Raw genomic sequence first — 45,273 nt, 5'->3', positions numbered from 1 at the left:
TCACTTTCGCCACAGGCTGCGTACGCTGGACGTAATGAGATTCCAGGTGGCTGTGGCCGGGACGGTGCTCGTGTGCGCCGCCGCGCTGGCGGGGCGGTGGTCGGCCGGGTGGGCCGGGGCGTCGAGAACTCCGGCTCGGTGTGCTCGTCGGGTGCGCGGGTGGCGGTGCCGTCGACCGATGACTGGCAGCCCGCCAGCGCGGCGGCGCACACGAGCACCGTCCCGGCCACAGCCACCTGGAATCTCATTACGTCCAGCGTACGCAGCCTGTGGCGAAAGTGACGGGAGTGACTCGCGTGTGCTACGCCGTTCGCTCTTCGTGACGCACCTCATCGCCTAACATCACGCCCATGTCGCACGAGAGCCGGCCGGTCTCGATCCTGTCCGTGTCGGAATGCTGGGATCTGCTGGCCGACGCTCCGCTGGGGCGACTGGTCACCAGCATCGAGGGCGAACCGCACATCTTTCCGGTGAACTTCGCGGTGCAGGACCGCACCGTGCTGTTCCGGACCGCCGAGGGCACCAAGCTGACCGCCGCGGCGATGAGCCGCGAGGTGCTCTTCGAAGCCGACGGCTATTCACAGAACGTCGGCTGGAGTGTGATCGTCAAGGGCGCGGCGCGCTCGCTGCGCGACCAGGACGAGATCGCCCGGGCCGAGGATGCGCAGCTGACGCCGTGGACCGCGGGCGTCAAGACCCATCTCGTGCGGATCCGCCCGCTCAACGTCAGCGGCCGCCGGTTCGTCTTCGACCGCACACCCGACGCCGGCTGACCGGCGTATCGCAATTCTCGATCCGCCGGGAACAAATCCCGGCGCGACCCCGTTGACCACTTTCGACAGTTGAGTGACACAGACTCAAGTCTGGGTTGACACGAGGGTGTCGGCGAGAGCAGTCTTGAGCCCGGTGCACTCAGTCCGATCGAGTGCTTCGCACTCGTGAACCGAAGAACGTCTACTCAGGAGGCAGCAACCATGGCTCGTGCGGTCGGTATCGACCTCGGGACCACCAACTCCGTCGTCGCAGTCCTGGAAGGTGGCGATCCGGTCGTCGTCGCCAACTCCGAGGGTTCCCGCACCACCCCGTCGGTCGTCGCGTTCGCGCGCAACGGCGAGGTGCTGGTCGGTCAGCCCGCCAAGAACCAGGCCGTGACCAACGTCGACCGGACCATCCGCTCGGTGAAGCGGCACATGGGTTCGGACTGGACCGTCAAGATCGACGACAAGGACTACACCCCCCAGGAGATCAGCGCCCGCGTGCTGATGAAGCTCAAGCGCGACGCCGAGAGCTACCTGGGTGAGGACATCACCGACGCGGTGATCACGGTCCCCGCGTACTTCAACGACGCCCAGCGTCAGGCCACCAAGGAAGCCGGCCAGATCGCCGGCATGAACGTGCTGCGGATCGTCAACGAGCCGACCGCGGCCGCCCTGGCCTACGGACTCGACAAGGGCGAGAAAGAGCAGACCATCCTGGTGTTCGACCTCGGTGGCGGCACGTTCGACGTGTCCCTGCTGGAGATCGGCGAGGGTGTCGTCGAGGTGCGTGCCACCTCCGGTGACAACCACCTCGGTGGCGACGACTGGGACGACCGGATCGTCGAGTGGCTCGTCGACAAGTTCAAGGGCACCAGCGGCATCGACCTGACCAAGGACAAGATGGCGATGCAGCGGCTGCGTGAGGCCGCCGAGAAGGCCAAGATCGAGCTGTCGAGCTCGCAGAGCACCTCGATCAACCTGCCCTACATCACCGTCGACGCCGACAAGAACCCGCTGTTCCTCGACGAGCAGCTGACCCGCGCGGAGTTCCAGCGCATCACCCAGGATCTGCTGGACCGCACCCGTAAGCCGTTCCAGCAGGTGATCAAGGACGCCGGCATCGCCGTCGGCGACATCGACCACGTCGTGCTGGTCGGTGGTTCCACCCGTATGCCCGCGGTCTCCGACCTGGTCAAGGAGATGACCGGCGGCAAGGAGCCCAACAAGGGCGTCAACCCGGACGAGGTCGTCGCCGTCGGTGCCGCGCTGCAGGCCGGTGTCCTCAAGGGTGAGGTGAAAGACGTTCTGCTGCTTGACGTCACCCCGCTGTCCCTCGGTATCGAGACCAAGGGCGGCGTGATGACCAAGCTCATCGAACGCAACACCACGATCCCGACCAAGCGCTCGGAGACGTTCACCACCGCCGACGACAACCAGCCGTCGGTGCAGATCCAGGTGTTCCAGGGTGAGCGTGAGATCGCCGCGCACAACAAGCTGCTCGGCTCGTTCGAGCTGACCGGTATCCCGCCGGCCCCGCGCGGTGTCCCGCAGATCGAGGTGACCTTCGACATCGACGCCAACGGCATCGTGCACGTCACCGCCAAGGACAAGGGCACCGGCAAGGAGAACACGATCAAGATCCAGGAAGGCTCTGGCCTGTCCAAGGAGGAGATCGACCGGATGATCAAGGATGCCGAGGCGCACGCCGACGAGGACCGCAAGCGTCGCGAGGAGGCCGACGTCCGCAACCAGGCCGAGTCGCTGGTCTACCAGACGGAGAAGTTCGTCGCTGAACAACGGGGCGCAGCGTCCGAAGGTGGATCCAAGGTCCCCGAGGACACCCTGACCAAGGTCGACGCCGCGATCGCCGACGCCAAGACCGCGCTTGCCGGCACCGACATCGGCGCCATCAAGTCGGCCATGGAGAAGCTCGGCGTGGAGAGCCAGGCTCTCGGCCAGGCGATCTACGAGGCCACCCAGGCCGAGCAGGGTGCCGGCGCCGCAGGCGACGGTGATTCCGCCGGTGCGTCGGGCGGCGGCAGTGATGACGTCGTCGACGCCGAGGTGGTTGAGGACGACCAGGAGCGCAAGTGAGCGCCAACGATCAGGACCGGGTGAAGGAAGAAGAACCCATCACCGTCACCGACAAGCGGCGCATCGACCCCGAGACCGGGCAGGTGCGTGAGACTCCGGCGGCGGCCCCCAGTGGGCCGGCGCCGGAGGACGCCGCGGCCGAACCGACCGTGGAGTCGGTGGAGGCCGACAAGGCCGCGGAGTTGCTCGCCGACCTGCAACGGGTGCAGGCCGATTTCGCCAACTACCGCAAGCGTTCGCTGCGTGATCAGCAGGTGATCGCCGACCGGGCCAAGGCCACGGTGATCAGTCAGCTGCTGCCCATCATCGACGACCTCGACCGGGCACGCAGCCACGGGGATCTGGAGTCCGGGCCGTTGAAGGCGGTGGCGGACAAACTCATCTCCACGCTTGAGGGCTTGGGGCTCACCGGTTTCGGCGCGGAGGGCGACGAGTTCGACCCCGCGCTGCACGAGGCGGTGCAGCACGAGGGCGAAGGCACCCACCCGGTCGTCGGGACGGTGATGCGGCGCGGCTACAAGATCGGCGAGCAGGTCGTCCGCCACGCGATGGTGGGCGTCGTCGACACGGTGCCCGACGCGTCCGACACCGACAATGCCGACGCCGAGCCGCCACAGCCCTCAGAATCGTGAGAATCGATCCGCAACCGTGACGAGAAGGTAAGGAGGTGACGCGATATGGCCCAACGCGAGTGGGTTGAGAAGGACTTCTACAAAGTGCTCGGCGTCGCTTCCGATGCCGACGAGAAGGAGATCAAGCGGGCCGCCCGCAAGATCCTCGCGGAGAACCACCCCGACCGGAATCCGGGCAACACCGAAGCCGAGGAGCGCTACAAGGCCGCGTCCGAAGCCAAAGAGGTGCTCACCGATCCCGCCAAGCGCAAGGAGTACGACGAGACCCGTCGGCTCTTCGCGGGCGGCGGGTTCGGTCGCGGCCGCTACAGCGGCGGCGGGGGGTTCGGCGGCTTCGGTGGTGGCGACGGGGCGGAGTTCAACCTCAACGATCTGTTCGACGCCGCAGGCCAGGCCGGTGGCGCGAACATCGGGGATCTCTTCGGCGGGCTGTTCGGGCGTGGTGCCCAGCAGCCGCGTCCGTCCCGGCCGCGCCGCGGCAACGACCTGGAGACCGAGACCTCGCTGAGTTTCCTGGAGGCCACCAAGGGCGTGGCGATGCCGCTTCGGCTCACCAGCCCGGCCCCGTGCACGAACTGCCACGGCAGCGGCGCACGTCCGGGCACCAGCCCGAAGGTGTGCCCGAACTGCAACGGGGCCGGCGTCGTCAGCCGGAACCAGGGCGCGTTCGGGTTCTCCGAGCCCTGCACGGAATGCCGGGGCAGCGGCTCGATCATCGAGAACCCGTGCGAGGAGTGCCGGGGCACCGGGGTGAACACCCGCACACGCACCATCAACGTGCGGATCCCACCCGGGGTGGAGGACGGGCAGCGCATCAGGCTGGCCGGGCAGGGTGAGGCCGGGTTGCGCGGGGCGCCGTCGGGCGACCTGTATGTGACCGTGCACGTCAAGCCGGACAAGGTCTTCGGCCGCAACGGCGATGACCTCACCGTGACGGTGCCGGTCAGCTTCCATGAACTCGCCCTGGGCACAACGCTTTCGGTACCGACACTGGAGGGCAAGGTCGGAGTCCGGGTGCCGAAGGGCACGTCGGACGGCCGGATCCTGCGTGTTCGGGGCCGGGGCGTCCCGAAACGCTCCGGAGGTCACGGTGACCTGCTGGTCACCGTGAAGGTCGCCGTGCCGCCGAACCTCGAAGGGGAGGCTGCAGAGGCATTGGAGGCGTACGCGAAAGCCGAACGCGCCAGCGGGTTCGATCCGCGGGCGGGATGGGCCGGTGCGCTGTGAGCGCCGGCCGGTCCGGCCGCGCGGACGAGGCCAGGACGTTCCTGATCTCGGTGGCCGCCGAGTTGGCCGGTATGCACGCACAGACGCTGCGCACCTACGACCGGCTCGGACTGGTCAGCCCGCAGCGCAGTTCCGGTGGCGGACGGCGCTATTCGCAGCGTGACGTGGAGCTGCTGCGCGAGGTGCAGCGGTTGTCCCAGGACGAGGGCGTCAACCTCGCCGGGATCAAGCGCATCATCGAGCTGACCAATCAGGTCGAGGCGCTGCAGGCGCGGGTGCGTGAGCTCACCGAGGAAGTGGAGCACCTGCGGGCCCAGCCGCGTGCGAAGAGCACCGCGCTGGTGGTCTGGCAGCCGCGCAACCAACGCTGACCCCCTCATCCGCCGAAATTGCATTCCGGCAGCTCTGTTCTCGAACTTTCGCTGCTGGAATGCCATTTCGGCGGGACGGGGGGTTAACCCCACCCCCGATATGGGGGTGGTCACGATTGATCCGCCCGGCCGTGCCCACGACGATGGTGGCCGTGACACAGCCGTGGCATCCACTCACCCGGATCGCATTCCGTTTCTGCTTCGTATACTTCGGCTTGTTCTGCCTGCTCTTCGCGCAGATCGTCTTCGTCTACGCGGGGATTCTGACGCGATGGCTGCCGCAGGACGCGATCATCTGGCAGATGACGTTGGTGGAGCCGATCTGCACGTGGGTCGGGCACCACGTCTTCGGCGTCGAGGCTGTCCTGCACCGGGATTCGAACAGCGGTGACCAAGCCGTCGTCTGGGTCATGGTGTTCGTCCTGGTCGTGGTCGCCGCTGTCGCGACACCGATCTGGTCGGTCGTGGACGGTCGGCGCCGGCGATACGACAGGCTGTACGCCTGGTTCGCGATGTTCATCCGGCTGAGCCTGGCCGGCCAGATGCTGTTCTACGGCGTCGCCAAAGTGATTCCGACGCAGATGCCGTCGCCGCCGCTGGCCGCGCTGCTGCAGCCGTACGGCGAGCTGACCCCGATGGCCGTGCTGTGGCTGCAGGTGGGCAGCTCGCATCCGTACGAGATCGTGCTCGGCGCTGTCGAGGTGATCGGCGGGTTGCTTCTGTTCTGGAATCGCACCGCGCTGCTCGGCGCGCTGATCTCCCTGATGGCGATGGCCCAGGTCTTCTTGCTGAACATGACCTACGACGTGCCGGTCAAGGTTTTGTCGGCACATCTCCTGCTGCTGAGCCTGTTGCTGGTGGCGCCGCATCTGGGCAGGTTGGCCGACGTTCTTGTACTGCAGCGTCCTTCGGCTCCCGCGCCACCGCCAGTGCTGTTCCGCAGCCCGCGGGCCAACCGGACCGCGTCGGTGGTCGTGACGCTGCTCGCAGCGTGGGTGACGACCGGACTGGTGATCGAAGGCTGGAGCGCGTGGCGCGAATACGGGGACGGCCGGCCGAAACCGGAGCTGTACGGGATCTGGGCGGTCACGGAGTTCACCGCGGACGGGATCGTCCGCCCACCGCTGGTGACCGATGAGATCCGGTGGCAGCGTGTGGTTTTCGACGAGCCTGGACTGATCACCTACCAACTGATGGACGGTGAGCTGGTGCAGGCGTCCACCGAGGAGACGGCCGTGCGCTTCGAACGACAGGGCCGCGACCGGCTGCGGGCAGTCGGTGAGCTCGGTGGGCAACACGTCACGATGTCACTGGCGCAGGTGGACCTCGACAGCTTCACGCTGCGCAGCCGCGGCTTCCACTGGGTGCAGGACTACCCGAACTTCGCCTGACTCGCCGAAATTGCATTCCGGCAGGGGTTTTTCGAGAGAGGCGCTGCTGGAATGTCATTTCGGCGCTGGGTGGGGCTTAGGCGACCTTGATCCGGAACCGCGCCACTGCCGACTCGCCGGGCTGCACCTCCCGGTAGCCGCCCCGGCGCAGCGCATCGGTGGGGGCGGCCATCGGCTCGAAGCACACCACCGCGTCGTTGCCAGGAGCGAACACCTGTGCCGCGGTGAACCCTTCGTCGAAGTGCACCTCGATCCGGCGGCCGCCGCCGGAGAGCGCGAACACCGACCCGGGGGCGACGTCGTCGTAACCGTCGTCGATCACCTTGTCACCCAGCAGTTCTGAGGTGGCATCCCGCTGTTCCGGGTTACCTGTCGGGATGCCCCACGCGTTCACCGGGCGGTATCGCATGGCGGGTGTCTCGATCTGCCACTGTGCCCTCGGCACGTCGGGCAACTGCAGGTACGGGTGGAAGCCGAAGCACAACGGCACCCGGGACCCGGTCGTCGCGGTGACCGTGGTCGTGACGGTCAGCGTGCGGTCGGCCAGCGTGACGTCCAGCGTCAGCAGGTGCGGGAACGGGAAACTGGCCAGCAACCCGGGCCGCGCGGCGAAATCCAGCTCGGCGGTCAGCTGTGACTCCAGCACCGTGGTGACGGTCCAGTCGTTGTACGCGGCCAGGACGCCGTGGATCGGCACCCCGTGGTCGTCGGTGCGCACGCCGCCGGTGCCCGGGGTCAGCGTCACCACCGCGCCGTCGACGCCGTAGCCGTTGCTGCTCAGCCGGTTGGCCCAGGGATAGAGGATCGGGATCCCCATGGTCTTGTGGTTGGACACGTAGGCGTACAGGCCGCGGCGCTGGCCGAGCAGCTCGACGCCGTCGTCGGACAGCGAGGTGCCGACCATGCCTGCCCGCGGAGCGTAGGTGGCCGTCAGCGGGGACGACGGATCACGCAGCGTGACGGTTTCGAACACGTCCATGCTGCGATCCTGCCATGCGTTGCTCAACTGGCCAGAGGATCGTGCTGGATCCGTTCGGCCGGGGCGCCTTTGGCGATCAGGGCCGATTTGGTCGCCCGCACCATCTCGGGCCGGCCGCACAGCAGGATCTGCCGGTCACCCCAGTTGCCGTACCGCGTCACCACCTCTGGAAGCAGACCCGTCTGGCGCACGTGCAGTCCGCGCGGCGGCGTGACGTCGGGAAACTGGGCCGCCCACGGCGGGTCGAAGTTCAGCTCCGACACCGGCGTCACCGACAACCACGGGTTGGTGGACGCGATCTCCCACAGGGTCCGCAGGTCGTACAGTTCGCAGGGGTGCTTGGCGCCGAAGAACAGGTGCACGCGCGGGTTCTCGCCGAACCGGGTCAGGTCCATGATCAACGTCCGCAGCGGCGCCAGGCCGGTGCTGCCGGCGACCATGAGCACGTCACCGCCGCCGCGGTCGATCTCCATCGCGCCGTGCGGATTGGCCACCCGCCACCGGTCTCCGGGCCTGGTCTCGCCGACGATCGCGGTGCTGACCATCCCTCCGGGGACCGAACGGACGTGGAACTCGACGTAGCCCTGCGGGTCGGCCGGGATGGCGGGGCTCAGGTAGCGCCACCGGCGCGGCCACTGCGGCACCTGCACGGGCACGTACTGACCGGGGTGATATGCCAGCGCGTGATCCATCTTCAACCGGATGACCGAGACGTCGCGGGCGGGCCGGAGGTGTTCGAGCACGGTGCCGTCACAGAACGGTGGACTGGTCTCGGCGTCCGCGGCGCCACTCATCACCCCGACGACGAGTTGGACGACGTCATCGACGGCCTCGGCGAGCCGGCGGTCCCACTGCGCGACCAGCGCCTTGCGCAACGAGACCAGCAGGGCGTCCGTCAGGGACGCGTAATGCGATTGTGTGACACCGTACTTGCGGTGGTCGCGGCCCAGTTGGGCCAGGAACGCGACCGGTTCCTCGGCGCGCTGGGCGATCAGCTCGTCGCACAGCCAGCACATCGCCTGCGCGAAGACCTGGCGCTGCTTGGCCATGTCGGGCGGGAAGAGGTCGCGCGCGGACAGGTCGGCAGCGAACCACCGCGTGTAGAAATCGGCGATCAGCGACTCGGACCCGCCGTCGCCGTCGAGCGCATCCCGGAGGATGCGCATCGATTCGCGGTCTTCGAGTCCCACGCCGCACGATCCTAAGTCACGGCGTCCGCACGGCTCCTGTCCCGAACGGCGGCGACGATGACGAGCGCTGTTCCGGCCAGCGCCCAGCAGGCCAGCACGACGACGGCGGTGGTGGCGCCGGCGCCGCCGAACGCGGCCGTCGAGCGCAGCAGCGTGGCCGTGGCGCCCTGTGGAAGCAGCTGGCCGAGCTGGCCCCAGCCGGCGGGCAGCATCTCGGGGGCGCTGGCCAGCCCCGACAACGGGTTGCCCACCAGCAGTGCGATCAGCGCGCCGACGGCGAGGCCGGCTCTGCCGAACAGCGAGCCGAGGCCGAACATGAACAACAGCGCCGCGGCGATCCCGAGCGTGAGGCCGGCCGCGACGCCCCAGAAGTTCTCGTCGACGGACCCGAGGACGTACCGCAGCAGCGCTGCGATGGTCAGCCCCGCGACGGGGGAGAACACCACGGCGGCGGCGAAGCCGGTCCAGATCTCGCGGCGTAGCGCCAGGACCAGCGCGATGGCGGGCAGGATCCCGGCCAGCGTGATGGGCAGCGCGGACGCCGCGATCCCCGCACCGCGTGGGTCTCGGGCAGTGGGTGGAGCCAGGTCCTCGGTGCGTATCGCCGTGCCGGTCTGGCGTCCGAGTTCGTTGCCGACCTGGGTCAGCATCTGCGCGACCATCGGGCTGCCGCCGGAGGCGATCAGCAGCACGGGCTGATCCCCGGGCTGGGACGGCAGCACGAGCCCGCCGTAGACGTCGCGGTTCTCGATCGCCGCACGCAGCGCGGCTTCGCCGGGGTAGTAGGTCACCGCGAAGGCGCCGGGCATCTTCTCGTCGAGGGTGGCGGTCAGGTGACCGCCGGCGGCCTGGGGTCCGGCCGCCCCGATCGGCACGTCGTGGGGTCCCGACCGGGCAGCGGGCAGCGCGAACGCGATCGCCACGAGCGCCAGCAGCGCGGTGATGGCGACGATGATGCCACCGGCGCGGGCGGTGGCCGAGGGTTCGGTGTGTGAGCGCGTCGACGTCATTGACGATCTCTTTTCATCATCTGTTGAATTACATCTGAGGCGAGCGTAGGCCTGATGCGCCATCTTTTCAATAGGCGTTGAAATGGTAGCGTCGGCGCATGTCGCGACCAGCCGAAACAACGAGGCGCCGGGGCCGTCGTCACGGCGAACCGGTGTCGAAGGATGCGGTGCTGGCGGCGGCGAAGCTGCGCTTCGCCCGCGACGGTTATCAGAAGACGACGTTGCGGGCCATCGCCGACGATGCCCGCGTGGACCCGTCGATGGTGCTGTACCTGTTCGGGTCCAAGGAGCAGCTGTTCCGCGAGGCGTTGCGGCTGATCATCGACCCCGCGGTGCTGGTGGCGGCGCTGGCCGGGACCGACGGTGGCGGCGCCGACATCGGGACCAGGATGGTGCGGACCTACCTCGGTATCTGGGAGGCTCCCGAGAGCGCGGAGACCATGCGCGCCATGCTGGCCTCGGCGACCTCGAATCCGCATGCCCACGAGGCTTTTCGGAGCTTCATGCAGAACTACGTGCTGACCGCGGTCTCGGGGGAGCTCGGCGGCGGGGAACAGGCCAGGCTGCGCGCGATGCTGGCCGCGAGCAGCCTGGTCGGCACGGCGATGCTGCGGTACGTGATGGGGGTGGCGCCCTTGTCCGAACTACCCACCGAGGACGTGGTCCGGCTGGTGGCCCCGACCGTGACGCGGTATCTCACCGCGCCCGCCGAGGAGCTGGGCCTACCCGAGTAGTGCGTGAATTCCCTTGTACAGCACCAGAAGACCGATGACGACGAGGATCACCGCGACCAGTGTGGCGTGCTGGCGTTCCATCCAGTCGTTGAGCCGGGTGAGCGTCGGCTCCAGCCGCTGCCCGGAGAGCGTGTAGCCGAGGATCGGCAGCGCGACCGTCGCCCCGGCGACCACGACGAACCAGACCACCGCGACCCAGACGGCCGGTGAATCCAGTCCGGCCGAGCCGATCGCCAAACCCGCTGCGATACAGATGAACAGCACCTTCGGGTTGAGCACGGTCAACGCCGCTGCCATCCCGCCCGCCTTCGCCGGTGTCAACGTGCTCATGCGTGTCATCCAGCCGGGCATGTGTTCGGATTTCCTGCGCATCGCCCAGCGGTAGCCGCCGAACACGATGAGCCCGGCGCCGACGACGATGCGCAGCCAGGACGCCCAACTCGGTGGCTTCGTGCCGATACCGCCGATCAGGGCGGACAGTTCCAGGAACACGGCCGTCAGCACGGCCAGGCCGGCCAGCCAGCCGAGCAGGAACGCCAAGCCCGTCGGCCGCGGCGCAGGGCTGCGCAGCACCAGTAGCGCCGGGATGACCGACAGCGGCGACAGCGCGATCACCAGGGCGAGTGGAATGAGCTCTGTCAGGATCGATCCCCAGCTACCCGGCACCGGAAGAACTTAGCAAGGACCGTCGCCGATGTCGCCGATAACGGTTGCGCCCCGGCGATGAGTTCAGCGGACTTCCCAGGTCGTCACCTGAGACGAGAGGAGAAGCGCATGTCGATCACCCATGTGCTGGCGGTCGTCCACGTCACCGACATCGCGACCAGCAGGCGGTGGTACGAGTCGTTGTTCGGTAGGCCCGAGGACAACAACCCGATGCCGACGCTGGTCGAATGGCAGGTGCTGCCGGGCGCGTGGGTTCAGGTCTTCCATGACCCCGACAAGGCCGGGATCGACGAAATCAATTTCGCCGTCGACGATCTGGAGGGCCACATCGCCGAACTGGCGGGCCGGGGCCTGGCCCCCGGCGACATCGTCGACGCGAGCAAAGGGGTGCGGTTGTCCGCTGTCGAGTCTCGACCGGTTCGGCCGTGGCGGCACCTGGTACGACCTACGATGACCGAGCTGCGTTGTCAGACAGTGGATGTCGGCGGGGTGGTGGGAAGCCGGATCGGTCGGTGAAGCTTCAGTGTCCGTACTTGGCTACCGCCGACAGGCGAACGACGAGAAGTACTTCGGAGACCGCGTCACCGTTGTTCGCGAAGCGGTGCGGGGACCCGGCGTCGAGGCTGATGGCGTCGCCGGCCTCCAGCTCGTTCTCGACGCCGCCGATCTGGACGGTCAGCCGCCCGTGTTGGACGACCACGATCTCATAGCCCTCGTGGCGGACGAGTTCCACTCCGGTGTGCGCTCCCGGCGCCAACCGCAACGACGCGACTTCCACCCCGTTTGTTCGGCTACGTTGAATCACCCTGCGGGTGACGCCGGGACCGACGGTCACGGCGTGTTGCTCGTCGAATCGCACCAGCGATGGTTCCGGCGCCTTCGACGGATGGAAGAGGTCGCTGACGGCGACTCCGAGCGCCGAGGCGACGGCGACCAGTGAACCCACCGACACACCGGTCTTCCCGCGTTCCAGCATCGACAACATCGATGCGCTCAAACCGGTTTCGGTCGCGATGTCGACCAGGGTCAGGCCTCGTTGCAGCCGGATGCGCCGGATCTCGGTTCCAAGCTTGAGGTTGGTCGCCTCGGATGCTGCCTGGATGTCGAGAGGTAGTCTCTCGCCAGGGACGCGCATGTCCATTCCCCCGTTATTGATGTGGCCTGAAAATTCTGGCCGTCTATTTCACTGTAGCTTATATTGTGTGAGGGCCCGCGTCTTCGGTGTCGGCCCTCGTCGCGCGGCGTCTTTCAGCAAGAATGAAGGCGGTCGACGTCAGGGCGCCTGAAGTCCCGAACTCGCCACTGGCGCGAGGCGGGGTGCGGAATCCGCGCGTCACGGATCGTCGCGATCGACGGTGCATGCGCTGAATCCGCAGCTTGTGACGGTTCGCCCGGCGGGCGAACGTCGTGCTTGCGATCTGCGTCACACTCACATATTCTTTCAATCGCTTTGAACTTCGGGTGTGTGACGCGCCGACGGATTGGTATCGTCGCCACTCGTTACGCTGCAAGATTTTCAATGGGATTGTACGCTCAGCCATGTCGCAGATGGCTGCGGTTCACCATCAGCCGGAATACGGACTCAGTGTCGGAGGTCATGAAAGTGAAGTTGAAAACCTGCTGTCGCGTCGTCGCGGCCGGAGCCGCTCTCGGCCTCGTCCTGACCTCGTGCGCGGAGGACGGCGACCGAGGGGCGGGTTCTTCCTCCTCGTCCTCCAGCGGCGACATCGTCTTCGGCCAGCTGATCGGCGTCACCGGGGACTACGCGCCCTTCACCCCGCCCGCGATCGCCGCCGCGAAGATCGCTGTGGACGAGATCAATGACGCGGGCGGCGTCATGGACCGCAACGTCGTTCTCGTCACCGAGGACAACCGCTCCACCGTCGACGGCGCTGTCGCCGGGTTCTCGAAGCTGACCACCGTGGACAAGGCCACCGTGATGGGCAGCCTGGAATCCGACGGCCAGGTCGCACTCTTCGACCAGATCGAGCAGAGGCAGCTACCGAACATCTGCTCGTCGTGTGGCACCACGTTCCTCGACGAGCGGGGCGGGAAGTTCTCCTTCCGCGTCACCGCCTCGGACAGCGACGCCGGCATCATCGTCGCCCAGGTCGCCCGCGACGCCGGTGTGAAGAAGCTCGCGATGATCGTCCAGAACACCGAGGGCGCGTCCGGCCCGGCCGAAGTGGCCACGGAAGCCTTCGAGAGGACCGGCGGAACCGTCAATGCGGTGACCATCGAACCCGGGGCATCGTCGTACAACAGCGAGGTGGCCAAGGCGTTCGAGTCGCAACCCGACGCGCTGTACCTCGGCACGGGCGTCGAGGCCGGAATCCCGATCCTGCGCGAGATCGGGCGGCGCGGATACGACATCCCGATCTACGTCTCACCCGACCTGATCACCGACGACGTGGCCGCGCTGCCGAACGCGTCGCAACTGACCGCGGCGCTGACCGCGTTCGACACCGAGAGCCCGGCATACCAGTCCTATGCGGAACGGTTCCGCGCCGCCACCGGCGGAGATCCGGAACCCGGCATGTACGACGCCAACAACTACGACCAGTACGTCCTGTTCGCGTTGGCCATGGAGGCGGCCGGGAGCACCAGCGGTCCGGACATCGCGGGCAAGATCATCGAGGTCGCCAGCGCCCCCGGCAAGAAGGTCTACTCCTTCGCGGAGGGCAAAGAGGCACTCGCAGCGGGTGAGGACATCGACTTCGACGGCGCGTCGAGCACGCTCGACATGAACGAGTTCGGCAACCTCCAATCGCCGATCCTCGCGGTCCTGACCGTCAAGGACGGTGTCTGGACTCCCGGCGAACAGGTCGAGGTCGATCCCGCCCTGCGCCCGGAGTGATCACGACGGGGCGGTGCGCGCGGCGCACCGCCCCGGCCAGTCCACCGATGAAAGGTAAACCGTTGGACAACCTCTTGTTCGGGTTACTGACAGGCAGCATGCTGGCAGTGGCGACGTCGGGGTTCGCGCTGCTGCGGAACACCGAGCGTTTCCTGCACATCGCCCACGGACAGTTCATGGCGCTCGGTGCTCTGCTGGCCGTGGCGCTGGGGGAGATGTTCGGTCTCATCGCCGGGATCGTCCTGGCGGTGCTCATCACCTCGGTGCTCGCCGTGGCGTGCGGCAAGTTCCTGTTCGACCCCGTCAAGCACCGCGGCGGCAACGTGCTGCTGTTCACCTCGGTCGGTCTGGCCTTCGTGACCTACGCGGCGATGATCGCGCTGTTCGGCACCGATCTTCGCGTCTTCTCGGTCGAACTCGGTGCGGCCCAGCACATCGGGCCGTTCCACGTCGCCCCGGGCGAGATCGTGATGCTGCTCGTGGCGGTGGTGGTCATCGGCGGATTGTGGCTCCTGCTCGGGCGAACGAGCGTCGGGCGCGACATCCGGGCCGTCGCCTCCAACCGGGAGCTGGCCCAGATCCGCGGCGTCGCGATCAACCGGGTGAGTACGACGGTCTGGGCGATCGCCGGAGCGCTCGCCGCGGTGGCCGGGATCATGACCGGCATCCTGGGTTCGGTGTCCACCGAATCAGGTTGGGGCTACATCCTTCTGGTCCTGGCGGCCGCTGTGCTGGGCGGGACCGGCAACATCCTCGGAGTCATCGCGGCGGCGCTGGTGCTCGGCATCGTGATGGACATGAGCTCGCTGTTGATCGACACGGCCTACCGGCCGATCGTCGCGTTCGCGATCCTGATCGGGGTGCTGCTGATCCGCCCCCAGGGCCTCTTCACGTTCCAGTCCCGTAAGGAGGCTGCGGCATGATCTCCATCGAATTCCTGGTCACCATCGCCACACTGGCCTTCGTCTTCGCGATGGCCGCACAGCTGCTGAACCTCGAGGCCGCGTGGGGCGGGATGTGGGACCTGGGCATCGCCGGCCTGATCGGCGTGGGTGCCTACTCGTACGTCCTGCTCACCGGCTCACCCGACGCGGCCGTGCCCGGCGCCGGTTTGCCGTGGGCCCTCGGCATGCTCGGCGCCGGACTGATCACCGGGGCGGTGGCGATCCTCATCGGCTGGCCGGCGCTGCGGCTCAGAGGTGAGTACTTCCTGATCACGACGTTCGCCTTCGCGGAGATCCTGCGCCAGCTCATCGTCATCCAGCGCGACCTCACCGGTGGCACCTTCGGGCTCACGTCGATCGTCAAACCGTTCGAGTTCGAGTTCACCATCGACGGATATCCCTATGTGCGCCTGGCACTCACGATCGCACTGACGGCGGTCGTGTGGCTGATCTGTTCCCGGATCGCCACCTCCTCCTACGGTGCGAGCCTGCGCGCCGCGAGGGACAACGAACCGTTGGCGATGGCCATGGGGAAGAAGATCAAGAGCCTGCGGTTGTCGACCTACGCGACCGTGGGGCTGATGTGCGGCCTGTTCGTCGGACCCGCGTACGCGTGGATGCTCGGGGCGCTCGTGCCGTCGGTGTTCAGCTCGCATCTGACCTTCACTCTGTGGGCCGGACTGGTCATCGGCGGTCTGGGCAGCCGGTTCGGTCCTGTGGTGGGCGCGCTACTTCTCACCGGCGCAAGCGAATTGGTGCGCCTGGTGCACGTTCCGGCCGAGTTCGCCAACCTGCACGCCGCGGCCCACCCGGCGCTCGTCGGCGTGCTGCTGATCGCGGTGCTGCGCTGGCGGCCCGACGGACTGCTCAGCGAAAGCGGCACCTTCGCCCGGTTGCGGCGACGATACGTGCGGCCGGACACCGGCCGGTCCGGTGGCAGCGCGGAGCAGACCGCGGATTCGACGTCGATCCTCTCCGGGAGCACCCATGAACACCACCCCGCCTGAACTCGAGGTCATCGCCGTCAACAAGTCGTTCGGCGGCGTCCGGGCCCTGCACGATGTCAACATCACGATCTCGACCTCCGAGATCACGGCCCTCATCGGTCCGAACGGCGCAGGTAAAACGACGCTGTTCAACGTGATCTCGGGGTTCGGCACGCCCTACACGGGACGCGTGGTCTTCGGCGGACAGGACCTGACGGGCCTGCCGGCCCACAAGGTGGCCCGCGCGGGCCTGGTGCGCACGTTCCAGACCCCGGTCGGTTTCAGTTCGATGACCGTGGTCGAGAACGTGGCGCTCGCGATCGCCGGCTCCGACCTCGACAACCCGTGGTCACCGTTCCTGTACTGGCGCAGGGACCGTCGACGTCGGAAGGAGGCGACCGACGCGGCATGGGCGCAGCTCGAACAGGCCGACGCCGCCCAGCTGGGAGACCGCGCGATGAGCGACCTCTCACCGGGCGACGCGAAGCTCGTCGAGATCCTCCGGCAACTGGCGCTCGCGCCGCGCATGCTGCTTCTCGACGAGCCGGCCGCCGCGATGACGGTGAACCAGATCGGTGTCCTCTCCGGGATCATCCGGGGGATCGCGGAGCGCGGTATCGGCGTGCTGGTGATCGACCACAACCTGAGTTTCGTGCTGGAGCTCGCCGCCCGGGTGCACGTGCTGGAGTCCGGCGCGGTCATCGCCTCCGGGACACCCGTGGAGATCGGCAATGACCCCAACGTGAAGCGGATCTACCTCGGAGGAGACGAAGATTCCGATGTTGCTTGAGACCAACGCGCTGAGCACCGGGTACGGTCCGCTCACCGTCGTCCGGGATGCCACGCTGACCGTGGCCGCCGGTGAGATCGTGGCCATCGTCGGACCCAACGGTGCAGGCAAGTCCTCGCTGATGAAATGCATCGCCCGATCGCTTCCGGTGCACGGCGGGTCGTTGAAGTTCGCCGGCCAGGATCTCGCGGCGGTGCCGCAGAACCACATCGCCAAACTCGGGATCGGCTTTGTGCCCCAGCAGGGCAACGTGTTTCCCGAACTGTCGGTGCAGGAGAATCTGCAGGTCTCGTGCCGGGGCAGCCTCGCCGAGGCGAAGGCGATCACCAAGGAGGTGCTCGCCCAGTTCCCCCGGCTCAACGAACGCATCAAACAAGCGGCCGCCACGTTGTCCGGCGGTGAGCGGCAGATGCTGGCGATCGCATGCGCACTCGTCAGCTCGCCGTCACTGTTGATGCTCGACGAGCCCACCACCGGCTTGGCGCCGCTGATCGTCCGCGAACGGATCGCCGACATCCAGCGTCTGCGCGACAACGGGGCCGGCGTGCTGTGGATCATCGAGGAGCATCCCAGGATCTGCCTGCCCGCGGTGGACAAGGTGCACTTCATGTCCGACGGCACTCTGGGCCCGGCGCTGGAGGCTGCTGCACTCCTCGAGGAGGGGGCACTGGAGGAGTTGTTCTTCGGCGTATCGCACTGAGCCGCCGGGTGTTTCGCCGGATCACGCGCGCCGGTGGATCGGTCCCCGTGTCTCGGTGAGGGGCAGACCGGTGCCGCCCCAGCGCGCGGCGATGATCTCCGACGCGATGCTGATCGCCGTCTCCTCGGGTGTGCGCGCACCCAGATCCAGTCCGATGGGGCTTGAGAGCCTGCTGATCTCGTGGTCGGACAGGCCGGCGGTACGCAGCCTCTGCAGGCGGTCCTCGTGCGTCCGCCGTGACCCCATCGCGCCGATGTACCGCACCTCGGGGAGGCGCAGCGCGACCTCGAGCAGCGGCACGTCGAACTTCGGGTCGTGGGTCAGCACGGTGAGGACGGTGCGCGCATCGATACGGCCTGCTGCCTGCTCAGCGGCCAGGTAACGATGTGGCCAGTCGACGACCACGTCGTCGACATCGGGAAACCGGGCCGCCGTGGCGAACACCGGCCGCGCATCGCACACCGTCACTCGGTAGCCGAGGAACGTGCCGATCCGTGCCATCGAGGCAGCGAAATCGATGGCGCCGAAGACGATCAGCCGCGGTTTCGGGGCGAAAGACCAGACGAACACCCGCATGCCCTCGCCGCGACGCTCACCGTCCGGCCCGTAGGTCAGCGTGGTGTCGGTGCCGGAAGCCAACAGCCCCAACACGTCGTCCCGCACCGCGGCGTCGGCGTGTGCCGAACCCAGCGATCCGAGGTGTTCCCTGCCCGGTGAGACGATCAGGCGGCACCCGACCCGTGACCGATCGGGATGCTCGATCACCGCCGCGAGGGCCACCGGGGTCTCCGCGCGGATCGCCGCCGCCAGTTCGCCGAGTTCCGGAAAGGTCTGGCGGTCCACCTTCTCGACGTACACGTCGAGGATGCCGCCACAGGTCAGGCCGGCGGCGAAAGCGTCGTCGTCGGACACGCCGTAGCGCTCGAGAACGGGCTCACCCGATTCGACGACCGACAACGCCAAGTCGTACACCGCGCCTTCGACACAGCCGCCGGACACCGAGCCGACGGCGGTGCCGTCCGGGCCGACAAGCATTGCCGCACCGGGGAGCCGGGGCGCGGAGCGGAAGGTTGCGACGACGGTACCGACCCCGACCGATTCGCCGGCTGCCCACCAGCTGACCAGGTCATCGAGTACGTCGCGCACCGGTCAGCGCCGGGGTACCCCACCGGAGGTGGGAAGCGATGTGCCAGGCGGGAGTTCGATCTGGTCGACGTCCACTCCGGCGGCACGCAGCATGTTGACGTCGGCCGGGCACGGGCCGCCCACGCTGATCACCCGCTCGCCTCGGTCCGCGGCGACGGCGTGCCAGTATCCGATCTCGATGTGGATGGTGTCTCCCGGGCCGAACTGGAGTCTCTCACCGGTGGTGACGTTCTCGGCCGTGCCGTGCCCTTCGAGGATGTGGATCGTGTCCTCGGAATAGGCGTGCACGTGCTCCTTGTTGCGCTCGCCGGGTTGCAGGACGACATAGTTCATGTTGGCGGCCACGGCGCCGATCCCGAGCCACACGACCAGCCGGGCGTCCTGGGAGATGATGGGCACGAGCAGACCCGGGGCGTCACGGTGGTGCACCGAGATCTCGGGCCAGATGTCGGCGGCTTCGGCAGGCACCACGGGTGCGCCGGTGACGGATGACCCTGCGGGACATGGTCCTCCGACCATGCGGGTGCCTGCCGACGCGCTCAGCAGGTAGGGCGTTCCGGGGCGGACGTGCACCATCGATCCCTCGCCCAGCGGCTGCGTCCGCCCGGTGGACTCGTGGACGACCGCGCCGGCGCCGGAGACGACGTAGTACGCGGCCTCCGACGCGTGCGTCAGCGTCACCGACCGGCCGTCTTCGGTGAAATGGAGATCGTAGAGACCGCGGCATTCGGCGCCTGCGCCCGGACCGACGATCTCCCGCCACGAGCCGCCGTGGAGTAACCCTTGGTCGGATCCCCAGTCCTCGCGGGAAATGACCCTCATGCCCGCGGTAGTCGTCTGCTGTTCAGCCACGGAGCGAGAGTAACACCAGTTTCAACATCATCAAACTTATTTCCCTGTAACTGAACTCGGTTATACCGCGTTCCGCGATACCGGTCCGTGCTGAGTTCATTTACATTGAATGCTGTTCGCTCTCGCTAACGGAGAACCACGGTGAAAGAGAAGGTCGCATGGGCATGACCAGTACACCCGGGCCGGAGGGGCCGATCGTCTGGCGCCCGGATCCTGCGCAGGTTCGCGACACGGCCATCGTCCGTTTCGCCCGCTGGGCACGAATGTGCCGGGACACCGGCGTCGACGACGAACTGGACTACCGCGCGCTGCACGCCTGGTCTGTCCGCGACCCGGCCGGGTTCTGGTCCGCGGCGGCAGGCTTCTTGGAGGTCGTCTTCCGGGATCCGCCGACCGACACCCTCGGTCGCTCCGAAATGCCGGGTGCGCAGTGGTTCCCCGGCGCCACGCTGAACTACGCCGAACACGCACTGACCGACGGGCCGGGCCGGCACGACAGTGACACCGCCGTCGAGTTCGCCCGCGAGGACGGTGTCGAGCGCACCGTCAGCTACGGCGAACTCCGTGACCTGGTCGCCCGAGCCCGCACCGGACTAGTCGCCGCCGGCGTCACGCGGGGCGACACCGTGGTGGCGCTGGCGCCCAACTGCGTCGAGACGCTGGTGATGTTCCTGGCGACGGCGTCGCTGGGGGCGATCTGGTCGTCGTGCTCGCCTGATTTCGGGTCCCGGGCGGTGCTCGACCGGTTCCAGCAGGTCGAACCCCGGGTGCTGCTCGCGGTCGACGGTTACTGCTACGGCGGGAAGCGCTTCGACATCCGTGACCGGCTCGGCGAATTGCGCGAGAAGCTTCCGACGCTGCGGGCGACGGTGCTGGTGCCCTACCTGGATCCGGCGGCGGAGTTGGCCGGTTCACTCAGCTGGGCGGATTTCGTCTCCTCCCGCGGAGCGCTGGAGTTCGACCCGGTGCCGTTCGACCATCCGTTGTGGGTGCTGTACTCGTCGGGGACCACCGGCCTGCCCAAGGGCATCGTGCACGGGCACGGCGGAATTGTGCTCGAGCACCTCAAGGCGCTGCGGCTGCAAAGCGATCTGGAGCCGGGTGACCGCTTCTTCTGGTACACCACGACCGGCTGGATGATGTGGAACTTCCTCATCGGCGGACTTCTGGTGGGCGCCACCGTGGTGCTGTTCGACGGCAGCCCCGGCCACCCCGACATGGGGGCGTTGTGGTCACTGGCGGAGCGGCACCGGGTCCGGCTGTTCGGGGTGTCGGCCCCATACATCCAGGCCTGCATGGATGCCGGGTACCGGCCCCGGGAGCGCCACGACCTCTCGGCCATGCGCGCGTTGGGGTCTACCGGTTCTCCGTTGTCGGTCAGGGGTTTCCGCTGGATCGCCGAGCACGTCGGCGAGCACGTGCAGATCTGCTCGATCTCCGGTGGCACGGACGTCTGCACGGCGTTCCTCGGCTCCGCTCCCACGGTCCCGGTATGGCTGGGTGAGCTGTCGTGCGCCGCACTCGGAGCCGACGTGCATTCTTTCGACGAGCACGGTCGCGACCTGTGCGGCGAGGTGGGCGAACTGGTGCTGACCCAGCCGATGCCGTCCATGCCGGTGAAGTTCTGGAACGACCCGGACGGCTCCCGGCTGCGGGCCGCCTACTTCGAGGACTTTCCGGGCCGGTGGCGGCACGGTGACTGGGTGGTCGCCACCCCGCGCGGCTCGTTCGTCATCCAGGGGCGCTCCGATTCGACCCTGAATCGCGGTGGGGTGCGGATGGGCACCGCCGACTTCTACGCGGTTGTCGAAGGATTCGCCGAAGTGACCGATTCCCTGGTGATCGACACCACCGAACTCGGTGCGGACAGCGAGGGCGAGTTGCTGTGCTTCGTCGTGCCGGCCCCGACCGCCACGCTGGAGGAAATCGAGCCGGCGCTGCGAGCGGCGCTGCGCAAGGAGTTGTCGCCGCGGCACGTGCCGGACAGGTTCATCAGGATCGACGCGGTGCCGAAGACGCTGAGCGGGAAGAAATGCGAGGTTCCGGTCAAGAGGATCCTGGCCGGAGTGCACCCCGACAAGGCGGTCAGCCGCGAGGCGCTGCAGGACCCGGAGGCCATGGCGCCGTTCCTCGCGCTGGTGTCGAACGATCTGTTGCGCTCCTGATCTCGGTTCACCTAAAATTCAAGCCTATTGAAAGTTGGTGCCCGGAGGTGAGCACGATGCGGATGGTTCCCCGGTTCGCGTTGTTCCGCCGCGGGTTGGTGGACGGCGGGGACTGGCGACTGATACCCGGGTGAACCCGGCATCTCACGCCGCAGCCCGTCACAGTCCACCCACCCGAACGGAGTAACGACCCCATGTCCCAGCCGGCACTCGCCGCCTTCTGGCACCCCATCGCCGCCGTCGAAGACGTCACCGAACAACCCAAGCGGTTCACCCTGCTCGACGACCATGTCGTCGCCTTCCGCGACGAGAACGGCGTCGCCGCCTTCCGCGACCTCTGCATCCACCGGGGGGCGGCCCTGTCGCTCGGCTGGGTACGCGACGGCAACCTCGTCTGCCCGTATCACGGGTGGCAGTACGACCGCACCGGCACGTGTGTGCGCATACCGTCGCGCCCGGTGGGTGCATCGATCCCGTCGAGCGCCCGCGCCGCCGCCTACCACGTGCGCGAGAAGTACGGCCTGGTCTGGGTGGCGATGGAGCAGCCCCGCGACGAAATCCCTTTGTTCCCCGGCGATGTATATGACCTGCCGGGGTGGAAGGCGTTCATCTCCTACCGCGCGGTGTGGAACACCTCGGCGGCACGCGCGGTGGAGAACTTCATGGACTTCTCGCACTTCCCCTACGTGCACGAGGGTCTGCTCGGGACCGAGGACACCGCTGAGATCGCGCCGTACACCGTCGAGAAGCTGGACAACGGGCTGCACTACTGGCTCGAGCAGGAGGAGCCGAGCGATCTCTACGGCGCCGGCGGCAGCCAGAAGGTCCGCTATGAGTACACGCTGGTCGTCCCGTTCACGATCCATCTGAAGAAGATCGAGATCGGCACCGGCCGCGAGACGATCATCTCGCAGTTCACGCTGCCGCGGACGGAGACGACGACCGAGCTCTTCGTGTTCATCCTGCGCAATCACTCGCAGGACGAACCGGACGGCAAGTTCGGCGACTTCACGAACACGATCATGGAGCAGGACCGCAGAATCGTGGAGAGCCAACGACCGGAGAAGCTTCCGGACTCGCTGCGCGAGGAGCTGCACATCAAGGTCCCCGACGCGGCGAGTCTGCTTTACCGGCAGCGCTTGTCGTCACTGGCCAAGGTCGAGGCGTTCGGGCCGTACGGCGCGTAAGCGGGGCATTGGCGACCGGGACCGGGCCCGTTCACGTAGGCTGAAACACGCTTTTCCAGTCGACGAGCCGCATCGGAGCCACCCATGACGCCATCTCGATCCGCTGCACCGACCGGTCGGCGGAGCGCCACGGCCACCTCGGGCGCGAAGAAGACCGCCAAACCCAACAAGCCCCGTAGCGCGGGCAAGGGAGGCAAGCCGGTCACCAGGGCCGCCGAGCGCAACGGCGGCCTGGCCGCCGCGGATCCGTTCGTCCCCGCACGCGACTCCGACACCGCCGAACAGACAATGCTGCTCGTGGGCGCCCGGATCCGCGCGATGCGCCTGCGTCAGCAGTTGACCCTGCGTGACGTCGCGGACCGGACCGGGGTCAGTGTCTCGATGCTCAGCATGCTGGAACGCGGCGTGTCCACCGCGTCGGTGGGGACCCTGGTGGCCGTCGCGTCGGCGCTCGGCGTGCACATGTACGACCTGTTCGCGCACAAGGACGGCGCCGACGGGTCGCCCGTGACCAAGCTGTCCGAGCAGACCGTCGTCCGGCTCGGGGAGGGAACGACCCGCCGCGTCGCCCACAACGACGCCTCGGCAGGACTCGAGCTCGCGGTCAACGAGTACGACGTCGGCGGCGCGAGCGGGCCCTCGCCCACCCACCACGAAGGCCGGGAGTTCGGCGTCCTGATCTCGGGGCAACTGACGATCGAGCTGGACGGCCAGAGCCACGTGCTCGAACCCGGTGACGTCATCGCGTACTCGTCCGACCGGCCGCACCGCATCGCCAACACCGGGGACGAACGCGCGGTCGCGGTCTGGGTGAACCTGGACGAGAGCTGAACCGGTCCTTCAATCTCACTTAATGACTTCGATGCCATTGAATGTTACGCTCGCCGTGTGACGGACGAACGGAACACCTTCACCGTCGCCCTCGAGCAGATCGACGTGGCGGTCGGTTCCGTCGGCGACAACCTCGGCACCGCGTTGACCAGGACACGCGCGGCATGCGTCGCCGGGGCGAACCTGGTCGTGTTGCCCGAACTGGCGATCAGCGGCTACGTCGTCGACCGCGAACTCGCCGGAGCGGTCGCCGAGCCGCTCGACGGTCCGTCCTCGGCGGCGTTCACCGCGCTGGCGCGTGAATTCGACGCGCTGGTGGCCTACGGCTTCTGCGAACGGGTCGGCGACGATCTGTTCAACTCGGTTGTAGTCGTTGACGGCTCGGGTCCTGTTCTGCACTATCGCAAGCTGCACCTGTTCGATCTCGAGAAGGCGGTGTTCACCCCCGGCGATCTCGGTCTGCCGGTGGCCGATACGCCCTTCGGCCGCATCGGCGTCTGCATCTGTTACGACCTGCGGTTCGTCGAGGTGCTGCGCGCACTGTCGTTGCGCGGCGCCGACGTGGTGCTCGCACCGGCGGCGTGGGTCGGGGGATTCGACCGGACCGTGCCCGTCGCGGGAGGCACCAGGCACGTGGATTCGGTTCTGGCACAAGCCAATCTCGATCAGGTCGCCGTCGTCGCGGTCTCCCAGGTGGCCGGTGCGGCACGCGGCGGACCGGCCACCCTCGGTGGGTCGGTCGCCTGCGACGCGTACGGCGAGCTGCTGGCCGGACCGCTGTCGCGCACCGCGGCCGATTCCGCGCTGGTCGACATGGACCTGGACGCGATCCGGGCGGCGCGTGTCCGCGCGGAGCGGATCAGACCGCGTGAGGACCGACGTACCGATGTGTACGCCCTGACCTATGGAGGCGATGTCTGGTGAAGCCGCGGTCCTTCGTGTACCACGCGCCGGCGAGCCTCGAAGAGGCGCTGGGGCTTCTGGCCGCCGACCCCGACGACAGCAAGGTCCTGGCCGGCGGTCAGAGCCTGGTGCCGATGATGAACTTCCGGCTCGCCAGCCCCGCCCAGCTGGTGGACATCAACCGGATCCCCGGGCTGAGCGGCATCGAGTCCGCCGGGGACCGCGTCACGATCGCCACCAGGACGCGGCACATCGAGGTCCAGCACAACCAGTTGACCGGACCTCTCGGTTCCCTGCTGCGGAAGGCGGCCGCTTATGTCGGTCACCTGCCCATCCGCACCCGCGGCACGTTCGGTGGCTCCATCGCCCACTGCGACGCGGCCTCCGAATGGTGCGTCGTGGCGTCGCTGCTCGACGCCGAGATGACGGCGGTCAGCCTGGCCCGCGGCCGGCGGACCATACCGGCAGCCGACTTCTTCCGGTCGATCTTCACCACCGCGCTGGAACCCGACGAGATCCTGTTGAACGTGTCGCTGCCCCAGCTGGACCACACATGGCGGGCTGGGATATCGGAGTTCTCCAGACGCGCAGGTGATTTCGGGATCGTCACAGCCTCCGCGGCGATCAGCGTGGTCGGCGACGAGGTGCGTGGGGCGCGGGTCAGCCTCGGCGGTGTCAGCGAGGTGCCGTTCCGGAGCGCCGCGGCCGAGCAGACCCTGCTTGGGCAACCGCTGAGCGAGGAACTGCTGACGGCGGCCGCCGATGCCGCCGCGGAGGAAGTCGACCCGCCGAGTGACACCCACGGCGACTCGGAGTACCGCCGTGACCTGGTGCGTGCATTGCTTCCGCGTGCACTGGGCAGGGCGACGACGGCCGAGGCATGATGTCGTCCGCACCGACCGAACCGACGACCTGGACCGGGCGCGCGCTGCCGCGCCTCGAAGATCCGGCCATCGTGCGTGGCTGGGGCAACTACGTCGCGGACATCGCGTCGCGCAACAGTGGTTGCGGGCATGTGCGTTTCGTCCGCAGCACGGTGGCATCGGGGCGGATCGTCTCCGTCAGCGCCCCTCCCGGCGTCACGATGTTCACCGCGCGCGACCTCGCCGGTGTGCAACCGATCCGGGCGGTCCTGCACCGCCCGGACTTCGTCGAGGTCGGTACGCCCATCTTGGCCACCGACGTGGTGCGCTTCGTCGGCGAGCCGATCGCATTCGTGGTCGCCGAATCGGAGGCCGCGGCCGAAGACGCCGCGGAACTGGTCGACGTCGACATCGAACCGCTGCCCGCCGTGCTCTCGGCGGTGGCGGCGCTGGCCGACGGTGCCCCACTGGTGCACGACTCCGTCCCGGCCGACCACCAGAACGCGCCCAACACCATGGTCGACGGACGGATCACGACGCCGGGAGCCGACGCGGCCTTCTCGTCGGCGGATGCGGTCGTCTCGGTCCGGGTCAGCTCGGGACGGCAGAGCGCGATGCCGCTGGAGGCCAGGGCCGCGCACGCCGCGTACGACCGCGCGAGCGCACGCACCACGCTGCACGCCACCCTGCAGATGCCACACATCACCCGGACGGGCATCGCCGACTGCATCGGCATCGCCGAGGACGACCTGCGGGTGATCGCCCCGGATGTCGGCGGCGGATTCGGCGCCAAGATGACACTCGCGCGCGAGGACGTCGCGCTGGTGTGGGCGTCGCGGCATCTGCGGCGCGACCTCGCCTGGATCGAGACCAGGGAGGAGAACTTTCTCGCGGCGTGGCACAGCCGGGAGCAGGTATACGACATCGAGGGAGCATTCAGCGCAGACGGCGAATTGCTCGCGCTCCGTGGCGATCTGATCTGTGATGTCGGCGCATACTGCTGCTATCCGGTGACCTGGGCGGTGGAACCGCTGATGGCCCTGGCCGAGCTGCCCGGCCCGTACAAGGTGGGCGAGTATGACGTGCGCTCCCGCGCGGTCGCCACCAACAAGTGTCCGATCGCCCCGTACCGCGGGGTGTCCCGGCCCATGCAGGTGCTCGCGATGGAGCGGCTGATGGACCGCGCCGCCGCCCGGCTCGGGATGGACAAGGTGGCGATCCGCGACCGGAACCTGATCTCGGAGTTCCCGCACCGCGCCCCCACCGGCTTGGTCCTGGACCTGGCGTCTCACCGCGAAACACTGGCGGCGGCAGTGAAATTGGCCGACCTGGACGATTTCGCGGCCCGTCAGGCCAAGGCGCGCGAAGAGGGTCGATACCTCGGCATCGGATTCGCCTGCTTCGCCGAGCGCACCGGTTACGGCACGCCGGCTTTCGCCGCACGGTCCCGTCCCTACCCGCTGGATCCGACGAAGCCGGCCCCGGTGATCACGCCGGGGTTCGAGCGCGTGATCCTGTCGATGGACCCGTCGGGTGGCCTGACGCTGCGGATCGGTGCGTCGCCGCACGGGCAGGGGCTGAAAACCACACTGGCCCAGGTGGTCTGCGACGAGCTCGGCATGCGTCCGGACCAGGTTCGGGTGATCGCCAGTGACACCGACGCCACACCCTACGGGTGGGGCAGCTTCGCGAGCCGGGCGATGGTGATCGCAGGCGGCGCCTCGCTGATCGCGGCCAGAGACCTGGCGGAACGGCTGCGTACGCTGGCGGCCGACCGGCTCGGCGCCCTGCCCGACGACATCGTCCTGGAAGGCGGCAAGGCCAGGCGCACCGGCAGCGAAGACGCGGTCGACCTGGCGGTGATCGCGCGGGACACCTACCATTCCAGCCACCTCGTCCCCGACAAGGGCGAGCCCGCGCTGGAGAGCGTCGGCACCTACGACCCGTCCGGGACGTTCGCCAACGCGTGCCACGTCGCCGAGGTGGAGGTCGACCCACTGACCGGCCAGGTGAAGATCACGCGCTTCCTCGTCGCCGAGGATGCCGGCAAGTTGATCAACCCGGCCATCGTCGACGGCCAGATCCACGGCGGCATCGTGCAGGGAATCGCCAACGCGCTGTTCGAAGAGCTCGTCTACGACGACCGCGGCGTGCTGGTGACGACGTCGCTGATGGACTTCCTCCCGCCGACCGCCGCCGAGGTTCCCGACATCGAGATCGCGCACATCTACACGATGTCGCCGGCGTCGCTGACCGGAGCCAAGGGCGTCGGCGAAGGCGGCACCATCGGTGCCCCGGCCGCCATCGCGAATGCGATCAGCGACGCGCTGGGCCCCCTCGGGGTCGGGGTGTTCCATCTGCCGGCCACACCACATCGGGTCCGTTCGGCGATTCGCACGGGGTGCGACATCGGGTCGGCCCCACACCCGGCCGACTCCGTGCCGGCCCGGACACCGGTATCGCATCAGCAGGAGAGCACATCATGAGTTCACTTCGCCTGTACGTCAACGGGGATCGCTACGACCTGGACGTCGAGCCGCGCCGCACGCTCGCCGATGCGCTGCGCGACGACTGCGGGTTGACCGGCACCCATCTGGGCTGTGAGCACGGTGTGTGCGGCGCGTGCACGGTACTGCTCGACGGCCAACCGATCCGCGCGTGCCTGATGTTCGCGGTCCAGGCCGAAGGCGCGTCCATCCGTACGGTCGAGGGGCTGGCTCCCGACGACGCGACCCTGCACCCGGTGCAGCAGGCGTTCTGGGACAACCACGGGTTGCAGTGCGGCTTCTGCACACCCGGCTTCCTGACACTGATCGCCGGGTACCTGGAGGAGCGGCCGGACGCCGGCGAGGACGAGCTGCGAGACATGCTCTCGGCGAACCTCTGCCGCTGTACCGGCTACCAGAACATCCTCAAGGCCACACTCTGTGCCCAGAAGATGATGCGCGGTGACGAACCCGCCGACGACGAGACCACCGCATGATCGGCGCCCGCGCCAAGCGCATCGAAGACCCGGTGCTGCTTCGGGGAGCCGGACGGTTCGCCGCGGACACGGTCCACGCGGGCGAACTGCACATGCGCGTGGTGCGCTCCCCGGTCGCCTACGGGCGGTTGGTGTCCGTCGACGTGTCCGCAGCCCTGCTGCTCGACGGCGTGGTGGCCGCGTGGTCCTATGACGACATCGCCGCACTGCCGGCCATCGGCTTCCGGCTCACGCCGCGCCCCGAGTTGCTGCCCTACCGGCAACCCGTCCTCGCCCGGCGGTTCGTGCGCTACGTCGGCGAACCCGTCGCGGTCGTCTTCGCCACCTCACCGTATCTCGCCGAGGATGCCGCCGAGCTCGTCGACGTCGACATCGAACCACTCGAGGCCCGCATCGACGCCGATCTCGACCCGGTCACCTGGATCGACGGCGAGCAGGCGAGCTGGGCGGCCGGCACCGGTGCCGAGCTTCCCGAACAACATTCCGAGGCCACGTGTTTCGTGGAGGAGTACGGCGACGTCGACGGCGCCTTCGCCCGTGCCGGGGACCTGGTAGCCGCCGGCACCCACCGGATCTTCGAGATGGACGCCCGCATCGGACGCCACACCGGGGTGCCGATGGAGTGCCGCGGTCTGGTGGCGAGGTTCGACGAGGCGGAGCAACTGCTGGTGGTCGACGGCGCGGCCAAGGTGCCGTTCTGGAACCGCGAGGCCATCGCGGCGATCGCCGGACTTCCGCCGCACCAGGTGCTGGTGCGCGAGACCCATGTCGGTGGCGGGTTCGGGCCGCGCGGTGAGCTCTATCCCGAGGATGTGCTGGTGACGGTCGCGGCGATGCGGCTGCGCCGCCCGGTCAAGTGGATCGAGGATCGGCAGGAACACCTCGTCGCCACCAATCACTCTCGGGGCCAGCACCATCGGTTGCGGGCGCTCGTACGCGTGGCGGACGGGTGGATCGAAGCCCTGGACGCCGACTTCATCCTGGACCAGGGCGCCTATGTGCGCACGCACGGCGCGACCGTGGCCTCGCTGACCGCCTCGATGCTGCCCGGGCCGTACGTGATCCCGCACTTCCGGGCCACGGCGCACGTGCGGCTGACCAACAAGACCCCGGCGGGTACCTACCGGTCCCCGGGCCGCTACGAGGGGACTTTCGCGCGCGAACGGCTGGTGGACAAGATCGCCAGGGAGCTGCGACTCGACCCGGCACAGCTTCGGCGGGTCAACTTCATCCCGGTCGCCGAGATGCCCTATGAACGCCCCATCCAGGCGATGGGCACCCATATGGTGCACGACTCCGGTGACTACCGGCTGCTCCTGGACAAGGTGTCCGCACAGTACAACTTCCCCGCGATCCGGGCCGACGTCGAGAAACGCCGTGCCGCAGGAGAAATCGTCGGATTCGGGTTCGGCTTCTTCGTCGAGAAGAGTGGCATCGGACCGTTCGAGGGTGCCCGCGTCTCGGTCGACGGCAGCGGGAAGGTCACCATCACCTGCGGCGCGTCGTCGGTGGGGCAGGGCGTGGACACCGTGCTGGCGCAGGTGGTTGCGGACCGCCTGCAGATCCCGCACGACTCGATCCGGGTGGTGCGTGGCCGCACCGACCAGTTCGAATACGGACGGGGCGCGTTCGCCACCCGGCTGGCGGTGATGGCGGGTTCGGCGGCCAAACTGGCCGTGGACGCCCTGGCGCAGAAGGCCGTCCGGGTCGCGGCCCATCACTTCAAGGTCAGCACCGAGGAGGTGGACGTCAGGGACGGCGCGGTCGCCGTCGTCGAGGACCCGTCACGGACCCTGACCCTCGGGGAGATCGCCCGGCTGCTGGAACCCGTCGGCGCCGGTGAGATGAAGGAGGACCCGGGTCTGAGCGCCGACGGCTGGTTCCGGTCCGATCACATGACCTACCCCTACGGCCTGCACGCCGCGCTGGTCGCCATCGACAAGGGCACGGGGAATCTCACCATCGAACGCTTCATCGTCGGCTACGACGTGGGGCGGGCGTTGAATCCCACCCTCGTCGAGGGGCAGATCGCCGGCGGTGTGGCCCAGGGCATCGGCGGCGCGGTCTACGAAGAGTTCCTGTACGGCGCGGACGGCACGCCGCAGTGCACGACGTTCATGGATTACCTGATCCCGACGCTGCTCGAGGTGCCGGACGTGGAAACGCTGGTCACCGAGGACGCCCCGAGCCCGATCAACCCACTCGGCGTCAAGGGTGCGGGGGAAGGCGGGACGACGGCGGTCGCGGCAGCCATCGCTTCGGCCGTCGACGACGCCCTGAGAATCCCGGATTCCATTGTGTCCGTGCCGATCCGGCCGGATCTGGTGCGCCGGCTGGTCAAACGTATTTCAGTAGCATAGAATCCTGTTCAATACTGTTGAGTGTTTTTGGAGCGGAGAAGTCACATGCGCATTGTCGATCTGACCCATCCCTGGGGCCTGCACACCCCGGGCTGGGTGGGTTATCCGGGCAACAAGATGTACTACACCCAGAACCTGCAGACGAACCAGATCGTCTCGCAGCGCATCGAAGCCTCGCTGCACTCCGGCACCCACCTGGATGGACCCATGCACGGCACCGACGGCGGACTGGACATGGCGTCGCTGCCGCTGGACTACCTGATCCACCCCGGCGCCATCGTCGACGTCTCCGACGCCGTCAGCGACTGGGAGCTCATCGAGCCCGAGCACATCACCTCGAAGGTGGAGGTCAAAGAGGGTGACATCCTGATCATCCACACCGGGTTCATCGACTACTACCAGGGCATGCCGAAGCAGGACCTGGTGCGCTACTTCACGATGCACCCGGGCGGCAGCGTGCGGCTGGCCCGCTGGATGGCGGAGATGGAGATCCGTTGGTGGGGTATCGATGCCGGTTCCGGGGACCACCCGATGAACACCACGATCCGCAACATGCGCCCGGATCTGCTGAAGAAGTTCGAAGAGCACGTGGGGATGACCTACACCGAGTTCTTCGGCGGAGAATACGAGTACACCCACCATCTTTCGGGCCGTGAGATCAAATCCGACATCTTCCCGATGCACCACCTGGCGTTCCAGGACGGCTGCATCCACGCCGAGAACGTCGGCGGCGACCTGAAAACCGTGCTGAACCAGCGCGCGATCATCGGCGCGTTCCCGTGGAAGATCGAGGGCGGCGAAGCCTGCCCGTGCCGGATCATGGCCTTCTTCGACTGCGGAGCCGACGAGGTCATCGAGGGATTCGCGGGCTGACCGGTCATGGCGATGCAGCTGAAGAACCAGTTCGAGATCGACGCCGGTCTGGAGCAGACGTGGAATCTGCTCACCGATCTGGAACGGATCATGCCCTGCATGCCGGGAGCCGCCCTGGACGGGATCGAGGGCGACAACTACCTGGGCAACGTCAAGATCAAGGTCGGCCCCATCGGCGCCCACTTCCGCGGCACCGCCCGCTTCGCGCAGAAGGACGACGCCACCTACAGCGCCGTCATCGCCGCGTCCGGCAAGGACCCCAAGGGTCAGGCGGCGGCCAACGCCAAGGTCCACGCCTGGCTGGAGCCGGTGACCGACACCCGGACCCGGGTGCTGATCGACACCGATCTCGACATCAGCGGCCGGATGGCCCAATTCGGCCGCGGCGCCATCGCCGATGTCAGTAACCGGCTGATCGGACAGTTCGTCGCGAACATCTCCGCGCTGCTCGACCAGCCCGCGGGTACCGCGCCCGGCGGTGGCCCGGCGCCGATCCCGGCGACGGGCACGGCCACGTCCGCCGCCTCCGTCGCCCAGCCGGCCGGCGCCGACGCCGGCATGGATGTGATGGCGTTGGTGCTCCCGATGATCAAAGACCGGTACGGGCAGGCCCTGCTCGGTGGGCTGCTCGGATTCCTGCTGAGCTGGGCGGTGTTCGGTCGCCGGGTCAACCGCCAACCCCGCTATCACTACCTGCCCTTCCCGCAGGGCCCTCAGTGAGCCGGCGTCTCAGGTCGCTGACCCCCGCCGATCTGACCGACGAGCAACGCGTCGTCTACGACGGCATCACCGGCGGTGACCGCCTGAAGGGCACGCAGCATTTCCCGGTGGTGGCGCCGGACGGATCGCTGACCGGGCCGTTCGGGGTCATGTTGCACGCCCCGGGAATCGGCGACGCGCTCCAACAGCTCGGCGCCGCGATCCGCTACCGCACCGGGTTGTCGGCCAGGATCCGCGAGATCGCGATCCTGCTGGTGGCCACGGCGACGGATTCGGAGTTCGAGTGGTGGGCACACGAACGCGTCGGCCGCGCCGCCGGTCTCACCGACGACGAACTGGGCCAGCTGTCCACCGGGACGTTCGACGCGGAAGACGCCACGGAGCAGGCCGCCGCTGATCTGTGTAGCACGCTGCTGGGCAACGGTTCTGTCACCGACGAGGACTACCGCGGGTACGCCGAGGTGCTGGGCGTGGAAGGGATCGTCGAGCTCACCACGCTGGTGGGCTACTACCGCACGCTGGCGCAGCTGATGGCGGTGTTCGACATCGGGTTGCCGGATTGACCGGCGGCGAGTTCCGGTTCGACGTCCTGGTCGAGGAGAAGGCCGCCGTCGCCGAGGGTGTGGTCGCGCTGACGCTGCGGGAGATCGACGGGCGGCCGTTGCCCTGCTGGGCGCCGGGCTCGCACATCGACCTGATCCTGGACGGAGCGCCGACCCGCCAGTACTCGCTGTGCGGCGACCCGGCCGACCGGTCGTCCTGGCGCCTGGGCATCCTCAGGGACCCCGACGGCCGCGGCGGATCGGTGTATGTGCACGATGTGCTGCGACCTGGCGACGCGGTGCGTGTATGCGGTCCGCGCAACAACTTTCCGATGGTCGACGCCGCGCACTACCTGTTCATCGCCGGCGGCATCGGCATCACCCCGCTTCTGCCGATGATCTCTGCCGCCGAGGCCGCGGGCGCGGACTGGCAACTGGTCTACGGCGGGCGCCGGCGCGCGTCGATGGCTTTTCTCGACGAACTCGCCCGTTACGGTGACCGGGTGTCGGTCCGCCCGCAGGACGAGACCGGCCTGCTCGATCTCGACACCGTCCTGGACGCGTCACCGCCGGACGCCGAGGTGTACTGCTGCGGCCCCGAGCCACTGCTCGCCGCGGTCGAAAAACGTTGCAACGCAAGATTTTCGCGTTCGTTGCACGTCGAGCGCTTCACCGCCAAGCCGCTCGCCGGAACGGCACGAACCGGGGCCTTCGAGGTCTACCTCGCCGGCAGTGGCCTGACGTTGCAGATACCTTCGGACCGTTCGATCCTGGACGTCGTCGAAGAAGCCGGCGTGGACCCGCTGTACTCGTGCACCGAGGGCACGTGCGGGTCGTGTGAGACCGCTGTGCTCGACGGTGAACCCGACCACCGCGACTCGGTGCTCACCACCGAACAGCAGCGGGCGAACGACTGCATGATGATCTGCGTCTCACGTTCGCGCACACCGAGACTCGTTCTGGACCTGTAAGCCCAAACCACCCGACGAAGGGAACAGATATGGAGACCTGGGACGCCGTCAGGGCGCGCAGGAACGTCAGGACCTACCGTCCGGAACCGGTTGCCGAGGCGGACCTGCTGCGCATCGTCGAAGCGGGGTGGCGGTCACCCTCGGCCAGGAACCGGCAACCCTGGGATTTCGTGATCGTCACCGACGCGGATCAACTGCAGGACCTGTCCACCGTGTGGCAGGGGGCTCGCCACATCGCGTCGGCGCCGGCGGCGATCGCACTCGTCGCGCCCGAACCGCCCGACGAGCAACGCCGGGTGGTCGATTCCTACGATCTGGGTCAGGCCACCATGGCGATGGCCATCACGGCGACCGGCCTCGGAGTGGGAACGGCGCATTCGTCGGTGGGCGACCAGCAGAAGGCCAGGGAGATCCTCGGTGTCCCCGACGACCATTTCGTCGCCTACCTGCTGGGCCTCGGCTATCCGGCCGACCGGCCGCTGACGCCGATCCGCAAGCCCGACCGCCGTCCGTTCGACGAGGTGGTCCACCGCGGTCGTTGGTGACCCGCTCACACCCGCGCGGATGCCTCCGACCACGCGGAGGTCAGCACGGAGGAATCGGTGACCAGCCCGAAGTGCAGCGAGATCATCGCGGTGGCGGCATGTTCGAGTTCCTGGTTGGTGCCGCGCACCAGATCGGCCGGCACGACGACGCGGTACCCGAGATTCGACGCCTCGAATGAACTGTTCAGCACACAGCAGTCCGCCATGATGCCGTCGATGACGACGGTGCGGATTCCCATCTGGCGCAACAGGAAATCGAGGTCAGTCGGGTAGAACGCCGACAGGCGCTTCTTGCCGCTGACGATCTCGTCGCCCGGAAGCACCTCGGTGACGAACTCGGTCCACTGCGTGCCGGTGAGGGCGTGCTGGTCGGCGCCCGGTATGGGCCCGGCGAACTGCGGGAACGTGAGCCGCCACGCGCTGGGACTGGTACCCAGGACATCGTCGCGCCCCGAGGGGCGCAACTCCGACCGCACATGGATGACGGGCACGCCGTGGGCGCGGGCGTCTGCGTGAAACGCGTTGACGCCGTCGATGATCTGGCGGCCGCGCGGGGCCGGGCACGGGCAGTCCGGTCGCTCGGACAGGTGCCCGGCGTGCATGTCGATGGAGACGACGGCCGTGGAGGCGGGGTCGAGGTACGCCGCGAACGGGCCCCGCGGATCGAGTTCACGTCGCTCGCCGTTGACGAAGTGGTGATGCATGTTCCCGCCTTGTCTCATCGGTTGCCGAACAGATGGGTGAAGAGTTCGGGCCGGTTGTAGTGACCGGCCACGTCGTGGACGAATTTGGCTCCGACGACGTCGGTGGGATCGACGTCGGCGTAGACGATCTGCGGTGTGCCGTCCTGCGCTTCGGCGAGCACCTGGCCCGCCGGCCCGATGATGGAGGCGCGTGCTCCGGCGTCGTCGGACACCAGGTAGCCGGAGTGCCCGCCGTACCCGTAGGCGTCCACCATCTCCGGTGTGACCGTCCCGACCGCGTTGACCACGAAGCACTTCAGCGAGTACGCGAGCCCTCGCGACACCAGCTCGACCACCGGCCGGATGGCCAGGGCCGGGCTGAAGTGCTGAGGCCACGATGCGACGTGCACCGTGGGGTATGCCACCGCGGCGGCGTACTGGGCGAGAGGGTTCGAGTTCTCTCCGCAGATCAGCCCGCTGACGGTGATCCCCTGCGCGGGATAGCTGTTGGTGCTGCCGGTGGTGCCGGGGCCGTGCACCAGGCGTTCCCCGATGGTCGGAACGTACTTCTGGTGCCGGTCCAGGAGTTCGCCGCGCTCGTCGATGAACAGCTGGGTGTTGTAGAGCGTGCCTGTCGTGTCCGCAGTCCGCTCGCACACCCCGACAACCGCCGCCACCCCCGCTTGCCGGCATGCCGCGCGAAGAACGTCCACGCTCCGGGACCGGACTTCCACGGCGTTGGCGAACAACCGTGTGTTGAGGGCGACGAATCGGTCGTCGAACGGTTGCAGCTCCGCCCAACCGGGGTGGCCGGGAATGAATCCTTCTGGAAATCCGACGATGTCGGCGCCGGCCCGGCCGGCGCGTTCGATCAGGTCCGCCGCCTTCGCGGTGCTGGCGTCCCGGTCGAGGAACACCGGGGCGTCCTGAACCGCGGCCAACCTCATGGGACGACGGGTTCGGGCGGGGACTGCTGCGCCGACGGTCCGCCCGCGCCGAGTGCCTGCCGCCGCTCGAGGAACGGGCGGATCCCGAAGTTCACGACGATGTTCAGGCCGATGAGCATCAGGATGCCCAGCATCATCGGCGTGGTGAGCACGCTCGAGATCTGTGGCGGAAGGGATTCCACGATGTCGTCGGGAAGCCATTGTCCGCCCAGCGCGACGATGAACGAGGTCGCGGCCACCGCGATGTTCAGGTCGTCCCATTCGACCTGTTTGAGCATCTGGACACCGCTGAAAGCGATGATGCCGAACAACACGGTGCTGGCCGCGGCCAGCACGGAGCCCGACAGTCCCGCGATGAACAGGCTGAGCTGGGGCAGGAACGCCAGCGCGAACGCGAAGAGGCCGGCCGCCATCGTCACGAACCGGCTCCCGATGCGGGTGATGCGGATGATCCCGACGTTCTCGGGGTACGAGGTGGTGCCGATGCCGCCGAACATCGAGCCGATGGAGGAACCGAGGAACTCGGTGAACAATCCGCGGTTGATCCGGTTCAGCGACAGCCGTTCACCGCCCCAGCCGGCGACCAGGGTGTACATCCCCATCGCCTCGGCCCCGGCCTGCAGGAAGGCGAGCAGCATCAGCACGACGACCGGCCAGGCCACCCCGAATCCGAACGGGAACAACGTGGGAGTGCCGATGAAGGCGGCCTCGCTCAGGTCCGGCGGCGACCACAGCCCGGCCACCAGGGCCAGCACGGATCCGACGGCGATCCCCCAGACGATCGCGCCGCGCTTGACGAGGGTGTCGCCGCCGAAGATCATGCAGGCCAGGATCACCACGACCACCGCGGCGCCGACCCAGAAACTCGACCAACCGTAGGAGCCGGTCCCGGGGGTGCCGAACCAGCCTGGCAGACCGATGTTCGCCAGCTGAGCGCCGATGATGATGAACAGTGTGCCGAAGACGAGGGGGTCGGCGGCGAACTTCCTGATGTGCCCGAACAATCCCCACTTTCCGATCGGGATCGTCAGGAACATGAAGATGACACCGGCCACCAGCATCGAGCCGAAAGCGGTCCCGAGGCCGTAGGTGGCTCCCGAGACGAGCAGTGCGGCGAAGAAGGCCGCCGTGGGGCCCTGCACGATCGGCAGCCGCACGATGCGGCTGGACTGGAGGATCGTCACGATGCCGGTGAGCAGGAAACAGGCCTGCACGATGTGGCTGACATCGGTCGGGCTCAACTCCAGCGCCGATCCCAGGAGCACCGGGAATATCCAGATCCCGGTCAACGCCAGCAGATGCTGCAGTCCGAACAGCCCGAGCTTCGGCAGCGGCAGGCGGTCCTGGATGCCGACGTCCAGCACTGGCCGAGAGTCGGGCCTGATTTCAGCCATATGGAAATCGTCGCCGCGGCGGCGCGGTTCCGCAAGTCGAACCACGACCGGTGTGTCGCTGCTGTGCCAGGGTGTCCGATATTCACTTGGGCATTCCGGCCACCACCGCCTCCGGCATATGTTTTGATGTAGTTGAATCAATCGGAGTCGCTGGACGGCGGTCCGGCTGGGTCGCGCCTGACATCGTGCGCGGCCGCGCGGTTTCGAACCGCCAGTAAGCAAACAACTTTGGGCTGCCCGGAGGTATGTCGATGAGGAACTCACTCCCGCGTCGCGCGTCGGGAGCGGCGTTCCGCCCGGCTTCCGTCGGCCCCGTCGAAGTGCGGAATCGCCTGATCCGGGCCGGCACCGGAGAATCGATGGCCGATGCCGCCGGCCGGATCGGGGCCGACTACGTGGCGCTGCACGAAGCCCTCGCCGAGGGCGGTGTGGGCCTGTCGTTCACCGGCCACATCTTCAGCCACGTGCGCGGCCGCTACGGCGAACTGCAGGCAGGTCTGGATTCAGACGACGCGATTCCCCGTTTCCGGCAGGTCACCGACGCCGTACACCGGCACGGGGGCCGCATCTTCGCCCAGATCGCCCATGCCGGAAGCCAATCGATGATGCTCGGCACGGAAGCGCTCGCGCCGTCCGAGGTGAGCAACGTGATGACCGGTCGCCAGGTGCGCGCGGCGACCGGCGACGAGATCGAAGAGGCGATCGACGCGTTCGCGCAGGCCGCACGCCGGGCCATGGAGGCCGGATTCGACGGCGTGCACCTGCACGGAGCCAACGGATATCTGATCAGTCAGTTCCGGTCGCCGCTGACCAACCGGCGCGACGACGAGTGGGGCGGCACGCAGCAACGCCGTGAGCGGTTCCCGCTCGAAGTCGTCCGCGCCATCCGCGCGCAGGTGCCACCGGACCGGGGCTTCACGATGAAGGTGGGGCTGGCCGACCTCGTCGACGATCCCGGGGGCCTCGACATCGAGAATTCGCTGCCGGGAATCGCCGGCTTCGTGGCGTCGGGACTGGACGGTGTCGAGGTCTCGTCAAACCTGATGAGCGACTACGTTTCCGCCTCGATCCGCGGCTACATCGCCGTGACCCCGAAACGGGCGGCGCAGGACCTGCTCTTCCACCGCCTGCACAAGAGCCCCGAACCCGAGGGGTACTTCCTGCCGTTCGCCGACGCCGTCCGGTCCCGCATCGACACCACGATCATCCTCGTGGGTGGTCTACGCACGGTCCACACGATCGACGAGATCATCGCCTCCGGGCGCGCCGACTTCATCTCCATGGCAAGACCGTTCATCCGCGAACCGGATCTCGCCCGGCGGCTGGTGAACCGGGAGCAGGTCAGTGCGGCCTGCGTCTCGTGCAACATCTGCCTGATGCACGACGAGCATCACGCTCTGAAGTGTTGGCGCACCCCGCGGTCCAACCTCTGGGAGCACGCACGGTACAGATTGTCGGGTGGGTTCAAGCACAAGGGTTCCGGGCGGAAGCCATCGGCCGCGAAGCATTGAGCACGTGGTGACGCGCCGCCGGAGCTCACTCGGCGCACCGATACTCGTCGCGGTGTCGATCTTCGGCCTGGCCGCGTGCCTGCGACCGGCGATCACGGCCGTCGGGCCACTGGTGCCGGAGATCAACGCCTCGACCGGCCTCAGTTACGGCGAACTCGGCATGCTCGGCTCGCTGCCGCTGCTGCTGTTCGCGATCATCGCGCCGTTCGCCGCGGTCGCGCTGCGCCGTGGCGGCCCGGCGGTGGTCGCGCGTTGGGTGGCGCTGATCCTGGTGCTCGGCATCGTGGTCCGGTCGGTCGCCGGAATCCCCGGGTTGTGGCTCGGCACGGTGCTGCTCGCCGGAGCCATCGCCGTCGGCAACGTGCTGGTTCCCGTGCTGGTGCGCCGCGACTATGCGAGAAGCGCTGCGACCGCTTCCGGGGTCAACGCGGTGGTGATCAGCGGTTTCGCCGCTCTCGGATCCGGGCTGGCGATCATGTTCACCGACTGGACCGGGGACTGGCGCCGCACCCTGCTGCTGTGGGCCATCCCGCCGGCGGTGCTGGCGGCGGTGTGGTTCCTGCGTCGCGACGAGCGGCAGGACGCCGGCATCGGACCCGAACCGCCCCGCACCAGTCAGCTGCGGCGGCCGATCGCCTGGGCCGTCACCGGGTTCATGGGGCTACAGTCCCTCACCTTCTATCTGGTGATCACCTGGATGCCCAGCATCGAACTCAGCCGCGGCGTGAGCCCCGAGGACGCCGCGTTCCACCTGCTGGTCTACCAACTGTTCGGCGCTCCGTTCGGACTGGTGTACGGCTGGTTTCTGCAGCGCACCGGCCGCTACGTGCTGATCACCGTGCTGACCAGCGTCCCGGTGCTGATCGGCGCGGTCGGACTGCTGGCCACCGACGGCAGCGCGCTGCCGTGGCTCGCCATCGCCGCCCCGGGAAGCGCGGGTGCGCTGTCGGTCGCGCTGTTGCTGATGGCCTATCACGCGAGCGACGCGCGGGAGGCGGCCGGGTTGTCGGCGATGGCCAACAGCGGCGGGTATCTGTTGGCGGCCACCGGGCCGTTCACTGCCGGCCTGCTGCACGAGTGGACAGGATCGTGGACCTCGGCGCTGGTGCTGCTCGTCGTCGCCAGCGCAGTACAGGTCGTCGTCGCGGCACTGGCGGCCAGGCCGTCCCGTCGGACCGCGGCCGTCGCGGCTCAGGTGCCCTCGAACTGATTCTGTCCCAGGCTGTCGACGAACCTCGGCCCCAGCCGGTCGAGTTCGCGTCGGTAATCGTCGGCCCACATGCCGAACGGATGGTGTGCCAGGTGCTCGTTGCGGAACCGGTCGTCCTCGGAGACCTCGGTGAAGCAGAACGAAGGTATCGGCAGATCCACCACGGGGCCGCCCCGTTCCACCTCGGAGAGGATCAGCGGAGCGTTGCCGCCCAGGAACCGGTCGATGACCCAGCCGTCCTCGCCGAGCCAGACCGACGACCGGATCTTGAGTACGACATGCTCGGCGCGCGCCACGATCTGCCCGGCGACCAGCGGATCGATCTCGCGCTCGGCCTCGTAGCGGGTGCCCCCGGCGGCGGGGCCCTTGGCGGTCATGGTGCCGATCGCGTCCCCGCCCAGCGCGGTCACCAGTTCGGCGGGGGTTCCGTCCGGGTCGGCCGGCGCAGGCCCCTGCAGGCGCACCCGGACCGCGTAGCCGTCCGCGGCGAACACATACGCCTGCGCGATCAGGGCCGGACTCGGATCGGACGCGGCCACGGCAGGCATCTCGCGGACGAAGAACTTCCGTTCGAACTCGAAGTCACCGAAGTCGGACTCGGACATAGAGCGACGCTAACCCGGTGGGGCCGCAGACCGCGGACATCGCACTCGTGTCCGATCCGGAGAATCTGGTAAAACTGACAAGACTTGAGCGGAACACACTCAACCTTGACGACGTTGGAGTAGGCGACAAACATTTCAAGGGCCCCCCTGTGCGGCCCCCTATGTGAAAGGGAGGTGTCGTGGACTCGTTCAATCCGACGACCAAGACCCAGGCGGCCCTGACTTCGGCGCTGCAGGCGGCCACCGCCGCGGGCAACCCGCAGATCATGCCCGCGCACCTGCTGATGGCGCTGCTGACCCAGAACGACGGCATCGCCGCACCGCTGCTCGAGGCCGTCGGCGTCGAACCCGCGACCATCCGCGCCGAGACCCAGCGGCTGCTCGACCGGCTGCCCAGTGTCACCGGCTCGAACTCGCAGCCCCAGCTGGCCCCGCAGTCGATCGCCGCGATCACCGCGGCCACCCACCTGGCCACCGAGATCGACGACGAATACGTCTCCACCGAGCACCTGCTCGTCGGCCTGGCCAGCAACGACACGGACACCGCCAAACTGCTGACCGGCCACGGCGCGTCCCCGCAGGCGTTGCGGGAGGCGTTCGTCAAGGTCCGTGGCAGCGCCCGCGTCACCAGCCCCGATCCCGAGGGCACCTATCAGGCGCTGGAGAAGTACTCCACCGACCTGACCGCCCGTGCGCGGGAGGGCAAGCTGGACCCGGTCATCGGCCGCGACACCGAGATCCGGCGCGTGGTGCAGGTGCTGAGCCGCCGCACCAAGAACAACCCGGTGCTCATCGGTGAGCCCGGCGTCGGCAAGACCGCGATCGTGGAGGGCCTGGCCCAGCGCATCGTCGCCGGCGACGTGCCGGAGAGCCTGCGCGACAAGACCGTGGTGTCCCTGGACCTGGGCTCGATGGTGGCCGGCGCGAAGTACCGCGGAGAGTTCGAGGAACGGCTCAAGGCCGTGCTCGACGACATCAAGAACTCGGCCGGTCAGATCATCACGTTCATCGACGAGCTGCACACCATCGTCGGTGCCGGCGCGACCGGTGAATCGGCGATGGACGCCGGCAACATGATCAAGCCCATGCTGGCGCGCGGCGAGCTGCGGCTGGTCGGCGCGACCACCCTCGACGAGTACCGCAAGTACATCGAGAAGGACGCGGCGCTGGAACGCCGCTTCCAGCAGGTGCTGGTCGGGGAGCCCTCGGTCGAGGACACCGTCGGCATCCTGCGCGGTCTCAAGGAACGCTACGAGGTGCACCACGGCGTGCGGATCACCGACTCGGCGCTGGTGTCCGCGGCCACGCTGAGCGACCGCTACATCACCGCCCGCTTCCTGCCGGACAAGGCCATCGACCTCGTCGACGAGGCCGCGTCCCGGCTGCGCATGGAGATCGACTCCCGGCCCGTCGAGATCGACGAGGTCGAGCGGCTGGTCCGTCGCCTCGAGATCGAGGAGATGGCGCTGGAGAAGGAGGAGGACGCCGCGTCCAAGGAGCGGCTGGAGAAGCTGCGCTCCGAGCTGGCCGACCACAAAGAAAAGCTGGCGGAGCTCACTACCCGCTGGCAGAACGAGAAGAACGCCATCGACGTGGTCCGCGAGCTCAAGGAACAGCTGGAGGACCTGCGCGGTGCGGCCGACCGGGCCGAACGCGACGGCGATCTGGCCAAGGCCGCCGAGCTGCGCTACGGCCGCATCCCCGAGGTCGAGAAGAAGCTCGACGCCGCCGTACCGCAGGCCGAGGCTCGTGAGGATGTGATGCTCAAGGAGGAGGTCGGACCTGACGACATCGCCGACGTGGTGTCGGCGTGGACCGGCATCCCGGCCGGCCGGATGCTCGAAGGGGAGACCGCCAAGCTGCTGCGCATGGAGGACGAGCTGGGCAAGCGCGTGGTCGGGCAGAAGAAGGCCGTGCAGGCCGCGTCCGACGCGGTGCGCCGGGCCCGGGCCGGTGTCGCCGACCCGAACCGCCCCACCGGCTCGTTCATGTTCCTGGGCCCGACCGGTGTGGGCAAGACCGAGCTGGCCAAGGCGCTGGCGGAGTTCCTGTTCGACGACGAGCGGGCGATGGTCCGCATCGACATGAGTGAGTACGGCGAGAAGCACTCGGTGGCCCGCCTGGTCGGTGCGCCTCCCGGCTACGTCGGTTACGACCAGGGCGGTCAGCTGACCGAGGCGGTGCGGCGGCGTCCGTACACGGTGATCCTGTTCGACGAGATCGAGAAGGCCCACCCGGACGTGTTCGACGTGCTGCTGCAGGTGCTCGACGAGGGCAGGTTGACCGACGGGCAGGGCCGTACGGTCGACTTCCGCAACACCATCCTGATCCTGACGTCCAACCTGGGCGCCGGCGGCACGGAGGACATGGTGATGGCGGCGGTGCGCTCGGCGTTCAAGCCGGAGTTCATCAACCGCCTCGACGACGTGATCATCTTCGACGGGCTCAACCCCGAGGAGCTGGTGTCCATCGTCGACATCCAGCTGGCTCAGCTGCAGAAGCGGCTGGAGCAGCGCCGGCTGCATCTGGAGGTGTCGCTGCCGGCGAAGAAGTGGCTGGCCCACCGTGGCTTCGACCCGCTCTACGGCGCCCGGCCGCTGCGTCGGCTGGTGCAGCAGGCCATCGGTGACCAGCTGGCCAGGCTGCTGCTGGCCGGCGAGGTGCACGACGGCGACGTCGTGCCGGTCAACGTCAGCCCGGACGGCGACTCGCTGGTGCTGGGCTGAGTTTCCGTCTGCCCACCCTTATTGACGTTTCCGTCGGGCCGAAGCCGGCTACTCCTCGCCTGACGAGGAGGTCGGCGAATGTCCCAGCAGACAGTGGTTCTCATCGCGGTCCTGGTTGTGGTGCTCGGCATCGCGGCCATCGTGGGATGGTGGTTGTCCCGCAGGCGCAAATCGGCGCGGCTCCGACAACGGTTCGGCCCGGAGTACGACCGGGCGCTCGACGAACGGGGTGACCAACGGGCCGCCGAGGCCGAGCTTCTGGCCCGCGAGGAGAAGCGCAATAAGCTCGACATCGTCGAGCTGACGGCCGAAGCCCGGCAGGAGCACGCCGACACCTGGCGCAGGGTGCAGACGGAGTTCGTCGACTCCCCGCAGGAAGCGGTGGGCCGCGCCGAACGGCTGGTGACCCGGGTGATGCGCGAGCGCGGTTACCCGATCGACGAGTTCGAGCAGCGCGCCGCCGACATCTCGGTCGATCATCCCGATGTGGTGGAGAACTACCGCCACGCGCACGCCGTCTACCTGTCGCAGCAGCAGGGCGACATCACCACAGAGCAGGCGAGACAGGCGTTCGTGCACTACCGCGCGCTGTTCGACCGTCTTCTGGGGTCCGATTCCGACCACCGCGCCGACACCCACAGGGCCCATGACAGGAGGCAGACCCATGACCACGCCTGAGCATCGATCCGACACCGTGCGGCTCGACCGGGACGAGAACGTGCCGTTGGAGACGGTCGGACCCGGCCACGACGACCTGATCCTCGAACCCGCACGGACATGACGGGGGCACCCGAGACGGCCGCGCATGAGCACGGCGCGGGGAACGACGTGGCGGGGCGCCTCTTCGGTGACAGCGAGCTGACCGGACTACGTGCGCGCTGGAACGACGTCCAGGCCGCGTTCGTCGACGACCCGCGGGAGTGTGTGCAGAAAGCCGACGGACTGGTCGCCGACATGGTCGAGCAACTGACGGCCGGATTCACCGAGGCGCGATCGCGGCTGGAGGCGCAGTGGGCACGGGGAGAGCAAGTGTCCACCGAGGATCTGCGCATCGCGCTCAAGCGCTATCGCGACTTCTTCGAGCGTCTGCTCACGGTGTGAGCGCCGGCAGACGTGATCGGTCTGTGACCCATTCGGATTCGGAGCGCACCGCGTTGAGCGGATACTCTTGACGCAATGGTTCCGCTTTGGTTCACGCTGTCCGCACTCTGTTTCGTGGGTGCGGCAGTGCTGCTGTACGTCGATCAGGACCGACGCCGTGGGCTCGGACGTCGGCGTAAGTCGTGGGCGAAGTCGCACGGGTTCGACTACGAGCACGAATCGACCGACATCCTCAAGCGCTGGAAGCGCGGGGTGATGTCCACCGTCGGCGACGTGACCGCCCGCAACGTGGTCCTCGGCCAGATCCGCGGCGAGGCGGTGTTCATCTTCGACCTCGACGACGTCGCGACCGTGATCGCGCTGCACCGCAAGGTCGGGACCAACGTCGTCGTCGACATGCGGCTCAAAGGCATCAAGGAGCCCCGCGAGAGCGACATCTGGCTGCTCGGGGCGATCGGCCCGCGCATGGTGTACTCCACCAACCTCGACGCGGCCCGCCGCGCCTGCGACCGCCGCATGGTCACGTTCGCCCACACCGCGCCGGACTGCGCCGAGATCATGTGGAACGAGCAGAACTGGACGCTGATCAGCATGCCGGTGACCAGTACCCGCGCCCAGTGGGACGAGGGACTGCGCACCGTGCGGCAGTTCAACGACCTGCTGCGGGTGCTGCCGCCGGTGCCGTCCGCGGCCACCGGTCAGCCCGGTCTCGACGCTGCCGGTGAAGTGCAGGCGCCAGATGTCCGGATGCCGAACCAGCAGGTCCCCGGTGGCTGCCCCGCCCTGGATCACGTTGAACACGCCCGGACCGAGAGTGCCGGTGGCC

43 protein-coding genes and 1 pseudogene are annotated in these 45,273 nt (G+C 68.0%); 33 read left to right on the top strand and 11 right to left on the bottom strand.

The window, feature by feature from the left end:
• Positions 1-72: 72 nt before the first annotated feature.
• The 7 genes from ASJ79_RS32005 to ASJ79_RS05770 all read left to right on the top strand — a co-directional run bounded on the left by ASJ79_RS32005 (position 73) and on the right by ASJ79_RS05770 (position 6,473).
• Positions 73-282, top strand: a complete 210-nt coding sequence (locus ASJ79_RS32005) for a hypothetical protein (protein WP_156448289.1) — start codon at positions 73-75, stop codon at positions 280-282.
• A 68-nt stretch (positions 283-350) separates the two neighbouring features.
• Positions 351-773 (top strand): pyridoxamine 5'-phosphate oxidase family protein, encoded by a 423-nt coding sequence (locus ASJ79_RS05795; RefSeq protein WP_067953785.1) that lies wholly within the window; start codon positions 351-353, stop codon positions 771-773.
• A gap of 201 nt (positions 774-974) precedes the next feature.
• Positions 975-2,852, top strand: coding sequence for a molecular chaperone DnaK (dnaK, locus tag ASJ79_RS05790; protein ID WP_067953784.1), 1,878 nt, complete (start codon positions 975-977; stop codon positions 2,850-2,852).
• Positions 2,849-3,484 carry a nucleotide exchange factor GrpE gene (gene grpE, locus ASJ79_RS05785; RefSeq protein ID WP_067953783.1) on the top strand — a complete coding sequence of 212 codons (636 nt, stop codon included), beginning with the start codon at positions 2,849-2,851 and terminating at the stop codon, positions 3,482-3,484. Before dnaK ends, grpE begins: the two co-directional genes overlap by 4 nt.
• A gap of 45 nt (positions 3,485-3,529) precedes the next feature.
• Positions 3,530-4,711: a molecular chaperone DnaJ gene (gene dnaJ, locus ASJ79_RS05780; protein ID WP_067953782.1), complete on the top strand. Its 1,182-nt coding sequence runs from the start codon at positions 3,530-3,532 to the stop codon at positions 4,709-4,711.
• Complete coding sequence (locus ASJ79_RS05775) at positions 4,693-5,082, top strand: heat shock protein transcriptional repressor HspR (protein ID WP_197420093.1); 390 nt, start codon at positions 4,693-4,695, stop codon at positions 5,080-5,082. Before dnaJ ends, ASJ79_RS05775 begins: the two co-directional genes overlap by 19 nt.
• Positions 5,083-5,225: 143 nt before the next feature.
• Positions 5,226-6,473 (top strand): DoxX family protein, encoded by a 1,248-nt coding sequence (locus tag ASJ79_RS05770; protein ID WP_067953780.1) that lies wholly within the window; start codon positions 5,226-5,228, stop codon positions 6,471-6,473.
• Between the two features lie 76 nt (positions 6,474-6,549).
• Here ASJ79_RS05770 and ASJ79_RS05765 read toward each other — a convergent pair whose 3' ends face one another.
• From ASJ79_RS05765 to ASJ79_RS05755, 3 genes are read right to left on the bottom strand one after another with little or no spacing between them, the layout of a single operon-like run.
• Positions 6,550-7,452: an aldose 1-epimerase gene (locus ASJ79_RS05765; protein WP_067953779.1), complete on the bottom strand. Its 903-nt coding sequence runs from the start codon at positions 7,450-7,452 to the stop codon at positions 6,550-6,552.
• A gap of 23 nt (positions 7,453-7,475) precedes the next feature.
• Positions 7,476-8,642, bottom strand: a complete 1,167-nt coding sequence (locus ASJ79_RS05760; RefSeq protein ID WP_067953778.1) for an FAD-binding oxidoreductase — start codon at positions 8,640-8,642, stop codon at positions 7,476-7,478.
• An 11-nt stretch (positions 8,643-8,653) separates the two neighbouring features.
• Positions 8,654-9,652 carry a hypothetical protein gene (locus ASJ79_RS05755; protein WP_067953777.1) on the bottom strand — a complete coding sequence of 333 codons (999 nt, stop codon included), beginning with the start codon at positions 9,650-9,652 and terminating at the stop codon, positions 8,654-8,656.
• 98 nt (positions 9,653-9,750) lie between these two features.
• Here ASJ79_RS05755 and ASJ79_RS05750 point away from each other — a divergent pair, with 98 nt between their 5' ends.
• Positions 9,751-10,386 carry a TetR family transcriptional regulator gene (locus ASJ79_RS05750; protein WP_067953776.1) on the top strand — a complete coding sequence of 212 codons (636 nt, stop codon included), beginning with the start codon at positions 9,751-9,753 and terminating at the stop codon, positions 10,384-10,386.
• On the opposite strand, the gene ASJ79_RS05745 is transcribed toward ASJ79_RS05750, so the two are convergent.
• Complete coding sequence (locus ASJ79_RS05745) at positions 10,375-11,052, bottom strand: GAP family protein (RefSeq protein WP_067953775.1); 678 nt, start codon at positions 11,050-11,052, stop codon at positions 10,375-10,377. The genes ASJ79_RS05750 and ASJ79_RS05745 overlap by 12 nt on opposite strands.
• A 108-nt stretch (positions 11,053-11,160) precedes the next feature.
• Here ASJ79_RS05745 and ASJ79_RS05740 point away from each other — a divergent pair, with 108 nt between their 5' ends.
• Entirely contained in the window at positions 11,161-11,568 is a 408-nt protein-coding gene (locus tag ASJ79_RS05740) for a VOC family protein (protein WP_231750737.1), read from the top strand.
• Positions 11,569-11,572: 4 nt separating this feature from the next.
• On the opposite strand, the gene ASJ79_RS05735 is transcribed toward ASJ79_RS05740, so the two are convergent.
• On the bottom strand, positions 11,573-12,187 hold the full coding sequence (locus tag ASJ79_RS05735) for a cupin domain-containing protein (RefSeq protein WP_197420092.1): 615 nt from the start codon (positions 12,185-12,187) through the stop codon (positions 11,573-11,575).
• A 468-nt stretch (positions 12,188-12,655) separates the two neighbouring features.
• Here ASJ79_RS05735 and ASJ79_RS05730 point away from each other — a divergent pair, with 468 nt between their 5' ends.
• The 5 genes from ASJ79_RS05730 to ASJ79_RS05710 all read left to right on the top strand — a co-directional run bounded on the left by ASJ79_RS05730 (position 12,656) and on the right by ASJ79_RS05710 (position 17,329).
• The gene (locus ASJ79_RS05730; protein ID WP_197420091.1) at positions 12,656-13,909 is read left to right on the top strand and encodes an ABC transporter substrate-binding protein; all 1,254 of its coding nucleotides are present in this window, start codon (positions 12,656-12,658) and stop codon (positions 13,907-13,909) included.
• Positions 13,910-13,971: 62 nt separating this feature from the next.
• Positions 13,972-14,832: a branched-chain amino acid ABC transporter permease gene (locus ASJ79_RS05725; RefSeq protein ID WP_197420090.1), complete on the top strand. Its 861-nt coding sequence runs from the start codon at positions 13,972-13,974 to the stop codon at positions 14,830-14,832.
• Positions 14,829-15,860 carry a branched-chain amino acid ABC transporter permease gene (locus ASJ79_RS05720; RefSeq protein WP_067953771.1) on the top strand — a complete coding sequence of 344 codons (1,032 nt, stop codon included), beginning with the start codon at positions 14,829-14,831 and terminating at the stop codon, positions 15,858-15,860. The genes ASJ79_RS05725 and ASJ79_RS05720 overlap by 4 nt, the downstream gene beginning before the upstream one ends.
• Entirely contained in the window at positions 15,841-16,629 is a 789-nt protein-coding gene (locus ASJ79_RS05715; protein ID WP_067953770.1) for an ABC transporter ATP-binding protein, read from the top strand. The genes ASJ79_RS05720 and ASJ79_RS05715 overlap by 20 nt, the downstream gene beginning before the upstream one ends.
• Entirely contained in the window at positions 16,619-17,329 is a 711-nt protein-coding gene (locus tag ASJ79_RS05710; RefSeq protein ID WP_067953769.1) for an ABC transporter ATP-binding protein, read from the top strand. Before ASJ79_RS05715 ends, ASJ79_RS05710 begins: the two co-directional genes overlap by 11 nt.
• A 21-nt stretch (positions 17,330-17,350) precedes the next feature.
• Here the strand turns inward: ASJ79_RS05710 and ASJ79_RS05705 are convergent, their stop codons facing one another.
• Positions 17,351-18,475, bottom strand: a complete 1,125-nt coding sequence (locus tag ASJ79_RS05705) for an XdhC family protein (protein ID WP_067953768.1) — start codon at positions 18,473-18,475, stop codon at positions 17,351-17,353.
• A 3-nt stretch (positions 18,476-18,478) separates the two neighbouring features.
• Entirely contained in the window at positions 18,479-19,327 is an 849-nt protein-coding gene (locus ASJ79_RS05700; protein ID WP_197420089.1) for a cupin domain-containing protein, read from the bottom strand.
• Positions 19,328-19,491: 164 nt separating this feature from the next.
• On the opposite strand from ASJ79_RS05700, the gene ASJ79_RS05695 reads away from it, so the two are divergent.
• The 13 genes from ASJ79_RS05695 (at position 19,492) to ASJ79_RS05635 (ending at position 34,270) form a co-directional block, all read left to right on the top strand.
• On the top strand, positions 19,492-21,492 hold the full coding sequence (locus tag ASJ79_RS05695; protein ID WP_156448287.1) for an acetoacetate--CoA ligase: 2,001 nt from the start codon (positions 19,492-19,494) through the stop codon (positions 21,490-21,492).
• 194 nt (positions 21,493-21,686) lie between these two features.
• Complete coding sequence (locus tag ASJ79_RS05690; RefSeq protein ID WP_067953765.1) at positions 21,687-22,679, top strand: aromatic ring-hydroxylating dioxygenase subunit alpha; 993 nt, start codon at positions 21,687-21,689, stop codon at positions 22,677-22,679.
• A gap of 84 nt (positions 22,680-22,763) precedes the next feature.
• Positions 22,764-23,510, top strand: a complete 747-nt coding sequence (locus ASJ79_RS05685; protein WP_067953764.1) for a helix-turn-helix domain-containing protein — start codon at positions 22,764-22,766, stop codon at positions 23,508-23,510.
• 57 nt (positions 23,511-23,567) lie between these two features.
• Positions 23,568-24,434, top strand: a complete 867-nt coding sequence (locus ASJ79_RS05680; protein WP_067953763.1) for a nitrilase-related carbon-nitrogen hydrolase — start codon at positions 23,568-23,570, stop codon at positions 24,432-24,434.
• Positions 24,431-25,297: a xanthine dehydrogenase family protein subunit M gene (locus tag ASJ79_RS05675; RefSeq protein ID WP_067953762.1), complete on the top strand. Its 867-nt coding sequence runs from the start codon at positions 24,431-24,433 to the stop codon at positions 25,295-25,297. The genes ASJ79_RS05680 and ASJ79_RS05675 overlap by 4 nt, the downstream gene beginning before the upstream one ends.
• Positions 25,297-27,762, top strand: coding sequence for a xanthine dehydrogenase family protein molybdopterin-binding subunit (locus ASJ79_RS05670; protein WP_067953761.1), 2,466 nt, complete (start codon positions 25,297-25,299; stop codon positions 27,760-27,762). Before ASJ79_RS05675 ends, ASJ79_RS05670 begins: the two co-directional genes overlap by 1 nt.
• Positions 27,759-28,259 carry a (2Fe-2S)-binding protein gene (locus tag ASJ79_RS05665; RefSeq protein ID WP_067953760.1) on the top strand — a complete coding sequence of 167 codons (501 nt, stop codon included), beginning with the start codon at positions 27,759-27,761 and terminating at the stop codon, positions 28,257-28,259. The genes ASJ79_RS05670 and ASJ79_RS05665 overlap by 4 nt, the downstream gene beginning before the upstream one ends.
• On the top strand, positions 28,256-30,619 hold the full coding sequence (locus ASJ79_RS05660; protein WP_082753685.1) for a xanthine dehydrogenase family protein molybdopterin-binding subunit: 2,364 nt from the start codon (positions 28,256-28,258) through the stop codon (positions 30,617-30,619). The genes ASJ79_RS05665 and ASJ79_RS05660 overlap by 4 nt, the downstream gene beginning before the upstream one ends.
• 45 nt (positions 30,620-30,664) lie before the next feature.
• Positions 30,665-31,492, top strand: a complete 828-nt coding sequence (locus ASJ79_RS05655) for a cyclase family protein (RefSeq protein ID WP_067953759.1) — start codon at positions 30,665-30,667, stop codon at positions 31,490-31,492.
• A gap of 6 nt (positions 31,493-31,498) precedes the next feature.
• On the top strand, positions 31,499-32,212 hold the full coding sequence (locus ASJ79_RS05650; RefSeq protein ID WP_067953758.1) for an SRPBCC family protein: 714 nt from the start codon (positions 31,499-31,501) through the stop codon (positions 32,210-32,212).
• Entirely contained in the window at positions 32,209-32,775 is a 567-nt protein-coding gene (locus ASJ79_RS05645) for a carboxymuconolactone decarboxylase family protein (RefSeq protein WP_067953757.1), read from the top strand. Before ASJ79_RS05650 ends, ASJ79_RS05645 begins: the two co-directional genes overlap by 4 nt.
• Positions 32,772-33,725 (top strand): PDR/VanB family oxidoreductase, encoded by a 954-nt coding sequence (locus ASJ79_RS05640; protein ID WP_067953756.1) that lies wholly within the window; start codon positions 32,772-32,774, stop codon positions 33,723-33,725. Before ASJ79_RS05645 ends, ASJ79_RS05640 begins: the two co-directional genes overlap by 4 nt.
• Positions 33,726-33,754: 29 nt before the next feature.
• On the top strand, positions 33,755-34,270 hold the full coding sequence (locus ASJ79_RS05635) for a nitroreductase family protein (protein ID WP_067953755.1): 516 nt from the start codon (positions 33,755-33,757) through the stop codon (positions 34,268-34,270).
• Between the two features lie 5 nt (positions 34,271-34,275).
• Here ASJ79_RS05635 and ASJ79_RS05630 read toward each other — a convergent pair whose 3' ends face one another.
• Genes ASJ79_RS05630 through ASJ79_RS05620 form a run of 3 tightly spaced genes read right to left on the bottom strand, consistent with a single transcriptional unit; the run spans position 34,276 to position 37,294 of the window.
• On the bottom strand, positions 34,276-34,974 hold the full coding sequence (locus ASJ79_RS05630) for a cysteine hydrolase family protein (protein WP_067953754.1): 699 nt from the start codon (positions 34,972-34,974) through the stop codon (positions 34,276-34,278).
• A 14-nt stretch (positions 34,975-34,988) separates the two neighbouring features.
• On the bottom strand, positions 34,989-35,900 hold the full coding sequence (locus ASJ79_RS05625) for a carbon-nitrogen hydrolase family protein (RefSeq protein ID WP_067953753.1): 912 nt from the start codon (positions 35,898-35,900) through the stop codon (positions 34,989-34,991).
• Complete coding sequence (locus ASJ79_RS05620) at positions 35,897-37,294, bottom strand: uracil-xanthine permease family protein (protein ID WP_067953752.1); 1,398 nt, start codon at positions 37,292-37,294, stop codon at positions 35,897-35,899. The genes ASJ79_RS05625 and ASJ79_RS05620 overlap by 4 nt, the downstream gene beginning before the upstream one ends.
• Positions 37,295-37,545: 251 nt before the next feature.
• Between ASJ79_RS05620 and ASJ79_RS05615 the strand changes: the two genes are divergently transcribed.
• Together ASJ79_RS05615 and ASJ79_RS05610 are read left to right on the top strand one after the other, a co-directional pair.
• Positions 37,546-38,805 (top strand): NADH:flavin oxidoreductase, encoded by a 1,260-nt coding sequence (locus ASJ79_RS05615; RefSeq protein WP_197420088.1) that lies wholly within the window; start codon positions 37,546-37,548, stop codon positions 38,803-38,805.
• Positions 38,806-38,812: 7 nt separating this feature from the next.
• Positions 38,813-40,015 carry an MFS transporter gene (locus ASJ79_RS05610; RefSeq protein WP_197420087.1) on the top strand — a complete coding sequence of 401 codons (1,203 nt, stop codon included), beginning with the start codon at positions 38,813-38,815 and terminating at the stop codon, positions 40,013-40,015.
• On the opposite strand, the gene ASJ79_RS05605 is transcribed toward ASJ79_RS05610, so the two are convergent.
• Positions 39,997-40,620 (bottom strand): hypothetical protein, encoded by a 624-nt coding sequence (locus ASJ79_RS05605; protein WP_067953749.1) that lies wholly within the window; start codon positions 40,618-40,620, stop codon positions 39,997-39,999. The two genes, ASJ79_RS05610 and ASJ79_RS05605, sit on opposite strands and share 19 nt — an antisense overlap.
• A 179-nt stretch (positions 40,621-40,799) precedes the next feature.
• Here ASJ79_RS05605 and clpB point away from each other — a divergent pair, with 179 nt between their 5' ends.
• The 4 genes and pseudogenes from clpB to ttfA all read left to right on the top strand — a co-directional run.
• Positions 40,800-43,346, top strand: a complete 2,547-nt coding sequence (gene clpB / locus ASJ79_RS05600; RefSeq protein ID WP_067953748.1) for an ATP-dependent chaperone ClpB — start codon at positions 40,800-40,802, stop codon at positions 43,344-43,346.
• 78 nt (positions 43,347-43,424) lie between these two features.
• Positions 43,425-44,024: a hypothetical protein gene (locus ASJ79_RS05595; RefSeq protein ID WP_067953747.1), complete on the top strand. Its 600-nt coding sequence runs from the start codon at positions 43,425-43,427 to the stop codon at positions 44,022-44,024.
• Between the two features lie 99 nt (positions 44,025-44,123).
• Positions 44,124-44,447 carry a hypothetical protein gene (locus ASJ79_RS05590; RefSeq protein WP_231750736.1) on the top strand — a complete coding sequence of 108 codons (324 nt, stop codon included), beginning with the start codon at positions 44,124-44,126 and terminating at the stop codon, positions 44,445-44,447.
• Positions 44,448-44,522: 75 nt separating this feature from the next.
• Positions 44,523-45,116 (top strand): annotated as a pseudogene (ttfA, locus tag ASJ79_RS05585) (trehalose monomycolate transport factor TtfA); the annotation flags it as partial.
• Positions 45,117-45,273 lie beyond the last annotated feature (157 nt).

This window comes from Mycobacterium sp. NAZ190054, from assembly GCF_001545925.1.
GTDB lineage: Bacteria > Actinomycetota > Actinomycetes > Mycobacteriales > Mycobacteriaceae > Mycobacterium.
This window is presented reverse-complemented; position numbering and strand designations above follow the sequence as displayed.

Coding starts and splice junctions, on each gene's coding strand:
- ASJ79_RS05775 (WP_197420093.1), top strand. CDS start 4,693: ATGGGCCGGTGCGCTGTGAGCGCCGGCCGGTCCGGCCGCGCGGACGAG.
- ASJ79_RS05625 (WP_067953753.1), bottom strand. CDS start 35,900: ATGAGGTTGGCCGCGGTTCAGGACGCCCCGGTGTTCCTCGACCGGGAC.
- ASJ79_RS05695 (WP_156448287.1), top strand. CDS start 19,492: ATGACCAGTACACCCGGGCCGGAGGGGCCGATCGTCTGGCGCCCGGAT.
- ASJ79_RS05765 (WP_067953779.1), bottom strand. CDS start 7,452: ATGGACGTGTTCGAAACCGTCACGCTGCGTGATCCGTCGTCCCCGCTG.
- ASJ79_RS05615 (WP_197420088.1), top strand. CDS start 37,546: ATGAGGAACTCACTCCCGCGTCGCGCGTCGGGAGCGGCGTTCCGCCCG.
- ASJ79_RS05750 (WP_067953776.1), top strand. CDS start 9,751: ATGTCGCGACCAGCCGAAACAACGAGGCGCCGGGGCCGTCGTCACGGC.
- ASJ79_RS05690 (WP_067953765.1), top strand. CDS start 21,687: ATGTCCCAGCCGGCACTCGCCGCCTTCTGGCACCCCATCGCCGCCGTC.
- ASJ79_RS05715 (WP_067953770.1), top strand. CDS start 15,841: ATGAACACCACCCCGCCTGAACTCGAGGTCATCGCCGTCAACAAGTCG.
- ASJ79_RS05650 (WP_067953758.1), top strand. CDS start 31,499: ATGGCGATGCAGCTGAAGAACCAGTTCGAGATCGACGCCGGTCTGGAG.
- ASJ79_RS05590 (WP_231750736.1), top strand. CDS start 44,124: ATGACGGGGGCACCCGAGACGGCCGCGCATGAGCACGGCGCGGGGAAC.
- ASJ79_RS05720 (WP_067953771.1), top strand. CDS start 14,829: ATGATCTCCATCGAATTCCTGGTCACCATCGCCACACTGGCCTTCGTC.
- ASJ79_RS05755 (WP_067953777.1), bottom strand. CDS start 9,652: ATGACGTCGACGCGCTCACACACCGAACCCTCGGCCACCGCCCGCGCC.
- dnaK (WP_067953784.1), top strand. CDS start 975: ATGGCTCGTGCGGTCGGTATCGACCTCGGGACCACCAACTCCGTCGTC.
- dnaJ (WP_067953782.1), top strand. CDS start 3,530: ATGGCCCAACGCGAGTGGGTTGAGAAGGACTTCTACAAAGTGCTCGGC.
- ASJ79_RS05635 (WP_067953755.1), top strand. CDS start 33,755: ATGGAGACCTGGGACGCCGTCAGGGCGCGCAGGAACGTCAGGACCTAC.
- ASJ79_RS05660 (WP_082753685.1), top strand. CDS start 28,256: ATGATCGGCGCCCGCGCCAAGCGCATCGAAGACCCGGTGCTGCTTCGG.
- ASJ79_RS05735 (WP_197420092.1), bottom strand. CDS start 12,187: ATGCGCGTCCCTGGCGAGAGACTACCTCTCGACATCCAGGCAGCATCC.
- ASJ79_RS05665 (WP_067953760.1), top strand. CDS start 27,759: ATGAGTTCACTTCGCCTGTACGTCAACGGGGATCGCTACGACCTGGAC.
- ASJ79_RS05710 (WP_067953769.1), top strand. CDS start 16,619: ATGTTGCTTGAGACCAACGCGCTGAGCACCGGGTACGGTCCGCTCACC.
- ASJ79_RS05795 (WP_067953785.1), top strand. CDS start 351: ATGTCGCACGAGAGCCGGCCGGTCTCGATCCTGTCCGTGTCGGAATGC.
- ASJ79_RS05595 (WP_067953747.1), top strand. CDS start 43,425: ATGTCCCAGCAGACAGTGGTTCTCATCGCGGTCCTGGTTGTGGTGCTC.
- ASJ79_RS05605 (WP_067953749.1), bottom strand. CDS start 40,620: ATGTCCGAGTCCGACTTCGGTGACTTCGAGTTCGAACGGAAGTTCTTC.
- ASJ79_RS05630 (WP_067953754.1), bottom strand. CDS start 34,974: ATGCATCACCACTTCGTCAACGGCGAGCGACGTGAACTCGATCCGCGG.
- ASJ79_RS05685 (WP_067953764.1), top strand. CDS start 22,764: ATGACGCCATCTCGATCCGCTGCACCGACCGGTCGGCGGAGCGCCACG.
- ASJ79_RS05770 (WP_067953780.1), top strand. CDS start 5,226: ATGGTGGCCGTGACACAGCCGTGGCATCCACTCACCCGGATCGCATTC.
- ASJ79_RS05655 (WP_067953759.1), top strand. CDS start 30,665: ATGCGCATTGTCGATCTGACCCATCCCTGGGGCCTGCACACCCCGGGC.
- ASJ79_RS05620 (WP_067953752.1), bottom strand. CDS start 37,294: ATGGCTGAAATCAGGCCCGACTCTCGGCCAGTGCTGGACGTCGGCATC.
- ASJ79_RS05740 (WP_231750737.1), top strand. CDS start 11,161: ATGTCGATCACCCATGTGCTGGCGGTCGTCCACGTCACCGACATCGCG.
- ASJ79_RS05670 (WP_067953761.1), top strand. CDS start 25,297: ATGTCGTCCGCACCGACCGAACCGACGACCTGGACCGGGCGCGCGCTG.